Below are 55,247 nucleotides of genomic sequence, written 5' to 3' on the forward strand. Positions count from 1 at the left end.
CCGGACTTGCGCTCCCCCCTACTAATTAACGCGAGTAGACGTTCAGTGCCGGGAAGAAGTAGGCGATTTCCACAGCAGCAGTTTCAGCAGCGTCCGAACCGTGGACGGCGTTGGCGTCGATCGAATCGGCGAAGTCGGCGCGGATGGTGCCGGCTTCAGCTTTCTTCGGATCGGTAGCGCCCATCAGGTCGCGGTTCTTCAGGATCGCGCCTTCGCCTTCGAGCACCTGGATCATGACCGGACCCGAGATCATGAAGTTGACCAGATCCTTGAAGAACGGACGTGCAGCGTGCACGGCGTAGAAGCCTTCGGCTTCGGCTTGCGACAGCTGGGTCATGCGGGCAGCGACGACCTTCAGGCCTGCACCTTCGAAGCGGCTATAGATTTGGCCGATCACGTTTTTTGCAACTGCGTCCGGTTTGATGATCGACAGGGTGCGTTCGATTGCCATGTAAAACTCCAATAAAAAGAAAGGTTTAATTCAAGAACTTCGTGAGCTTCTTGCAACTGATTTTTGAACTCAATCAACCTTTAATTTTACCATACATCCCTCATATAACCGATATTGCGGCACTGGCAAGCAAAGTGGTAGAGTTGCAGAGCAAAATCGTCCCGATTTCAGCTTTGCTTAAGGCACCAATAAGTCTGTCATCGTAAGTTGTCAGTGACGCTCATCCACCAACCGGAGGCACCATGTTCCCTAATTCGCAACCCCGCAGCACCATTGACCTGACCAAGGCCGGACGGGGCCAGGTCGCACGCAACAACGTCCTGCGCAACACCTACTGGCTGCTGGCGCTGTCGATGATCCCGACCGTGCTGGGCGCATTCATCGGCGTCAGCCTGCAGCTGCCGATGCTCAGCGGCTTCATGGGCTTCATCATCTTCATGGCCATCGCGTTCGGCTTCATGTACGCGATCGAGAAGACCAAGCACTCGGCACTGGGCATTGCCTTCCTGCTCGGCTTCACCTTCTTCATGGGCCTGATGCTGACCCCGCTGCTGCGCCACACCCTCGGCTACAGCAACGGCGGCACCCTGATCATGACCGCCTTCGGCGGCACCGCCTGCGTGTTCGCCGTGATGGCCAGCATCGCCACCACGACCAAGCGCGATTTCTCGGGCATGGGCAGCTGGCTGTTCGCCGGCGTCATCGTGCTCCTGCTGGCAGTCGTGGCCAACATCTTCCTGCAGATGTCCGCACTGACCATCGTGATCTCGATGCTGGCAATCGGCATCTTCTCGGCCTTCATCCTGTACGACGTGCAGCGCATCGTCAACGGCGGCGAGACCAACTACATCAGCGCCACCCTGGCGATCTACCTGGACGTGTACAACGTCTTCACCAGCCTGCTGCGCCTGCTGGGCATCGTGGGCGGCGACGACTAAATCGTCCTTGCTTCAATGACAAAGCCGACCTGCGGGTCGGCTTTTTTATTTGCTGCGGTCGGTCGCTCCGGGCTGTAGGGTGGGCGGGTTCCCCGCCCACGCGGACAAATCACGGCAATTCAGCCAATACAATCATTCACCCGGCAACTATCACCGCGTGGGCGGGAGACCCGCCCACCCTACGGTTACTTGTAAATTACGCCTCGGCCGGCACTTCGTATGCAGCAGCCGAAGCAGGCTTCTCGCCCAGCTCGAACACCGCAATCGACTCCACATGCGAGGTATGCGGGAACATATTGCACACCCCCGCCTTCTTCAGCACATAGCCGGCCTTGTGCACCAGGATGCCGGCGTCGCGCGCCAGGGTCGACGGGCTGCAGGACACGTACACGATCCGCTGCGGCATCAGTTCCTCGTGCGTCTCGCGCAGGTCGGCCAGCGCCAGCGACAGGGCCATGGCGCCGTCGCGCGGCGGGTCGACCAGCATGCGGTCGAATTTGCCCAGCGCGACCAGGTCTTCCTTCGTCACTTCGAACAGGTTGCGGGTCGAGAACGAGGTCTTGCTTGCCAGGCCATTGGCCTGGGCATTTTCCAGCGCACGGGTGGTCAGCGCGGTGCTGCCTTCGATACCCACCACTTCGCGCGCCTGGGTCGCCAGCGGCAGCGTGAAGTTGCCCAGGCCGCAGAACAGGTCGGCCACGCGCTCGCCCGGCTGCACCTCGAGCAGGCGCAGCGCCTTCGAGACCAGCACGCGGTTGATCTGGTGGTTCACCTGGGTGAAGTCGGTCGGCTTGAAGGGCATCTTGATGCCGAATTCAGGCAACGTGTAGTACAGCTCCTTGCCCAGCGGGTAGTACGGGTAGGCGGTGTCCGGGCCCTTCGGTTGCAGCCACCACTGGATGTCCCATTTGTCGGCAAAGGCTTTCGCCAGGGTTTCGTCAGCCGGGGTCAAGGGAGCCATGATGCGCAGCACCAGCACCGTGACTTCTTCGCCGATGGCGACTTCGATCTGCGGCATCTGGTTGTAGATCGACAGCTGGCCGACGAATTCGCGCAGCGGCACGATCAGGCGGGCGACGTGGTCCGGCAGGATCTCGCAGTAGGTGATGTCCGCCACATACGAGGACGCGCGCTCGTGGAAGCCCACCAGTACCCCGCCCTTCTTGGCCACGTGGCGCACCGACAGGCGCGCGCGGTAGCGGTAGTCCCAGGTCGGGCCGTACAGCGGGCGCATGATGTTCTCGGACTTCACTTTACCGAGGTGCCACAGGTCGTCTTCCAACACGCGCTGCTTCATCGCGACCTGGGCCGAAGGCTCCAGGTGCTGCATCGAGCAGCCGCCGCAGTAGCCGAAGTGCTGGCACTTCGGCTCCACGCGCATCGACGAGGCGCGCTGCAGCGTGACCATGCGGCCCGACTCCCAGTTCTTCTTCTTGCGCAGGGTTTCAAAGCTGACGCGCTCGCCCGGCAGCGCGCCTTCGACGAAGATCACCTTGCCCGGGCTGCCGTCTTCGTTCTCGAGATGGCCGACGCCGCGCGCATCTTTATCCAGGGATTTGATGTCGATGAAAGTTTCTTGCATGGTGGTAGACAAAAGGGAGTGGGCACAGGATCGACTGTGCGAGGAGTTCGCAAATAAAAAATGGGCGCATGCGGCCCGGCGCGCATGATAGCAAGGAAATGGGGTGGGCGCCACAAGGGGGGGGTTACCGTAGGGTGGGCGGATTTCCGCCCACGCGGTCGAATCACGGTGAAGCGCCCGCTCGGCTATTTCGATTTCAACTATCACTGCGTGGGCGGACAAGCCGCCCACCCTACAACAGCGAGTCGCGAACCACCCCGCGCGCCGCCATCGCCCTCTTGAGCTTCACCAGCGCCTCCTGCTGGATCTGCCGCACCCGCTCCCGCGTCACGCCCATCTCTTCGGCGAGCGTCTCCAGCGTGGCCGGATCGTCGTTGTCCAGCCCGAAGCGCCGCGTCACCACCTGGCGCTGCTTGTCGGGCAGGCGCGCCAGCCAGTCGCGCACCAGGGCGGTCATTTCGTGCTGCTCGGCGCGCAGGTCGGGGCTGGCTTCGCCGTCGTCGGGCAGCATGTCCATCAGGCTGGAGGCGGGGTCGTTGTCGAGGGGTGCGTCGAGCGAGGCGGCGTGTTCGGACAGCGCCAGGATGTCCTGCACCTCTTCCACCGGCCGGCCGACCAGGCTGGCGATGTCTTCGCAGGACGCTTCCTTGCCGTCGTGCTTCTGGGCTTCGAGGTGGTACTTGGCGCGCAGGACGCCGTTCAGCTCGCGCACCATGTGCACCGGCAGGCGCACGGTGCGCGCCTGGTTCATGATGGCGCGCTCGATACTCTGGCGGATCCACCAGGTGGCATAGGTGGAAAAGCGGAATCCCCGCTCGGGCTCGAACTTGTCGATCGCCCGCATTAGGCCGATGTTGCCCTCTTCGATCAGGTCGAGCAGCACGACGCCGCGGTTGATGTAGTGCTTGGCGATCGAGACGACCAGGCGCAGGTTATGCTCGATCATCTTCTGGCGCGCCGCGAAGTCGCCCGCCTTGGCGAGCGTCGCGACCTGGACTTCCTCGGCCGCGCTGAGCAGCGGCCGGGTGCCGATCTGGTTCAGGTAGTGCTGGGTGGTGTCGGTGGCGAGCTCGGCCTGCAAGACCTTGCGCAGCTCGTCCACCGAATCGACCTCCGGGGCACGGAGGACGTCCTCGCCGTCGGCCGCAGCCGCGCCGCCGTTTTCCGGTTCGTCCGGAAACTCGTCTGTATCCTGCGGGTCCAGCGAGTGCGGCGGCTGCGTCATACGTCCTTATCGACCGGGCAGGAACCTCGACGGATCGACGGGTTTACCCTGTTGGCGGATCTCGAAATGTAGTTTCACCGAATCGGCATCCGAATCGCCCATTTCCGCAATCATCTGGCCCTTGGCCACGTTATCGCCTTCCTTGACGACGATCTTGCGGTTGTGCGCGTATGCCGACAGCAAGCTGTTGTTGTGCTTGACGATGACGAGGTTACCATAACCCCGGATACCGCTGCCAGCGTACATTACCTTGCCGGCGCCCGCAGCAACCACCTGCTGGCCCGGACGACCGGCGATGTCGATGCCCTTGTTCCGTTCGTCGAAGGTGGCGACGACGCGGCCATCGGCCGGCCACATCCAGCTCAGCTTGTTGTCCTCGTCGTTGGCGGCAGCGGCGACTGCCGGCGCCGGCGCCGGGGCACTCGGCGCCGGAGCGGCAGCCGGGGCCGGTGCGGCAGGACGTGGAGCATCCGGACGGACGCCCGCTTCCTGCGATGCGACATTCTCGTTGTACGGCTGCTTGTCGGCGCGCGGCGTAGTCTTGCGCGGCGGCGTGGCGGCTGGCGGCGGCATCGGGACCGGCTGGGTCTGCATGTTGGCGGTGCGTTCGCCGCGTTCCGGCGCCGCCACGCGCAGGGTCTGGCCGACCTTGATGTCGTCCGGATCGCGCAGGTTGTTCCAGGCGACCAGGTCGCGGTAGTTCTGGCCATGGTCCAGTGCGATGCGCAGCAGAGTGTCGCCGCGGCGCACGGTGTACATGCCCTTCTCGTCCTTTTTCTCCGGTTCCTCGACGCGCGCAGCCGCGGCCGGGCGTGGACGCTCGACCGTCGGCAGCGTGGTGCGCTCGACGACCGGCGCCTGGCGCGTCAGGGAGTTACAGCCGGCCAGCAGGCCAAGGGCAAGAGTAAGAAGTGCAAGACGGGGCAGATGGGGTGCTTGGTTCATTGTCTTTCTGTTTTCTATTCATGTTCTGTAGCGCACCACCCCGGCGCAGCAGGGGCGGAACACGCCGGACATCCCGGCCGGGGGCCGGCCATGCCAGTCGGACCAGGCTCTTCAACGCTGGTGGAACCTGTAGCGTTGACCCGGCAGGAGTGGTACCAGGCGGCCGCGCTGCGAATTTCGCCGCGAAGCGCTGTGTTAGACGGTACCGGGACGCAACGGCACGAAGTGGCATGCTTCCAGCGTTTCGCTGGCCCACTCGCTCTTGCCGGTGCGGGTAATGCGCTCGAGGCGCTGGACCTGGCCGCCAACCGGTGCGACCAGGTGCGCGCCGATGGCCAGTTGTTCGAGCAGGGCGCGCGGCACTTCGAGCCCCGCAGCTGCCAGGATGATGCCGTCGAAGGGTGCAACCTGCGGCAAGCCTAGCATACCATCGCCGTATTGCAAACGCAGGTTGGAAATCCTCAGCGGCCGCAAGTTGGTCTTGGCCAGCTCATGCAGCGGCTTGATGCGCTCGATCGAGTACACCTCGCGCGCGACAAACGACAGCACCGCGGCCTGGTAGCCGCAGCCGGTGCCGATCTCCAGCACCCGGCCCAGCTGCGCGCCGGGCGCGATCGAGGCGCGCATCGCTTCGATCATGCGCGCCACGATGTAGGGCTGCGAAATCGTCTGGTTGTGCCCGATCGGCAGCGAGGCGTCGATGTACGCCTGGGCCGACAAGGCCGGTTCGATGAACAGGTGGCGCGGCACCGCTTCCATCGCGCCCAGCACCACGCCATCCTTGACGCCCTGCTTCGCCACGCGCGCCACCATGGCGCGCCGCACTGCTTCGGATGCCATCAGCTCGGAGCGCTGGGCCACCGGGCTTGACGGCTGGTGGGCCTGGGCGTAACCGGGCGGGCGCGGCGACGGCGCCGGGGCGGCCGGCGCGAAGCTGGCGCGCGTGCCGGTGCTGGCGGCATTGCTGGCGTTGCGGGTAGCGGTCTGCGGCGTCGCCACCGGCGCCGGCGCACCCGGCTTGCGGTTCGCGCCGCCGGTCACCGAAGACAGCGGCAAGGGGAAGGTGCTGCGCTTGTCGCTCATATGATCCCTCGCAGCAGCTCCAGTTGCGCCTTGTGGGTCAGGTCGATCTGCAGCGGCGTGATCGACACCTTGCCCTGGGCGGTGGTGTGGAAATCGGTGCCCTCGCCCGCGTCGCGGCAGGCGCCCGGCGCGCCGATCCAGTAGATCTCGCGGCCGCGTGGATCTAGCGACCGGATCACCGGCTCGGCCTGGTGACGGCGCCCGAGGCGCGAAGGCGTCAGCGGCCCGATCTGCTCGTACGGCAGGTTCGGGATGTTCACATTCAGCAGGAACGGCAGGTCGAGCTTGTCGAAGCGGCGCTCGACGATGTCGCGCGCCACCTTCGCCGCGGCGTCGACGTGGGCCCAGCCCGCATTCACCTGCGAGAAGGCGATCGCCGGAATGCCGAACAGGTAAGCCTCGGTGGCCGCCGCGACGGTGCCCGAATACAGGGTGTCGTCCCCCATGTTCTGGCCATTATTGATGCCGGATACCACCAGGTCGGGCGGCGCGTCGCCCATCGCGGTCAGCGCGATGTGCACGCAGTCGGTCGGGGTGCCATTGACGAAATGGAAACCATTTGCGGCTTTCTGGACCGTCAGCGGACGGTCGAGCGTCAACGAATTCGACGCGCCCGAGCGGTTGCTGTCGGGAGCGACCACCACGATGTCCGCGATCGCGGACAAGGCGTCGGCCAGCGCACTGATACCAGGCGCCAGGTAGCCATCGTCGTTACTGATAAGAATTCGCATGTCAGCGATTTTACCTGAAGCAACGCCCGGATCGCTCGTCGATGGCGGGATTTTTGTTTCCTGATGGCGATTTTTTTACGCCACAGATGGCCTCGGCTAGGGTCTTTAAATTGCCTCTATCGCAACATTGGCGGCCCGTCATGCCCGCTCTGGAACAGGGCTCCCTCCAGAGACGACACAAGGTTCCGATTGAAGGCCAGCGCCGCGTCCTTGTCCCCTTCCTGCAGGTAGACCTGCTCGATCATCGCGGCGGCGCGCTTGCGTAGCGGATGTGCCACAGTGCGCCACTGCACCGAGTGGTGCAGCTTGTCGGCCAGGGCCCGGGCTTCGTGCCGGCTTTCGCGGTCGATCAGGTCCTGTAGCTGGGCGAACTGGTGCTGCAGGCTGTCGAATGCCGGATGGCCGGCATCGAGCTCCGGTTCGCGCACGCGCGCCGGCGCCGCCTGGATGCTGCGTACGGCGGCCATGTCGCCCTGCGCGGCCAGGATCTCGGCCAGGGCTTCGCGCGCACGCAGGGTCGGCAGGGCAAAGGCGCCGTCGTAGCGCTCGCGGGCGCGCAGCACGCCTTCCAGCAGGCGCCGTGCATTGCCAAGCTCGCCCATCTCGCCGAGCAGCTGGGCCAGCCGCTGGGCGCAGCGCAGCGTGTCCTCGTGCTCGTTGCCCTGCAGCCGGCGGCGGCCGTCGAGCACGCGGTCGAACAGCACCCGCGCCCGCTCGTTCTCGTGCTGTTCGGACAAAGTGGCGGCCAGGGCTTCGACGCTGTCGAGTGTGGCCGGATGGGCGTCGCCCCACAGCCGCTCGCAGGTAGCCACCACCTGCTCGTGCAGCGCCAGCGCGCGTTCGCCCTCGTGCAGCCGTCCGAGCACGCTCGCCAGGCCGGAGCGTGCCGCCAGCGTGTCGGGGTGTTCCGCGCCGGCGCTGCGCGCGCAGGCCTGGGCCAGCTGCTCGTATTCGTGGCGCGCGTCGTCCAGCTGCCCGCCGGCCAGGTGCAGCGCCGCCAGCAGGCGCAGGGCTGCGCGCGTATCGGAATGGTCTTCGCCCAGCGCCAGGCGCCGCAGCGCCAGGCACTCGCCCAGCAGCTCGGACGCCTCGATATCGCGTCCCTCGTTCCGGCACAGTGCGGCGAGGCGCGCCAGGTGGCCCGCCAGCGCCACGGCCGCGCCCCTGCCCTCTTGGATGCGCGCCAGTGCGATCGCCGTGCGCAGGCGGAACTCGGGCGGCGAGTGCCACGGGAAGTGGCCCCGCGCGAACCAGGACAGCAGGCACGTTGCCGGCCGCGCCAGCGCGCCGGGTCCGGCGATGGCGGCGGCGTCGCACAGCGGCAGCTGGACTTCGTCGAACCAGCTGTCCAGGTGCAGCAGCCTGACCCCATAGGTGTCGCGCAGCAGGGCTTCAATGCGTCCCTGGTAGCCGTCCATGCCCTGGGCCGCGTCGCCGCGGCGCCAGCGCTGGCCCGGATCGCTGCGCGCGCCATCGGCGGCGCAGGCAACCGGATACACGAGCAAGGGCCGCTGTTCGTCTTCGTGGGTGCAGCGGTATTCGGTGGCGCGCCTGACCACGCCCTCGAAGCCTTCGAGGCTGCCGGGGGCCGGCGTGAACAGGCCGACCAGGCGGTCGGGAACCAGCGTGGTGCAGGCGCTCACCGCCGCCGAACGCCCGGCGCGGCTGGCCACCAGCACGTGGAGGAAGTGGCGCCCCATGCGGGCAGCGAAGCGGCGCAGCAGCGCCGGGCAGGCATCGAACAGCGCGACCCAGTCGATGCCCGCGGCGCGTTCGGCGTAGCCCTCGTCGAAGCGGCCGGCGCGCATCAGGTACAGCGGGCGGCGGCCGTCGACACGCCGCAGGTGGGCGCGCCAGTCGACCGCGTCGAGCACCATGTCGGCAAGCAGGTCGGCAGCAGGCAGGTCGGAAGCAGCGGCGCGCATGCCGCCGCGGCAGCGCCGCAGCTCCTCGCGCAGCGCCGCAACATACTCGGCCAGGCCGGGCGGATCGGCCGCCGCGTCGTCGGGGCCAGGCGGCTGTTCCAGGTAATGGTGCAGCGCAGGCGATTCGAGGTCCCAGTCGATCACCAGTACCGGCGCCCCGGCCGGGTCGGCGGCCAGCTGCAGCGCCAGCGCGGCCAGCAGGGCGTTGCGGGCGGGGCCGCCTTCGTACGCATAGAAGGTCGTCACCTTGCCGGGGCTGTCCAGCGCCGGAAGCATCGTGAGGTTCTCGTCCATGTGACTCCTCATTTTTTTGGAAACGTCAGGCTTGGCACTGCACGCCATTCGGGTGGGACATCGGGAAGCATGAATTGGTTGCAGTCATGGCCAGGCGGCGTATGCTTTTTTTGATGCTGGTAATGGGTGGCGATGCGCTTGACCATCTTGTCGATGTCGGGCAGGAACTCGGGGTTGGATTTGAGGTCGGCCGTCGCCATCGTGAAGTGGGAAAAGTCGACGTAAAAACTGTTCTCGGTAATTTCGGGAGGCAGGGATTCCGGATGCCGCGTCATGATGACGGGAATGATCAGGTGGCTCGGCAGCGGGTACCAGGCCGCGCGCTCGTGTTCGAGCTGGCGCATGGCCGCGTATTCGCGCCGTGTGTTGGCGTGGGCTTCGTACTTGGGCGTGTAGATCAGGATCATGCAGACGCTCTCGCACATCGCGCGTGCGATCTTGCGGTCGAGGTCATCGCCTCCGCCCAGCTGCTCGGTATCGATAAACAGTTCGTCTTCGTTGTCGAAGTAAGGTTCGAGGTAGCAGCGCAAGGCGTCGGCAAGGGCGGTCTTGAACCGTCGCATCAGGTCGTGCCTGCCATGTGCGTAGCTAAAGAAACACCCGTAACGGATCGCCATTGCCTGTCCCCTATTCCAATGTGCTAAGGCGGATTCCTTTGACTCTAGCTTCACCGACCTCGGCCACTTTGCGGATGCACAAGCGTGCTGGCGGACTCGGCAGCATGCCTGAAAGGTAGCGTGGAATGCACCTTCAGGCATAATGCCGCCGGTTATTCATGGACGTATTCGACGCAAAGGAGAGCAAATGAAGGCCGTACGCTGCAAGGATTGGGGTCCGATCGACAGCCTCGTGATCGAGGACCTGCCCGACCTGGTGCCCGGCAAGGGCGAAGTTGTCGTCGACGTGAAAGCGGCCGGGGTGAACTTCCCGGACGTGCTGACGGTACAGGGCAAATACCAGGTGCGGCCGGAGCTGCCCTTCACGCCCGGTAACGAATTCGCCGGCACCGTGCGCGCCGTCGGCGAGGGCGTGAGCGGCTTCGCACCGGGCCAGTCGGTGATCGGCTTCACGCGCACCGGGGCCTTTGCCGAGCAGGCGATTGCGCCGGCCGACGCGTTGATGCCGATGCCTCCTGGTATGGACTTCGACACGGCGGCCGCCATCACCCTCACCTACGGCACCTCCCACCACGCAGTGGTCGACCGCGCCGCCCTGCAGCCGGGCGAAACCATGCTGGTGCTGGGCGCGGCCGGCGGCGTCGGCCTGGCCGCGATCGAGATCGGCAAGGCCATCGGCGCGCGCGTGATCGCAGCCGCGTCCACCGACGAGAAACTGGCGATCTGCCAGGCGCACGGGGCCGATGTCGTGATCAACTACGAAAAGGAAGACCTGCGCGAAGCACTCAAGGCGGCGACCGGCGGGCGCGGCCCGGACGTCATCTACGACCCGGTCGGCGGCCCGTACAGCGAACCGGCGCTGCGCTCGATCGCCTGGCGCGGCCGGCACCTGGTGGTGGGTTTCGCCGCCGGCGAGATTCCGAAACTGCCCTGGAACCTGATGCTGCTGAAGGGCGCATCGGTGGTCGGCGTGTTCTGGGGCGACTTCGTGCGCCGCGAGCCAAAGGCCAACCTGGCGGCGATGCGGCAGATGCTGGGGTGGATGGCGGAGGGCAAGCTCAAGCCGCTGGTGTCGGGGCGCTATCCGCTGGAGGAGACGGCGCGGGCGCTGAATGACATGGCGGCGCGTAAGGTTACCGGTAAGGTGGTGATCTGCCCGTAGGGTGGGCGGGTCTCCCGCCCACGCGGTGATCGTTATCGGCTTCGATATCGCGCCGGATGATCTCGCCGCTAGCTACCGCGTGGGCGGCACAGCCGCCCACCCTACGAAATCCTTAGGCGTTCAAATCCGCCGCGTCCGCCATCGTCCCCGGCTGGAAGAACTCGATCACCTCCGACTGCACGCGGGTACGCTTGAACGGCGGCAGGCTCTGCCAGATGCGGCGCCCGTAAGGCTTGGTGATGATGCGCGGGTCGCAGATCATCAGCACGCCACGGTCCTCCACGTCGCGGATCAGGCGTCCTGCCCCCTGCTTGAGCGTGATGATCGCTTCCGGCAGCTGGTGGTGCATGAAGCCGTTCAGGCCCTGCTTTTCCATCACTTCGATGCGCGCCGCCAGCACCGGGTCGTCCGGCGGGGCGAAGGGCAGCTTGTCGATGATGACGAGCGACAGCGCGTCGCCGCGCACGTCCACGCCTTCCCAGAAGCTCTGGCTGCCCACCAGCACCGCATTGCCGGCGTTGCGGAAGGAATCGAGCAGTTCGGTACGGCCGCGCTCGCCCTGCACGAACAGCGGGAAGTCCAGCCCGCGCGCCGAGAACTCTTCGCGCAGGCGCTCGGCCACCTTGTTTACGGCGCGGATGGTCGTGCACAGGAAGAAGGTGCGACCGCCGGCCGCCTCAATCACCGGCAGGGCCATATCGACGCAGGCGTCGGTGTACTGGAAGGAATTCGGTTCCGGCAAGCCGGTCGGCACGTACAGGATGCCCTGCTCGCCGTAGTTGAACGGGCTCGGCCAGGTCATGGCGGGCTCGCCGGTCAGGCCCATCTGGTCGGAGAAATGCTTGAAGTCGTTCTTCACCGCCAGCGTCGCCGAGGTGAAGATCCAGCTGCGCGGCGTGCCTTCGCGCTGGCCCGAGAAGATCGGCGCGATCGACAGCGGTGTCTTGTGCAGCTGCAGCGAGGAATTGAAGGCCTCGACCCACAGCACGGCGGCATCGTCACCCGCGACAACCTTGCCTTTCTTGGCATCCGGCTTCCAGGCGTCGAAGGAGGCACTCAGCTCGTGCGCGCGCAGGCGGCAGGCCTCGATCGTCTCCGCGCGCGCAGAATGTTCTTCCAGCACGGTGATCATGCCGGACAGCTCTTCCTTCAGCTTCTCGAGCGCCGGGAAAAACGCCGAGGTTGGCAGGATCTGCGGCAGCGACAGCCGGGTGCCGCCTTCCGGGAAGGTCAGGCGCAGGTCGCGCGCCGCCTTTTCGACCACGGTCACGACCTTGGCCCAGTCCGGGCCGCGCGCATGCGCCAGGCCTTCGGCCAGCACGTCGCGGCACAGTTCCAGCACCTGCGAGGTCGAGACCGACTGGCCGAAGAACAGCGTCGCGGTGTCGGGCAGCTGGTGCGCTTCGTCGAAGATGATGGTGTTGGCCGAGGGCAGCAGTTCGGCCACGCCGGTATCCTTCAGCGCCACGTCGGCGAAGAACAGGTGGTGGTTGACCACCACCACATCCGCCTGCTGCGCCTCGCGGCGCGCCTTCATCACGAAACAGTCCTGGTAGTACTGGCACTCGGCGCCCATGCAGCTGTCGCGTGTGGAGGTGACGAGGTTCCAGACCGTGGCGTTTTCCGGCACCTTGGCCAGCTCGGCCTTGTCGCCCGAATTGGTCATCTTGATGAAGCGCGAGATCTCGCGCAGGTGGCCGACGTCGTCGCGCGAAGTCAGGCGGCCGTTGTTCAGGGTGCGTTCGAGGTGGAAGTGGCAGACGTAGTTCGAGCGGCCCTTGAGCAGCGCCACCGAGACCGGCGCGCGCAGGGCGGCGCGGATGGTCGGGATGTCGCGCAGGAACAATTGATCCTGCAGGTTCTTGGTACCGGTCGAGATGATGGTCTTGCCGCCCCACAGCAGCGCGGGGACCAGGTAGGCGAAGGTCTTGCCCGTGCCGGTGCCGGCCTCGGCCATGAGGACCTTCTGCTCGGCGATCGCGCCGGCGATGGCCTTGGCCATTTCGGTCTGCGACTGGCGCGGCTTGTAGGTACCCACATTGGGCGCAAGCGGGCCTCCCGCCCCGAACAGGCGGTCGAGCTCTTCGTCGTATTTACCGGCGGGACGGACGCTGGCCGGGAGGACGTCGCCCTGTGGCGGCGACCCCGCCGGCTCGGCGGCGCTGACGCCGGGAACAGGGAGATGGTCGGTCAATTGCTTGTTTCTTTAAAGCCCGGTTCAGGCCGGGATATCGGGCACCAGCTGCATCTTCAGCAGCGTAATATGATCCTTGAGCTGCAGCTTACGCTTTTTCAAACGGCGCAGCTGTAGCTGGTCGGCATGGCCATCGGCGGCCAGCATCGAAATGACGGCATCGAGGTCGCGGTGTTCCACGTCGAGTTCAATGATACGGCGCTGGATGTCCTGGACGTCGGTCATGATTGCTGTTCCAAACAGTTCTGTACAAAGCGTTTGCGGGAGCTCGGGCGATGGCGCCGGCGGCAGACGGTGCGCCGCGGGTTTACCTGGGGCGGCCGGTGTGTTCGGCTTGCAACACAACGGCTTCTCGGTGCATAGTTTAATCTACGCCGAGGTTGCCGCCAACAAAGATTGGCGCAGGCGCTACCGAAATAAAGGTTTATGACAACATACAAGATCGAAGCCGGCACCGCGCAGCACATCGGGAACCGTCCCCAGCAGAACGACCGCGTCGCCCTCCTGACCGGCGCGCGTGCGCCCGGCTACGTGCTGGCCGTGCTGTCGGACGGCATTGCCGGCGCTAGCGGCGCGGACCAGGTGCTGCACACGGCGCGCCAGGTCTTCGACGAATTCAAGCCCGGCGACCATCCCAGCCTGGAACGGATCGGCGAGCTCCTGCGCGAGATCGTCAACGAGACCCACCTGATCATCAAGATGAACGCCGTCGCCACCCAGGTCGAGGCGCACGCCAGCTTCGTCGGGCTGGTCCTGACGCCGCACGGCGAGGCGGTGTGGGCGCACGTGGGCGATTCCAGGCTGTACCGCTTCCAGGACGGCAAGTGCCTCAGCCGCAGCAATGATGCCGCCTATGTGGAGCATCTCGTATCGACCGACAAATTGCCGGAAGAAGCGGCCAAAAACCACCGCAAGTCGAAACTCCTGCTCAACGTGCTGGGCAACAGCCGCAAGGAACCCTTCGTGACCATCGGCAGCCATGTGGGGCTGGCGCCTGGGGACGGCTTCCTGCTGGCCTCGGATGGCTTGTGGCACTTCTTTACGGACGCGGAACTGGCGGCGGTCACGAGCAAGACAACGCCGCGACAGGCGTCGGAGATGCTGATCAACAAGGCGGGCGAGCGCTCCCAGGGCAAGGGTGGGAATTGCTCGATGGCGATCGTGAAGCTGGTGAAGGCGGCGCAGGAGGGAATGGCGGGCAAAGTGGGACGAGTGGTCTGAGGACCTGCGACGTCGGCTTTCACCATTAGCAGATGAGCCGTCATGCGCGCCACTGGCGCCCATGACTTCCGGCGTAGGCGGAATCCAATTTTGCGTGCGTACCACTTACCTGAAGCGTAGGCAGCACTCGACGAACTTGGATCCCGGCCTTCGCCGGGATGACGACTCATCGTGCGGTGGCCGAAATGAAGTTACTTCCCTGCCGCCGCCTTCGCCCTCTTCTCTTCGTCCGCCTTGCGCGCCGCGGCCTTCGCCTCGCGCTCGGCCACGCGCTCCGCGACTTCCTTCTGCTTCTGTTCCGAGCGGCGCTTGCGCTCCTCGAATTCGCGGGCGTTCGCAGCCGCCTTGGCTGCCTCTTCCGGCGCGCGGGCCGCTTCTTCCTTGGCCTTGGCGTTGCGGCGCGCCATGCGCGAGGCGGCCGGCGAGGGCTTGGCCGGCGGCAGCGGCGTTACCTCACGCGGTGCGGGCTGCGGCTCGGTGGCCAGGCGGGCTTCCTCGGCCCGGTACTCGGCTTCGGCAGCGGCGATCTCGCGGTCGCGCTCTTCGACCTTGGTGCGGCGCTTGAAGCGCTCGGCTTCGATCTCGATGTTGCGCTGGGCGACCAGTGCCACGCGGCGGCGCTCCCTCGCTTCGTCCAGGCAGTTATTCACGAAGAATTTTTTGTAGCAGACCGCTTCACGTTCGGCATAGCGCGCCTCGATGGCGGCGCGTTCGGCCGCGACCGCGGCCAGGCGCTGGTCGGCCTGGGCGACGGAGGTGGTCGGGTCGACCGCTTCCACCGACGGGCCCGGCTCTACGCTGGCGCAGGCCGACAGGGCTGCGGCGATCACGGCTGCCGCGAAGGCGCTGCCAGCTGCGCGGAATACTGGGTGACTGCTCATGGTTTCCTTTCGGTTCAAGCGATGGCGTCGGCCGCACCGCGGCGCTCGGCGAGCATGTACTCGCGCGACTGCATTTCAATGATACGCGAGACAGTGCGGTGGAATTCGTTCGCGAGCATACCCTTGGTGTACAGCTCCTCGGGCTCCACTGCCGCCGACATGATCAGCTTGACCTTGTGGTCGTAGAACACGTCGACCAGCCAGGTGAAGCGGCGCGCTTCCGAGGACTGCCCCGCCGACATGGCCGGAATGCCGGACAGGATCACGGTGTGGAAGCGCGAAGCCAGCTCCAGGTAGTCGTTCTGGGAGCGCGGGCCGCCGCACAGGGTCGCGAAGTCGAACCAGATCACGCCGCCGGCGCGGCGCAGCGCGCGGATCTCGCGGTTCTCGATGTGGACGATCGGGCTCTCGTCGGCCGTATCGGCCACCTTGGCGTAGGTATCGCGCAGCTTCTGGTCGGAAGCGGCGTTCAGCGGCATGTAGTAGGCCTGCACCTGCTCGAGCGCGCGCTTGCGGTAGTCGTTGCCGGCATCGACGTTGAGGATGTCGAGCTTTTCCTGCAGCAGCGCGATGGTCGGCAGCATGCGGTCGCGGTGCAGCCCGTCCGGGTACAGCGTGGACGGCTCGTAGTTCGAGGTCATCACGAAGGAGACGCCGTTGTCGAACAGGGCCTTGAGCAGGTTATACAGGATCATCGCGTCGGCGATGTCCGAGACGTGGAATTCGTCGAAGCAGATCAGGCGGTATTTCTTGGCGATGCGCTTGGCCACTTCGTCGAGCGGATCGGCCACGCCTTTCAGTTCGTCCAGCTGGCCGTGCACGGCGCGCATGAACTCGTGGAAGTGCAGGCGCGTCTTGCGCACCACCGGCACCACCGAATAGAAGGAGTCCATCAGGAAGGACTTGCCGCGCCCCACCCCGCCCCACATGTACACGCCCTTCGGCACGTCCGGACGGTTGATGAGGCGCTTGAAAGCGGACGACCGCTGGGCCTTGTAATGGACCCAGTCGTCGTACGCCTGCTGGAGACGGTCCACCGCGGCTTGCTGGGCCGGGTCGGACTGGAAGCCGCGCTCGGTGAGGGCGTGTTGATAGTACTCTTGAACGTTCATGATGTGGCAGTGTTAACGTAGGGTGGGCGGGTCTCCCGCCCACGCGTTCAACGTACGCTTGCACGCCACGGAGCGGGCCGGGATACGTGGTTTGAACGCGTGGGCGGGGAACCCGCCCACCCTACCAAGGCGCGGTAGCGCCTCTGTTGCTTTAGAAGTTCAGCGAACGCTTGTCCACCGCCAGCGCCGCTTCCTTCACGGCTTCCGACAGCGACGGGTGCGCGTGGCAGATGCGGGCGATGTCTTCCGACGAGGCCTTGAACTCCATCGCGACGACGGCTTCCGAGATCAGCTCGGAGGCCACCGGGCCGACGATGTGCACGCCCAGGATTTCATCGGTGGTCGCATCGGCCAGGAATTTCACCATGCCCGAGGTATCGCCCAGCGCGCGCGCACGGCCGTTGGCCATGAACGGGAAGGTGCCGGCCTTGTACGACACGCCGTCGGCCTTCAGCTGCTGCTCGGTCTTGCCGACCCAGGCGATTTCCGGCGAGGTGTAGATCACCCACGGGATAGTGTTGAAGTTGACGTGGCCGTGCTGGCCGGCGATGCGCTCGGCAACCGCGACGCCCTCTTCTTCCGCCTTGTGCGCCAGCATCGGGCCGCGCACGACGTCGCCCACCGCCCACACACCCGGCAGGCTGGTGCGGCACTCGTCGTCCACGACCACGAAGCCGCGCTCGTCCAGCTGCACGCCGACGGTCTCGATACCGAGGCCGGTGGTGTTCGGCACGCGGCCGATCGAGATGATCAGGCGGTCAAACGTGGCCTTCTGCTCGGCGCCGGTGCTGTCCGCGTATTCCACGGTGACGTCGTTCGCGCCCTTGGTGATCTTGCCGATCTTGCAGCCCAGGTTGATCTTCAGGCCCTGCTTGGTGAACAGCTTGTGCGCTTCCTTGGCGATCTGCTCGTCGACCGCGCCCAGGAAGGTCGGCAGGCCTTCCAGCACGGTGACGTCCGCGCCCACGCGGCGCCACACCGAGCCCATTTCCAGGCCGATGACGCCGGCGCCGATCACGCCCAGCTTGCCCGGGACCGCGTCGATCGCCAGTGCGCCTTCGTTCGACAGGATCAGCTTCTCGTCGAATTCCGCGCCCGGCAGCTGGCGTGCGTTCGAACCGGTCGCGATGACCACGTTCTTGGCGCTCAGGGTGTCGGTGGTCTGGCCGCTCACGTTGACGGTGTAGCCGCCATCGGTTTTGCCGGCGAAGGAACCGTGGCCGTGGAAGAAGGTGACCTTGTTCTTCTTGAACAGGAACAGGATGCCGTCGTTGTTCTGCTTGACGATGGTGTCCTTGCGCTTGAGCATGGTCGGCAGGTCGAGTTCCAGGCCGCCGACCTTGATGCCGTGGTCGGCAAAGGCGTGGCCGGCGTGCTCGAAGTGTTCCGACGACTGCAGCAGCGCTTTCGACGGGATGCAGCCGACGTTGGTGCAGGTGCCGCCCGGAGCCGGCTTGCCGGCTGCGTTGCTCCATGCGTCGATGCAGGCGGTCTTGAAGCCCAGCTGCGCTGCGCGGATGGCGGCGATGTAGCCGCCGGGGCCGCCGCCGATCACGACGACGTCAAATTGTTTCTCGTTACTCATGAGTAGCTTCCTTATTTATTCTTCTGGGACAAAGATCCACAGGGCCAGATAGGCCAGGGCTCCGATACCGGTCGTCACCAGGGTAAGCAGGACGAACACGAGGCGCCAGGCATAGATGTCCATGCCGAAGGCCGAACTCAGGGCGCCGCAGACACCGGCCAGCCAGCGATCGCGGCGCGGGCGGCGCATGGTGCGGAACTTGGCCTCGATGCTGCCCGGCGGCGGGCCGAAACCGCTGCTCGCGCCGCCATCCTTGTCCAGGTTGATCCGTTCGCTGGCCAGGACCTTCGCCTTGGCCTGTTCGAATTCGGCGTCCGTCAGGGCGCCGGCCTGGTGCAGTTCATGCAAACGCCGGATTTCATCGGAGATCATGGCGGTCCTCACTGGTGGTCTGCTGTGTCAGCGGACATGCCCCGCAAGGCATGTCCGCACTGCACCGCGGTGCTCTCGATTACAGGTCGAGCAGCAGGCGGGCCGGATCTTCCAGCGCGTCCTTCATGGCCACCAGGCCCAGCACGGCTTCGCGGCCGTCGATGATGCGGTGGTCGTAAGACATTGCCAGGTAGTTCATCGGACGGATCACGATCTGGCCGTTTTCCACCACGGCGCGGTCCTTGGTCGCGTGCACGCCCAGGATAGCCGACTGCGGCGGGTTGATGATCGGGGTCGACAGCATCGAACCGAACACACCACCGTTCGAGATCGAGAAGGTACCGCCCGACAGGTCGTCCAGGGTCAGCTTGCCGTCTTTTGCCTTCTGGCCGAATTCACCGATCTTCTTCTCGATCTCGGCGATCGACAGCTGGTCGGCGTTGCGCAGGATCGGCACCACCAGGCCGCGCGGCGAACCGACGGCGATACCGATGTCGAAGTAACCGTGGTAGACGATGTCGTTACCGTCGACCGAGGCGTTCAGGATCGGGTACTTCTTCAGAGCGGCAACGGCAGCCTTGACGAAGAAGGACATGAAGCCCAGCTTGACGCCGTGCTCTTTCTCGAACTTGTCCTTGTACTTGTTGCGCAGTTCCATGACCGGCGCCATGTTCACCTCGTTGAAGGTGGTCAGGATGGCGTTGGTCTGTTGCGACTGCAGCAGGCGCTCGGCGATACGGGCGCGCAGGCGGCTCATCGGCACGCGCTCTTCCGGACGGTCGCCCAGGCTGGCGATCGGTGCGGCGACCGGCTGCAGGGCTGGCTTGGCGGCAGGAGCCGGAGCGGCAGCTTGTGCCGGCTTGTTGGCGACTGCGGCCAGGGCGTCGCCCTTGGTCACGCGGCCGTCGCGGCCGGTGCCGGTGGCATCCGACGCGCTCATGTTGTTGTCGGCCAGGATCTTGGCGGCGGCCGGCATGGCGACATCGCCTTTCGAGCCGGTTGCGGCAGCAGCCGGGGCGGCTTCGATCGGCGCGTTCGGGGCAGCCGACGGGATCGGCTTCACTGCCACCGGGCTGGTCTGTGCCGAAGCTTCGGTATCGACGATGGCGATGACTTCGCCGGACACGACGGTCGCGCCGTCGGCCTTCAGCAGCTGGACGATCACGCCTTCGCTCGGGGCCGGCAGTTCCAGGACCACCTTGTCGGTCTCGATGTCGATCATGTTCTCGTCGCGCGAGACTTTCTCGCCGACTTTCTTGTGCCAGGACAGCAGGGTTGCTTCAGCAACCGATTCCGACAGTTGGGGGACCTTGACTTCGATTTGTGCCATTTGATGTAGCTCCGTTTTATATATTCTGTATGCAAAGGCCCCCGGGCTTGCTGGCGCCGGGGGCAGCGGTGATTACTTGGTCAGGATGAAGCCCTTCAGCTTCGAGAACGCGGTTTCCAGCAGTTCCTTCTGCTGCGCCACGTGCTTGTCGGCGTAGCCGACCGCAGGCGACGAAGAAGCCGGGCGGCCTGCGTAAGACAGGCGCTGGCCGTCTTCCATGCTTTCGAAGACGTTGTGCTGGATCTGGAACCACGGACCCTGGTTCTGCGGCTCGTCCTGCACCCACACCACTTCCGTCGCGTTCGGATACTTCTTCAGTTCGGCGGCAAAGGACTTGTGCGGGAACGGGTACATCTGTTCGATACGGACGATGGCGACATCGCTCACGCCGCGGGTCTTGCGGGCGGCGACCAGGTCGTAGTAGACCTTGCCCGAGCAGACCTGCACGCGCTTGACCTTCGACGCTTCGATCTTCTCGTCCACTTCGCCGATGACGGTCTGGAAACCGCCCTTGGCCAGGTCGGTCAGCGGCGAGCCGGCGTCCTTGTTACGCAGCAGCGACTTCGGCGTGAAGATCACCAGCGGCTTGCGGAACTGGCGCACCATCTGGCGGCGCAGCAGGTGGAAGATCTGGGCGGCCGTGGTCGGCTGCACCACTTGCATGTTGTTGTCGGCGCACAGCTGCAGGAAGCGCTCGATACGGGCCGACGAGTGCTCCGGACCCTGGCCTTCATAGCCGTGCGGCAGCATCATGGTCAGGCCCGAAGCGCGGCCCCACTTCACTTCGCCCGAGGCGATGAACTGGTCGATGACGACCTGGGCGCCGTTGACGAAGTCGCCGAACTGGGCTTCCCAGATGGTGAGCGTATTCGGTTCGGCGGTCGAGTAGCCGTACTCGAAACCGAGCACCGCTTCTTCCGACAGCACCGAGTCGATCACGGTGAAGTTGGCCTGGTTGTCCGATACATTGGCCAGCGGCAGGTAGATGCCCTGGTCCCAGCGCTCGCGGTTCTGGTCGTGCAGCACGGCGTGGCGGTGGACAAAAGTACCGCGCCCAGCGTCCTGGCCCGACAGGCGAACAGCGTAGCCCGAGGACAGCAGCGACGCGAAGGCCAGGTGCTCGCCCATGCCCCAGTCGAGGTTCATCTCGCCCTTGCCCATGGTGGCGCGGTCGTTCAGGACCTTCTCGACCAGCGAGTGCGGCTTGAAGCCTTCCGGCACCTTGGTGATGCGTTCGGCCAGGCGCTTCAGTTCGGTCATCGGCACGGCGGTGTCGGCGGCGTCGGTCCACTTCTTGTTCAGGAACGGCGCCCAGTCGACGGCGTACTTGTTCTTGAAGTTGGTCAGCACCGGGTCCACGGTGTGCTTGCCGGCGTCCATCGCGTTGCGGAATTCGGCGACCAGCTGGTCACCGGTTTCCGGCGGCACGGTGCCCTGCGCAGCCAGCTTCTCCGCGTACAGCTTGCGGGTGCCCGGGTGCTTGGCGATCTTCTTGTACATCAGCGGCTGGGTCAGCGCCGGGGTGTCCTGCTCGTTGTGGCCGAGTTTGCGGTAGCAGACGATGTCCACGACCACGTCCTTGCCGAACTCGGTGCGGTAGTCCATCGCGATCTGCGAGGCCAGCACGACCGCTTCCGGATCGTCGGCGTTCACGTGCAGCACCGGTGCTTCGATCATCTTGACGACGTCCGAGCAGTAGATGGTCGAACGGGCGTCGCGCGGGTCCGAGGTGGTGAAGCCGATCTGGTTGTTGATGACGATGTGGACGGTACCGCCGGTGCCGTAGCCGCGGGTCTGGGCCAGGTTCAGGGTTTCCATGACCACGCCCTGGCCGGCGAATGCGGCGTCGCCGTGCACCAGGATCGGCAGCACTTCCTTGCCCTTGCGGTCGCCGCGGCGTTCCATGCGCGCCTTGACCGAACCTTCGACCACCGGGTTCACGATTTCCAGGTGCGAAGGGTTGAAGGCCAGCGACAGGTGGACCGGGCCGCCCGGGGTCGAGATGTCGCTCGAGAAGCCCTGGTGGTATTTCACGTCGCCTGCCGGCAGGTCGTCGGCGTGCTTGCCTTCGAATTCCTCGAACAGGTCGGCCGGGCTCTTGCCCAGGGTGTTGACCAGCACGTTGAGGCGGCCGCGGTGGGCCATGCCGATGACAATTTCCTGCACGCCCTTTTCACCGGCACGCTGGATGACTTCGTCGATCGAGGCGATGAAGGATTCGCCGCCTTCCAGCGAGAAGCGCTTGGCGCCGACGTACTTGGTGTGGAGGTAGCGCTCCAGGCCTTCGGCCGCGGTCAGGCGCTCGAGGATGTGCTTTTTCTTTTCGCCCGAGAAGGTCGGGGTCGAGCGGATCGACTCCAGGCGTTCCTGCAGCCAGCGCTTTTCGGTCGGATCGCTGATGTACATGAACTCGGCGCCGATCGAACGGCAGTAAGTGTCACGCAGCCAGTTCAGGATGTCGCGCAGCGGCGCGGTTTCCTTGCCGAAGTAGGTATTGCTGATGTTGAAGACGGTGTCCAGGTCCGCTTCGGTGAAGCCGTAGAAGCTCGGATCGAGTTCCGGCAGGGGCGGACGTTCCTGGCGCTGCAGCGGGTCCAGGTTGGCCCAGCGCGAACCGAGGTAGCGGTAGGCGGCGATCAGCTGGGTGACGGCGACGCGCTTACGGCCCAGTTCCGGGTCCTGGTTGGCGGTGACGGTGCGGATCGGACCCTGCTTGGCGCGTTCCGCGAACGAGGCGACCACCGAGGAGTGCACCACGTCGGGGCGGCTGGAGCCGTCCACCGCTGGCACGTGCTGCATCTGGTCGAAGTAAGCGCGCCAGTTCTCCGGGACCGAGCCCGGATTGTTCAGGTAGGCTTCATACAACTCTTCCACGTACGGCGCATTACCACCGAACAGGTACGAGTTCGCTGTTTGTTGCTGCATCATTCTTGCTCACCTTTCTTCGCGCTTCGCGAGTTTGGGGCGGGTTCAGGTAACCTTCCGCGACACGGCCTGACCGGTTAGCGGATCGCACTTACTACTCAAGTTGTGGGGGAAGGACGAATTCTGTTACTACAAAGGCATGCCTTCAGGCAACTAATCTGCCTTTTAGCGCACAATATTGTAACGCAAGCGACTACGTCAAGCAGAGCTTGGGCCGACAAATTATTTATTTCTATTTGTAAATCCACCTTGTATGGTTGACCACGTAAATGATAATCGTTATCATTTGAGGATGAGCTCAACCGGACCGACCACTTCTGCCCCAGCGAAACTGCCTGCCGCCCCGGCTATGCCAGGGCCCCGCCGCGCCGTCTACCTGAAGCAACTGCACCAGTGGCACTGGATCAGCTCCGCGATCTGCCTGATGGCCATGCTGCTGTTCAGCTTTACCGGATTCACGCTCAACCACGCGGCCGAGATCGAAGCCAAGCCGGAAGTCACGCGCCTGAAAGCCACGCTGCCGGCGCCACTGCGCGCCCAGCTGGAAAAATACGCGGCGGAGCACGCGGACGCCGAAGTGCCGCTGCCGAGCGAGGTCGCGGACTGGGCCAACGCCTCCTTCCCGGTCGACGTGCGCGGGAAACGCGCCGAGTTTTCCGAAGAAGACGCCTACATCGCCCTGCCCCGCCCGGGCGGCGACGCCTGGCTGCGCATCGCGGTCGACGGCGGCGCCGAATACGAAGCCACTTCGCGCGGCTGGATCTCCTGGCTCAACGACATGCACAAGGGCCGCAACACGGGCGCCGTGTGGAGCTGGTTCATCGACATCTTCGCGATCGCCTGTGTTGTTTTTTGCGTCACCGGCTTCCTGATCCTGAAATACCACGCGGCCAACCGGCCCTCAACCTGGCCGGTGATCGGCTTCGGCATCGTGCTGCCGGCCGTGATCGCCCTGCTGTTCGTTCATTGACGATTTATTAGATTAGCAAATAATTTCACTCTATATATAAGGCAATCCGATGAAACTGTCTCACTCGCTCGCCCTGACGCTGCCGCTCGCGTCCAGCTGGGCCACGGCCGCCGACCTGTCGGTCAAGTTCGAGCTTCCGCGCCTGAACGTGGCGGAATACCACAAGCCCTATGTGGCGATGTGGGTGGAGAAGGCCGACCAGGCCGTGGCTGCCAACCTGGCCGTGCTGTACGACGTGAAAATGAAGAACCGCGAAGGCGAGAAGTGGCTGAAGGACCTGCGCTCCTGGTGGCGCAAGGCCGGGCGCGACGCCGCCATGCCGATCGACGGCGTCAGCGGCGCAACCCGTGCGCCGGGCGTGCACACCATGAAGTTCGACGGTGCGCGCTTCGGCCTGGACAAGCTGCCGGCAGGCGACTACACGCTGGTGGTCGAGGCCGCGCGCGAATCGGGTGGCCGCGAAGTGGTCAAGGTCCCGTTCAACTGGACCGGCAAGGGCAAGGTCGACGCCAATGCGGCAGGCAAGGACGAACTGGGCGCCGTGGCGCTCCAGATCCAGTAAGCGACAGACAGACAAACGACAACAGGAGAATTCCATGCAACTCAAGCGCCTCAGCAAGACCCTCGCCCTCGGCCTGATCGCCGCCACCCTGTCGATGACGGCCCAGGCCCACAACGCCTGGCTGCTTCCGAACAGCACCATGATCGACGCGAAGGAAGCCTGGGTCTCGCTCGACGCCGGCATCTCGAACCAGCTGTTCGAATTCAACCACGCGCCGCTGCGCCTGGACAGCCTGATGATCACGGATCCGGACGGCGTCACGACCAAGGCCGAAGGCGCGGTGCTGGGCAAGTTCCGCAGCACGCTCGACCTGCGCCTGCCGAAGGACGGCACCTATCGCCTGGCGATCGTCAACAATAACGTCATGGGCAGCTACAAGCTGAACGGCGAAACCAAGCGTTTCCGCGGCGCCCAGGGCAGCCCGCAAGTGCAGGTCCCGGCCGGCGCCACCGAAGTCCAGACCACGCAAGTGCAGACCCGCCTGGAGACCTTCGTCTCGGCCAACAAGATGAACGAGACCGCCCTGAAGCCGAGCGGCAGCGGCCTGGAGATGATCCCGGTCACCCACCCGACCGACCTGCGCGTCGGCGAGCCGATCAAGGTGCGCTTCCAGCTTGACGGCAAGCCGGCGGCCAACCTGGCGTTCAGCGTGACGCCGGGCACCGCCAAGTACCGCGGCGCCTCGGGCGAACAGCGCCTGACCACCGACGCCAAGGGTGAGGCGAGCTTCACCGTGCCGGCAGCAAACATGTACTGGCTGAACGCTTCCTTCCCGGGCGGCGAACGCGGCGCCCAGCAGGCACCCGCCGCCAAGCGCTACACCTACGCGGCGACCTTCGAAGTCCTGCCGCAATAAGGAGCGGCAAGCGGCATGCGCGACGTCCTGGTACCCCACGCGATCGAGCTCGCGCTGCCGCCCGCCGGCAGCCGCCTGTGCAAGGCGGAAGGCCGTTCGATGGGCACGACCTGGTCGGCCCGGATGCTGGTCCCGCCCGGCCTTGACGCCGACCTGGAAGCCCAGCTCCAGCGCAAGCTGAACGAGATCGTGGCGCAGATGAGCCACTGGGAAGAAGCGTCCCTGCTGTCGCGCTACAACCGCGCGCCGGGCGGCAGCTGGCATGCGCTGCCGCCGCAGTTCTTCGAGGTGCTCGACTTCGCGCTCCAGGTCCATGAGGACACGGCCGGCGCCTACGATCCGGTTGCCGGCGCCCTGGTCAACCTGTGGGGCTTCGGCCCGCGGGCGCGCCACGACCACAGCGGCTTCGCAGCGCCCGGCGCCGCGGCCCTCGCGGCTGCGCTGGCGCGCCGCGCGCAGGCCGTGCCCCAGCTCGACCGCGCCGGCCGCCGCCTGCTGCAGCCGGGCGGCGCCATCCTCGATTTCTCGTCGGTCGCCAAGGGCTACGGCGTCGACCGCCTCGCCCTGTGCCTGGAAGGCCTGGGCGTGCGCCACTTCCTGGTGGAGGTCGGTGGGGAACTGCGCGGCGCCGGCGTCAAGCCGGACGGCGAACCCTGGTGGGTCGAGATCGAAGGGGTGCCCGACGCCAGCGCTACGCCGCAGCCCGTGGTGGCCCTGCACGGCCTGGCGATCGCCACCTCGGGCGACTACCGGAGCTACTTCGAGCAGGGACAGCAGCGCCTTTCCCATACCCTCGACCCGCGCACCGGCCACCCGATCGCCAACGGCGTCGCGTCCTGCACCGTGGTGGCCGGCGCCTGCATGACGGCCGATGCCCTGTCCACCGCGCTGACCGTGATGGGCCCCGATGCCGGCATCGCCTTCGCCGACGCGCGCGGAGTCGCGGCGCGCTTCCTGGTGCGCATCGACGGCGGCCTGCGCGAACACGTGTCCGCCGCCTGGCGCGAACTGCTGCAATGATGTTCCCCACCGATCCCGTACGCTGGGGCAGCGCCCTCGCCCTCTCCGGCGCCTACCTGGCGATGTGCCTGGCGATCTGGCGCGCCCGCGCCGCGCGCGGCCAGGTCGCCACGGGAGAAGCCGACTGGCTGGTGGTGTATGCGAGCCAGACCGGCAGCGCCGAATACCTGGCCGCGCGCACGGCCGACACCCTGAATACGGGCGGCGTGTCGGCGCGCGCCGTCTGCATGTCCGACCTGCCGCCCGGCGCGCTGGCCGGGAGCGGCCGCGTCCTGTTCATCGCCAGCACCTACGGTGAAGGCGATGCCCCCGACACGGCCGCGCGCTTCGCCGGCGAAACCATGGGCACGGCGCCGGACCTCTCGCAGCTGCACTACGCCGTGCTGGCGCTGGGTGACAGCAGCTATGCCAACTACTGCGGCTTCGGCCGCGCGCTCGACGCCTGGCTGGCGGCGCACGGCGCCACGCCCCTGTTCGAGCGCATCGACGTCGACCGCGGCAATGCAGACGCGCTGGCCGCATGGCAGCACCATATCGGGCGCCTGGCCGGCACCGCCGACGCGCCCGACTGGGAAGCGCCCGCCTACGGCGAGTGGCGCATCCTGGAACGCGAGCTGCTCAACCCGGGCAGCGCCGGCGCCCCGCTGTACCGCATCGCGCTGGCGCCTGTGGAAGGCGCACTGCCGGCCTGGGAAGCGGGCGACCTGGCCCAGCTCAGCGCACCGCTCGACCCGGAGCACCCGCGCGAATACTCGATCGCCTCGCTGCCTTCCGAAGGCCGGCTGGAACTGATGGTGCGCCTGCAGCGGCGCGAGGACGGCAGCCTGGGGGCAGGCTCGGGTTGGCTGTGCGAAGGCGCGACGCTGGAGGATGCGATCCGGCTGCGCGTGCGTGCGCACCAGCGCTTCCGCCTGAATGGCAACGCCGCCCGTCCGTTCATCGCGATCGGCAACGGCAGCGGCCTGGCCGGCCTGCGCGCGCTGCTCAAGTCGCGCATCGACGCCGGCAAGGGCGACAACTGGCTGCTGTTCGGCGAGCGCAATGCCGCCCACGACTCCCTGCTCCGCGACGAATTGCAGGGATGGCTGGACGACGGCTGCCTGGCCCGGCTCGACCTCGCCTTTTCGCGCGACGGATCGGCGCAGCGCTACGTGCAGCACCTGGTGCACGAACACGCGAATGCACTGCGCAGCTGGGTGGAAGAAGGGGCCGCGATCTATGTCTGCGGCAGCCTGCAGGGGATGGCCGGCGGCGTGCACGACGCCCTGGGCGACGTGCTGGGCGCCGAGCAGCTCGACGCCCTCGCGGCCGAGGGCTGCTACCGCCGGGATGTCTATTAGGTAAGGTGCTTGTCGGCTCCGATCTCGGACTCGATGATGATGCCGTCAACTATCACCGCGTGGGCGGAATATCCGCCCACCCTACGGTTCAGCGCTTGTCGTTCTTGTGGCTCTGCGAGCCGGCCTTGGCGTGCTGCTCAGGCGAACCGCCGCGGGTATTGCCGCCGCTGCTTGCCTGATTACCGCCACCACCCTGGCCTCCGCCCTGGCCACCGCTCTGCTGGTTGCCGCCGCCACCGCCGCCATGGCTCAGCGAGCCGGCGCGGCGTGCTTCATCCGAAGTGAACTCATGCGCATTGCCCGATGCGTGTGCGGCACGGCCACCTTCGGATGCGATTTCGCGCTGCCTCTGCGGATCCATCGATGCGAAACCGCGGTTGCTGGTGTCGCCGCTCTGCTGGTTGCCGCCCTGCTTGCCGCCTTTGTTGCCGCCTTGGTTATTCGATGCCATAGTTGCCTCCGTTCATGTTGAAAGACCAGCCGGAAGTGGCTGAGACGGGTTCATCCTAGCCAAGGCGAACCCATCCGACCACGGAGTTTCGGCACACGTTTTGTAGGACCAGGCCTTGCCAGACCTTGCGTCTGCTCCGTCAAACTTGGAGAAATTGACTGTTCAATATTTTCTATTTTGACCATGTTTAGAATAGGATGATCGTGCTATAGCGATTCACGAAACAAGCCTTCCCCTTCCACGTAGTCTTACGCTGACCCGACATTGTGAAATTTTCCATCGGCCACCGCCTGTTTTTCTCGGTCCTCCTCGCCATCCTGGCGGTGGCGGCCAGCGCCGTCTACCTGCTGCGCCAGAACGTGCTGGCGAGCTTCGGCGACTACGCTGTCGGCATCGAGCTCGACCGCCTGGACGAATTATCGGGGGCGCTGGCGGCGCGCTACCAGGCCGGAGGCGGTTGGCAATTCCTGCCGGAGGGCGAGGCGCGGCGCGGCTGGGTCGCCGGCGAACTGCGGCGCCTGCAGGACGAACGCCGGCGCCGCCCGGTCGCCGTGCCGGTGGCGCCTGCAGCGCCGATGGCGCCGCCATTCCCGGCGTCCCCGGCTTCACTGGCTTCACCGGCTTCACCGGCTTCTCCGCCCTCTCCACCCGCGCCTCCCGCCCCTCCGGCGCCACCGCTGCCGCCACCGCGCCTCGACGCCCCGCGCGCCGATGGCATCACCTACGACCTGCCCATGCGCATCACCCTGCTCGACGCCGACGGCGCCTACCTTGCGGGCCGCCTGCCCGCTGCGCTGCCCTTGGCCAGGCGCGCCATCGAGGTCGGCGGGCGCACGGTGGGCTACCTCGGCGTGACGCCCGGCCAGCGGCCGAGCGACGCCATGGCCCTCGCCTTCCTCGAGCAGCTGCGCAGCAGCCTGTGGCTGATCGTGCTGGTGGCGGTGGCCCTGAGCGCGCTTGCCGCGGTGCTGCTGGCGCGGCACTTCCGCCTGCCGATCCGGCAGCTCGCCGGCGGCGCCGCGGCTCTGGCCGGCGGCCGCTACGATGTGCGCCTGCCAGGCACGCGCAGCGACGAACTGGGCGAGCTCGCGCGCCACTTCAATGCGCTCGCCGGGCAGCTGCAAAGCGCGGAAAGCGCACGCCGCCAGTGGGTGGCCGACACCTCGCACGAATTGCGTACGCCCCTGGCCGTGCTGCGCGCCCAGCTCGAGGCGCTGCAGGACGGCGTGCGCAGCGCCACGCCCGAGACCCTGGACGCCATGCTGCGCCAGGTGCTGGCCCTGAACAAGCTGATCGACGAGCTGTATGCGCTGGCGCGCGCCGACGTCGGGGCGCTCGACTGCAAACCGGTGCCGCTCGACCTGTGGGCGTACGCCGGCAGCCAGGCCCAGGGTTTCGCCGGGCGCCTGGAGGCGGCCGGGCTGGCGCTGGAGCTGGGCGCGCCGCCACCGGCGCCGATCGTGCTGGCCGACCCCGACCGCCTGCGCCAGGTGCTCGACAACCTGTTCGAGAACAGCCTGCGCTACACCATGCCGGGCGGGCGCATCCAGCTCCATGCACGCGCCGACGGCAAGCGGCTGCAACTGATCATCGACGACAGCGCGCCCGGCGTGCCGGACGATGCCCTGGCGCGCCTGGCCGAACGCTTCTACCGCGTCGACGCCTCGCGCAGCCGCGCCCATGGTGGGGCCGGCCTCGGTCTCGCGCTGTGCCGCCGCATCCTCGAAGCGCAGGGCGGCAGCCTCGACTTCGCCCATTCGCCGCTGGGCGGACTGCGCGTGATCGTGTCCCTGCCGTGTCCGGGAGACGCCGCATGAGCCAGGCCATCATGATCGTCGAGGACGAACCGGAGCTGGCCGCCCTGGTCGCCGACTACGCGCGCGCGGCCGGCTATGTGCCCGAGGTCTTCGGCGACGGCGCCGTCGCGCTGGAGGCAATCCGCGCCAGGACGCCGGCCCTGGTCGTGCTCGACCTGATGCTCCCTGGCCTGGACGGGCTGTCGCTGTGCCGCGCCCTGCGCGAGGGCGGCAAACCGGGCAGCGAACTGCCGGTGATCATGGTGACGGCCCGGGTCGAGGAAATCGACCGCCTGCTGGGCCTCGAGGCCGGGGCCGACGACTACCTGTGCAAGCCCTTCAGCCCGCGCGAGCTGATGGCGCGCATCAAGGCCATCCTGCGCCGCGCCGGGGGCACGCCGCCCGCGCGCGTGCTGGCGGTCGACGACGCGGCCCGGCGCGTGCTGGTGCACGGCCAGCCGCTCGACCTGACCCCGAGCGAGTTCGCGATCCTGGCCACCCTGGCGCGCCGTCCGGGCCAGGTGTTCTCGCGCGCCCAGCTGCTGGACGCCGCGCGCGCCGACAGCCTGGAGGCCACCGACCGCGCCATCGACAGCCACATCAAGAACCTGCGGCGCAAGATCGACGCCGCCGCGCCCGGGCTGGAGGCCATCCGCTCCATTTATGGGCTCGGCTACCGCTGCGACCTGTAGCCGGGCGGCTCCATCTTTTCTCCACATTCGGCGTGCAGGATGTTGTTCATGGCCCGCCGCACCGGTGCGGGCCGCAGCCAGGGAGACCACCATGAAGAACAAGACCATTGCCATCATCGCCCTGCTGGGCTGCGTTGCCGCCTCGAGCGCCGTGCAGGCCGGCGTGCACGTCCACTACAAGTGCGAATCGACCGTGAAGGGCAAATGCCCGCCGCCCCCCGCTCCGCCTGCACCGCCGGCCCCACCCGCGCCTCCGGTACCACATGCGCTGCCAGACGGCTCGCTGGCACCGCCAGCCCCTCCAGTCCCGCCGGTGCCGCCGGAGCCACCAGCGGTCGAGCTTCCGGAAGTGCCCGCCGCCGCCCACGCGGCCTGCGCCGGCAAGGCCGAAGGCGCCCGCGTCACCCACGTGCTGCGCAAGGGAGAGACCATGAGCGGGGTATGCGAACGCGAAGGCGGCAAGAACGTGTTCCAGCTGCGCGAATACCGCGTCCACGACTGACAACACGCAGGACGGCTCGACTTGGCGGTCTAGGTCATTTATTCTAGATCCATGACGACTCCCGACGTTCCCGCCAAGCCGACCCCGTCCGAACTGGAAATGCTGCGCCTGCTGTGGCAGCTCGGCCCCGCCACCGCGCGCCAGGTGCACGAGGCGGCGGTCGACACGCGGCCCGACATGGCCTATGCCAACGTGCTGCGTCTGCTGCAGGTGATGCATGCCAAAGGCCTGCTCACCCGCGACGAAAGCACCCGCGCCCACGTGTATGCGCCAGCCCAGCCGCAGGACAGCCACCAGTCCAGCCTGATCAAGGACCTCATCCACAAGGCCTTTTCCGGTTCCGGCAAGGAGCTGGTGCTGGCCGCCCTGCGCGGCCATGTCAGCAGGAAGGATCGCGAGGAAATCCAGCGGATCCTGAATGGCGACGGCGAGCGCGGCGACTAGGATGGCCCGCCCACGCCCCGTCCCGCCCGTGCAGCCCGAACTCGAGGACTGCTGCCGCAGCGGTTGTGTGCCCTGCGTGTTCGACCTCTACGAGGAAGCGCTGGCGCGCTACGAACAGGCGCTGGCCGCCTGGGAAGCCGAGCAGGCTGCCCAGGCCGGACCGCATACGCTAGATCCGCACTAGAGCGGCCCGAAGCCTTCGGCAATCGCCTTGAAGGTAATCCCCTCGTTCGCCTGGTAGTTGCCTGTCTCGGGGTGGAAACAGGGCATCACATCCGAGCCGCCATGGTGCAGCGCGATCACCCGCCAGTTCTCATTGAACACCGGACTGCCCGAGCTGCCCGGCTCGGTCGGCGTGCGGTAATGCAGCAGCCGACGCACCTCGTCGTAGGCCAGCAAGGTGCTGTCGTGTAGCGCGATCTGCAGGGCGGCGCCGCTGGGATGGCCGACCACGTAGGCCTTCGAGCGGCCGTTGATCAAGGGCAGTGCGGTGGCGACGCCCAGCCCCTTGGCCTCGGCAGGCAGCCCTTCCAGCTCGGCGATCGTGACATCCAGGTTCTCGCTGAGCGGCCCCGGCATCCCGAGCTCCCCCGGCGGGGAGGTGTAGATTACCCGCTTGATGGGGTAATACACCAGTTTTCCGTCTCCATCTCGCGGCCCGAGTTCAAACGACACCAGCGCGTCATCGCGGGGTAGCGCGCCACTCACCTCTTCGCTCAGCACGTGGGCGTTGGTAACGAACAGCACCGAGGGCTCGCCGGGAGGCGGCGCTGAACGTTGCACCAGGAAACCCGTGCCCATGCGCGCGCCGGTCGTCCTGGACGAAATGCAACCGACCGACTTGCAGGCCTTCAGCAGGGTATGGATGGTGTCGATCGAGAATGCGCCTTGCTGCGAAAACACCCTTTCCAGCTGCTGCGACTTGCGGATATCCTCGGCATCAAGCGCGGTGACCGACAGCGTCGAGAATTTCTGCACGAGCTGGCGCGCCAGGATACGCGCCAGGCGGTCCTGGCATCGCTCGGCATCGTCGAATGGCCGCGCACCCCAGATCTCGCGCAACTGGCGCTCGTAGCTTTCGAGCGCGAAGGGCGTGCACCCGGGCGCATGCATGAATCGGTACAGCCAGAACTCGGCTTCGTCGCAACGGTTCGCCGCCAGGGACAGCTCAGACATGATCGCCAGGTTCCAGAAGCACTGCGATGCGACCGGCCGTACCTGCGATTCCAGCTCCTCCACCAGCTCCTTCAGGTCGACGGTGCGGAATGCCAGGCGTTCGGCCTCGGCCCGCGCCAGCAGGGCCACAGCATTCACGCCGAGCCAGGCACGCCTTCCTTTGTCCTCGCAATAGCCGTTGTAGTAGGACCAGAATGCGGTCTCGAGGGCCTTGTGCTGGCGGGACGCGACGAAGCGCTGCTTGGCGACCCGTCCCTGCAGGCCCCTGGCTTCGCTTAATTCCAGGCCTTCGACCGGCGCCTGCTCGCTGGGCGTGAGCTCGTCAACCAGCTCACGCAGCAAGGAGTCCGCTGCGTCGAGCATGCCCAGGTTGATCTGGGCTTGCGCCAGGTGGCGCCGCACGGTCGGGTCGGTGTTGCCGAGCGCGGTCCAGCCGCTGGCCAGGTTCCGGCACGCTTCGTAGTTGCGGTACTTGTTCAGGGTGCCGCAGGCAGTAGCGACCTGTTCCGCAGTCAGGCCTGGCGCGGTCCTGGCGCGTTCCACCAGGACGGACACGGCTTCGGCGACTTTCCAGGGCTCGGCACAGATGGACTCGCCCCGCAGGATGGCATCCGCGAGCGTGGACATCATTGCACACCCGGTGCGCGATCGAGGGCGGTGGTCAGCTCGGCGCGGAATTTCACACCGGCCAGGTAATGGGTGATCGTATGCCGCCAGCTGCCCCAGTTCGATTCACGGATGTCTTTCACCGACCTGTCCTTGAAGGGCCGGTAATCGTTGGCGAAACGCGGATCGGGACCGCAGATGGGATCGAGGGGATCATAGATATTCACCCAATGGTCCACACGCTCGGGAAAATCGGGGCCGCCGCGTTCCGGCGCCAGTTCCGCCTGGACTTCCCTCACGCCGAGCGGCGAACCGAGCGTGATCAGGGTACTGACCCGTGGACAGGCCTTGACGTTGCGCAGCAGGTCATAGGCCACCATCGTGCCCATGCTGTGCGAGACGATCACGACTTTATCCGCGATGGCCAGGGCGTGATTGACGTCATCGAGCAGGCGCTGGCGCAATGCTTCCCGCACCATGAAGCGTGCGCCATCCGGGCGGACGTATTCTTTATTGAACAGGAAATAGTAGGCCTCCATCGCCGCCTTCTTGATGATCGCCTCACGGATGCGGCGAGGAACGAAGCCGGCCACCTCGTAACCGGTCGGAAGCGCCGCCTCGTCGGGCACCTTATCGTCTTCCAATGCAAGATTGGCCGCCAGCTTGGATTCCAGCATCTCCAGGAAATAGGCCTCGCGCGGGGTAACGGGAATCGGCGGCTCGCGGCCGGACTCGACCTCGGTCAAGCCCTGCGAATTCAATTCCAGGCCAGCCTGCTTCACCGGATTCTGCTCGAAGTAGGACTGGAGATCTCTCTCGTAGTCTTTGCCATAGAAGACGTCCGCGTAGTAGGACATGATCGTGGGGGCGTCTTCCGTATCCAGGTTCATGCCCTTGTTCGATTCGCCGAAGACGTTGGGCATGGGGTTGTCCCGGAGCAGGGCCCAGTGCCAGATCTTGAGAAGTTCATCCTTCTCCGGCTTCTTGGCCAAACCATGGATGAACACGACTGCAGCGCGACTCTTGGCCATCACATCCCCCTGTTGGCATATGAATATTTACACGCTTTCGATAGCATTATTGCAGCAACGCAGTCCGACAAAAAGTTATTCTTTCTACCACTTCGGAGAGAGCCGGAGGCGCGACGGGGCGGGCATCCTGGCGCAAGGAATGGCAGAGATACGCCCGGTTTGACACCGGTGTTGTTGGTAGAGTTCGAATCCGATGTGGTGTCTGAACCGCCTCCCACCACCCTACCGCACGCTTGAGTCCAGAACATTAGCATTTTGATTACAATGGGACTCATCGGTATCAGTACGGAGGGGATATGTTTGACATGGATCTTCCCTGGTGGGAATTCATCGTACGCGGGCTAGCCGTGTACCTGCTCCTGCTGGTCATGGTGCGCCTGTCCGGGCGCCGCACCGTGGGCCAGTTCACGCCTTTCGACCTGCTGGTCGTCATGCTGCTGTCGGAAGCGGTATCCAACTCGCTCAACGGCGGCGACGATTCGCTGGTCGGCGGCCTGATCGCCGCGGCAACGCTGGTGGCCATCAATTCCCTCGTCGCCCTGCTCACCTCGCGCAACGCCAGCATCGAAAAACTGGTCGACGGCAGCGCCGTGCTGATCGGCCGCGACGGCGTCTTCTTCGACAAGGTGGTCCGCAACTGCCGTCTGTCGGAATCGGACATCGAGGAAGCCCTGCGCGAGCACGACTGCCCGCGCCCGGAAATGAAATGCGCCTTCCTGGAAGCGGACGGCGAGATCACCATCCTGCGCAATCCCCACTAGGCGCGCCTCAAGCCAGCAGCGCCGCCGATTTCACCTGCACCCAGGCCGGGCTGCCCGCCGCCAGGCCGAGCTCGAACAGCGCCCGGCGCGTGACGCGGGCCAGCAGCGCGGTCTGCCCGCAGCGCACCCGCACCAGGACCTGCGATGGATGGCTGTCCGGCGCGATCGATTCGACGACACAGGGGAAGTGGTTCTGGATGCTGGTGTCCCGCGGCTCGCGCGTGGCCAGGCTGACGTCGCGCGCCATGATCCTCAGGCGCACCTGCTGCCCGAGCGGGATGCCGCCGTCGCGCAGCCAGAACGATCCACGCTCGACATCGATGCGCGCCAGCTGCCACTGCGCACTGCGTTCGGCGACCACGCCGTGCACCAGCGCGCCCGCCTCCTCTCCCACGAGCGCGGGGACATCGATGGCAGACAGCACGTCTTCCACCGGACCGTCGGCCTTGACCCGGCCACCTTCCAGCACCACCACGTAATCGGCCAGGCGCGCCAGCTCGTCGACCGAATGGGTCACGTACAGCATCGGGATCTTCAGTTCCGCATGCATCTTCTCGAGCCAGGGCAGGATCTCGTGGCGGCGCGCGGCGTCCAGGGAGGCCAGCGGTTCGTCCAGCAGCAGCAGGCGTGGCGTGGCGGCCAGGGCGCGCGCGATCGCCACCCGCTGGCGCTCGCCGCCGGAGAGCTGGCCCACGCGGCGCCGTAGCAGGTGCCCGATCCCGAGCAGCTCGACGGCCTCCCCGAGTGCCGCAGCGGCGCCCGGCGCGCGGCTGCGCTTGCGGCCGTAGTCGAGGTTGCCCTGCACGTCAAGGTGGTCGAACAGGCTCGCTTCCTGGAACACGTAGCCGAGCGCACGCCGGTGGGTCGGCAGGAACACGCCGGTATCGTCGTCCTGCCAGGTCTCTCCACCCACGACGATGCGCGCGCGCCCACCTGCCTCCAGGCCGGCAACGCCGCGCAGCACGCTGGTCTTGCCGGAACCGGAGCGGCCGAACAGCACGGTGATACCGCTGCCAGGCAGGCGCAGGTCGACGTCGAGCCTGAAGTCGGCGCGCGGCAGCGCCAGCCGGACCTGGAAATCCCGGGTCATGGCAGCACCCGCGCGGGGCTGCGGCGCAGCGTCCCCAGGACCAGCAGCACCACGAAGCTGAACAGCAGCATGCCGCCCGCCAGCCAATGGGCCGACGCGTATTCCATCGCCTCGACGTAGCCATAGATCTGGGTCGACACGACGCGGGTGCTGCCGGGGATGTTCCCGCCGATCATGAGCACCACGCCGAACTCGCCGACCGTGTGGGCGAAGCTCAGGACCGCGGCAGTCAGGATACCGCTGCGGGCCTGCGGCAGCGCGACGCTAAAAAAGGCGTCAAGCGGCGAGGCGCCAAGCGTGGCCGCCACTTCCATCGGGCGCCTGCCCATCGCCTCGAAGGCGTGCTGCATGGGCTGCACGGCAAAGGGCAGCGAGTACACGATCGATCCGACCAGCAGGCCGGTGAAGGTGAAGGACAGCACGCCCAGGCCGAGGGCCTGGGTCAGGCGGCCGAGCGGCCCGTCGGGACCGAGGGCGAGCAGCAGGTAGAAGCCGAGCACGGAGGGCGGCAGCACCAGCGGCATCGTCACCAGGGCCGACACCGGCGCCCGCCAGCGCGAGCGCGTGCGCGCCAGCCACCAGGCCAGGGGGGTGGCGACCAGGAGCAGCAGCACGGTGGTCGCGCTGGCCAGCTCGAAGGTGAGCCGGATGGCCTGCCAGGCTTCCTTCTCGATCGGCATCGTTCAGCGCACCGGCGGGAGATCGTAAGCATAGGACCGGATCAGCGCCCTCGCCTTGTCGCCCTTCAGGTACTGCACCAGGGCGCTCGCCGCCGCGCTGTTCCTGCCCTTGTCCAGCAGGATGGCATCCTGGCGGATCGGCGCGTGCATTGCGGCCGGCACGACCCAGGCCGAGCCTTCCTTCAGCTTGCCGTCGGCGTAGACCTGGGACATGGCGACAAAGCCCAGCTGGGCATTGCCGGTAGCGGCGAACTGGTAGGCCTGGGCGATGTTCTCGCCCTGCACCAGCCTTGGGCGCAGGGCGTCGAGCAGGCCAAGCCGGCCAAGCAGCTCGTAGGCCGCGGCGCCATAAGGAGCCAGCTTCGGATCGGCGACCGCCAGACGTTCGAACCTGCCGGTCCTGAGCACCGCGCCCTGGGCATCGACGACACCCGCCTGGCGGCTCCACAGCACCAGCCTGCCGATGGCATAGGTGAAGCGTCCCGTGCCCCGGCCTTCGCGCTCCAGCCGCGCCGGGGTTTCGTCATCGGCGGCCAGCAGCACGTCGAACGGCGCGCCATGTTTCACCTGAGCGTAGAACTTGCCGGTCGAGCCGGCCGACACCACCGCCTTGTGTCCGGTCTCGGCTTCGAACATGGAGGCGAGCTTCTGCATCGGCGCCGCAAAGTTGGCGGCCACCGCCACCTGGACTTCGCCGGCCTGCGCGCCCAGGGGCAGCGCAATGGCTGCCAGCAGCAGGCCGATGCATCGTTTCATGTTCATTCGCTATTCCTTGTTTGAATAGCGAAACTGTAGCACAAACCGCCCTCCGCTATTCATCCGGAGAATAGCGCCGGGATCGGCGTCCTGCTACCATAGGAGGCATGAACAAGCGAACCCTCCCCCTGGACGAGGTCCTGGGCTTCCAGGCCGGCGACAAGCGCATCGATATCCTGCGCCGGGTCGGCCAGGCCGGTTCCATCTCCGAAGCCGCGCGCGCTGCCGGCGTGAGCTACAAGGCGGCCTGGCAGGCACTGGAAACCCTGGCCAACCTGGCCGGCACGGCGCTGGTGGAAAAGGCGGTCGGCGGCAGCGGCGGCGGCGGCGCCACCCTCACGCCGGCAGGCGAGCGCGTGCTGGAAGCGGCCGACGAGATGGCGCGCGCACGCCAGCACATCCTCGCGCGCTTCGCGCTGGGCGACGCCAGCGGCCGCGCCGCGTTTGCGCTGCGCACCAGCATGCGCAACCAGTTTCCGTGCACGGTGGGATCGATCGCGTCGCGCGCGGGACAGGTACGGGTGCAGCTGTTGCTGGCGGGCGGCAGCGTCCTGCATTCCCGCATCACCCGCGAAAGCGCTCAGCTGCTGGACCTGCAGCGCGGCATGGAGGTGCTGGCCTTGTGCAAGGCGACGGCGGTCCAGGTGGCCGGCCACATCGATGCATCGACGCAGGAGAATGTCCTGGCAGGCGAGATCGTCCGTGCCAGCCGCGCCGCCAGTGGCGGAGAAGCGACACTGCGCCTGCCTGGCGGGGTGCAACTGGTCGGGTTCAGCGGCCCGCACGCAGCCTTGCGGGCCGGTTCGCCGGCGATGGCAGCCATCGACGAAGCCAGTATAGTCATCGGCATGCCGCACTGATCTTTTTCTTACGCACTTATTCCTGAGGCACTTTTATTACCCGTACGGTGTGGACCGTGCGGAATCTGTTGCGCTACTTTTTTCTGCAGCACACCCGCCGGGTGTGTCCCGGGATCTTTCCTGATCAGGAGGACTGCCATGAAAAAAGTACTGACGGCGCTTGCGCTGGCCGCTTCCACGGCGGCGCTCGCACCTGCGGCCCAGGGCGCCGACATCTACCGTGCCGTGTCAAGCGGCCCGGCCGAGTCGCCGCCCAACGGCTCGCCAGGCTCGAGCGTCGCGACCTTCGAGATCGACGGTTCGCTGCTGCGGGCCGAGGTTCCCTTCCGCGACCTGCTTGCCGGAACCACCGTGGCCCACATCCACTGCTGCACGCTCGAGGCCTTCACCGGCGTCGCGCCACCAGCCGTCACGCTGCTGGACTTCCCGATGATGGTCACCGCCGGCGACTATTCGCACACCTTCGAGCTCGGCGATCCCGCGGTCTACGAACCGGCCTTCCTGGCGTCGTTCGGCGGCACCCCGACAGCGGCCAGCGCGGCGCTGCTCGATGCCATGAACGGGAACCAGGCTTACCTCAACATCCACACGACCCAGTACCCGAACGGCGAAATCCGCGGCTTCGTCGTGGCTGCGCCGATTCCGGAACCGGCCACGTGGGGGATGCTCGGGGCCGGCCTGCTGGGACTGGCGGTGATGTCGCGCCGCCGGCCCAGCGAGGTCAGGTGAGCGCCGCGCCTTCGCGCCCGGCCAGCAGCTGGCTCCAGGCCGGTATCGCCGTACGCCAGAAGGCGTCCAGCGATGCCGGCTTTTCCAATGGCAGGCCGAGGAAGCGTGCGGCCTGCAGCAAGGCGTCCAGCGCCGCCGCTTCGTCCCCCGGCGCCACGGCCAGCGCGCCGGTCTGCTTCGACAGCTTTTCGCCGTTCTCGTTGCGCACCACCGGCACGTGCAGGTAGCGCGGCGTCGGCACTCCGAGCACGCGCTGCAGGAAGATCTGGCGCGGCGTGGAGTCGAGCAGGTCGGCCCCGCGCACGACGTCGGTGACGCCCTGCTCGGCGTCGTCCACTACCACCGCCAGCTGGTAGGCCCAGAAACCGTCGGCGCGCTTCAGGACGAAGTCGCCCGACTCGCCGTGCAGGCGCTGCGTGATCTCGCCGGCGAATCGGTCGGTAAAGCCAATCACGTCGTAGCCTGGCTCGGGCACGCGCAGGCGCAGGCTGCGCATGCTGCGGCCCTCCTGCAGGCCGAAACGGCAGGTGCCGGGGTAGATCGCGGCGCCGTCCGGCGCGACACCCAGGCGCGAATCGGCGATCTCGCGCCGGTTGCAGCCACAGGGATAGGTATGGGCCGCGATGGTGTCGGCGGCGGCCTGGTACAGGTGCTTGCGCCGGCTCTGCCAGACGATCTCGCCATCGGCATGCATGCCGAGCTGGGCCAGCAGCGCCAGGATGCCTTCGGCCGCACCTAGCACGCTGCGGCCCTCGTCGATGTCTTCGATGCGCACCAGCCAGGTCCCGTGGTGGGCGCGCGCGTCGAGGTAGCTGGCCAGGGCGGCCACCAGCGAGCCAGCGTGCAGCGGGCCGGTGGGCGACGGGGCGAAGCGGCCGATGTAGGGGGAATCTAGGAGCGACATCTGACAATGATAACCGTAGGGTGGGCGGGTTTCCCGCCCACGCGGTGATAGTTAAAGGCAAGATCATCCGGCACGATAGCGGAGCCGCTGGTTATCACCGCGTGGGCGGTGAATCCGCCCACCCTACTTCCCTTCGGCAATCAGCTTGGTGACCTTGCCCGCCACCTCGTTCGGCACCGCCATCGACAGCTGGTAGTGCACGATCTCGAGGCCCTTCGCGGTCTTGCGGATCACCCCGCTCGCCATGCACGGCCCCATGTTCGGGGTGTCGAGCAGTTCGTCGAACCAGATCACCGACTTGTCGGGCGAGGCGTACACGTTGCGGCGCGTGGCCTTGAAGCTCCAGGCCGACTTGCGTTCGAAAAACTTCCTGGCCCAGGCCTTGAACTCGTCGCGCCGCCACAGCTCGGTACGGTCGGTGCCAATGTAGACGCCGTCCTCGGCCATCTTGTCGAAATAGGCCATGCGCGCGTGCGCCGCGTCGTCGTGCCATTCGTCGACAAAGGCATTGACCTGTTTCGTCAGAACAGCATCGGTGGCGGCATGGGCAGTGGCGGACAGGCTCAGGGCCAGGCAGGCGGCGGCAAGGATTCGTTTCATGGTCTCTTTCGGTAACGTTGTCATCAAACCGTCAAACGTCCCCACGATAATGCAAAGCAGACACTTTGCCAACGCTGCCACCCCTGTTCCGTTAGATCGTCCTTAACGCGTTCTTAACAGCCGCCGCTCTACCCTTCCTCTGGAAGACATGTGGTTCGTTCAACAACTTTTGCGAGGCGCCGAGCAGTGAACCAGCCCCTGCACGTCCATTCCGATGCCCTGTCGCTCCAGCAGCTGATGGTGCTGGAAGGCATCGCGTGCCGGCTCGCGCGCAAATACCCGCCCGATTGGCTCGAGCGCCAGGGACGCCCGCTCTACCTCGCTACCGTGGCGACCTCTTTCCTGACAGCGGTTGTGCTGGGCCTGGCCTGGGGGCCATGGTGGGGCTTCCTCGTTCCGCTGTGCATGCCCACCTGCGTGCTGGTGCTGCTGCCGCGGCTGCTGTTCGGCCGCGTCACGGGCCGGCCGCGCTGGGCCCATCCGTTTGCGCGACTCGACTGGCAGGATGCCGAACTGCTGCGGCGGGTGCTTGCATCCAGTGAATACCGGCCGACGGTGAGCGGCGAAGAGTTTTTCGCCATCTGGTGCCGCGCCTACCGTGGCCTCAGCTATCGCCATGGCTGAAGCCGGCGTGCAAGTGCACTAGAATAGGCGGATGCGCATCCTCATCGTCGAAGACCACCCGGACATCCTCGCCAACCTCTACGGTTTCCTGGAACCGAAGGGCCACCAGCTCGATTCCGCCCGCAACGGCTATGGCGGGCTGGCGCTGGCCTCGGAAAACGATTACGACGTGATCGTCCTCGACGTCATGCTGCCCGGCCTGAACGGACTCGAACTGTGCCAGAAGCTGCGCACCGAGCTCGGCAAATCGACCCCGGTGCTGATGCTCACCGCCCGCGACAGCCTGCCCGACAAGGTGGCCGGCTTCGACAGCGGCGCCGACGACTACCTGGTCAAGCCCTTCTCGCTGGTGGAGCTGGAAGTGCGCCTGAAGGCGCTGGTGCGGCGCGCTGCGTCTACCCATGCCGTCCACAGCACCCTGCGCTTCGGCGAGCTCTGCTACGACCCCGACATGCAGGAAGCCTCGCGCGCCGGCGTGCCGGTGCAGCTCACCAAGACCGGCTATGTGCTGCTGCGCTGCCTGCTGGCGGCAGCGCCGCGCATCGTCACGCGCGAAACCCTCGAGCAGGCCGTCTGGGGCGAGGATCGCCCCGACAGCGACGCCCTGCGCACCCACATCCACGCGCTGCGCCAGGCCATCGACAAGCCTTTCGCCGTGCCGATGCTGCAGACCGTGGCCGGCGTCGGCTACAAGCTGGTCCAGCCGGATGCCAAGCCTCACGCACAGCGCGATGCGGCCGGCTGACTCCCTGAAACGGCGCATCGTCGTCGCCTTTGTCCTGTTCGGCCTCGGCGCCTCCGGCTTCTTCGCCCTCATCGCGGCGCTGGCGGTGGAAGGCATCGAAGTGCAGCTGGTCGACAAGCGCCTCGAGGCCGCCGTGGCCTGGGCCGCGCCGCGCCAGGCGGCGGGACTCGACGTCGACATGCCCGCCGGCCTGCGCTTCCAGCGCAACGAAGCGATCCCGGCCACGCTGCGCGGCCTGGCCGATGGCGTGCACAAGGTCGACGTCGGCACCACGCGCCTGCATGTGCTGGCCGGCCACGACGCGGGCGGCAACTGGGTACTGGTCGACCACGAGAGCGACTACGACAAGATCGAGCTGGTGGTGTATTCGATGTTCGCCACCGTATTTGCCGGCTTCGTGCTGCTGGCGCTGCTGCTGGGCGGTTTCCTGGGCACGCGCGTGGTCACGCCGATCAGCGAACTGGCGCAGGCGGTCGGCAACGACGCGGTGCCCGCCGCTCTCACCGGCCGCAAGGACGAACTGGGCGTGCTGGCGCGCGCGCTGGAAGCCCATACCAGCGAGCTGCGCGCCTTCCTCGACCGCGAGCGTTACTTCACGGGCGACGTCAGCCACGAGCTGCGCAGCCCGCTCACCGTGATCATGGGCGCCGCCGAGATCCTGATGCAGGAATCCTCGCCCGCCGTGCGTGCGCCCGCCGAGCGCATCTACCGCGCAGCGCGCGAAGCGGCCGAATGCGTCACCGTGCTCCTGCTGCTGGCGCGCGCGCCGCAGCTCGGCACGCTGGCGCCGGTGGCGCTCGAGCAGATCGCCGAAGACGAAGTCGACAAGTACCGCGCCCTGGTGGCCGGCAAGCCGCTTAGCCTGCGCTTCGTCGACGGTCCGGCGCTGGCGGTGCGCGCCCCGCGCGAACTGTGCGCGGCCGCCATCGGCAACCTGGTGCGCAATGCCTGCCAGTACACCGACCGCGGCGAAGTGGTGGTGCGCCTGCTGCCGGGCCAGGTGGTGGTGGAGGACACCGGGCCGGGCCTGCCGCCGGCTGTCGTCGCCACGCTCGGCAGCGGCGCCGGCGTGCCGTCCAGCGGCTCGGGCGGCACCGGGCTTGGTCTCGCGCTGGCGCGCCGCATCTGCGATTTCCTGGGCGCCGGCTTTGCCTACCAGGCGCGCCCGGAAGGCGGCAGCCGCTTCACGATCACGTTCACACCGGCTTAACGGCCTGCTGACGAGCTGCTGACGCGCTGCTGCGTATCCTGCACGGGTATCGCAGCCAGTCCGGCTGCGCGCTCCAGAAGTGATACCTGTGCAAAACATCCTGTCCCGGCGCATCAGCGCCAACCTGCTCGTCTTTTCCGTCGCCCTGCTGCTTGCCACCATCGGCAACTTCAATTTCTGGTCCGATTTCGTCCACGCGGTCGGCGGCTTTTCGCTCGCCCGGCTGCCGCTGCTCGCGGGCAGCTTCGCCATTGTCGTGCTGTTGTTCTACGCACTCTTAATGCCCTTCAGCTTCCGCTTCGTCGTCAAGCCGGCCCTGATCGTTTTCCTGCTGACTGCGTCGGCCTCGGCCTGGTTCATCAACGAATACGGCGTCGTGATCGACAAGGCGATCATCCAGAGCATGTTTGAAACCGACACGCGTGAGGCCGCGGAGCTGCTGAACTGGCGCATGCTGCTGTTCGTCGCCCTGACCGGGGGCCTGCCCTCGCTGCTGGTGGCGCGTGCGCAGCTGCGCTTCCCGCAAGGCGCGCGCGGCCTGGCCCAGCGCGCCGGCACCGTCGCCGCTGCGTTGGCGCTGGCCACCGTGCTGCTGGTATTACTGTTCAAGACCCTGGCGCCCACGGTGCGCGAGCACCGCGAGCTGCGCTACCTGCTCACGCCGACCAATGCGGTGCAGGCGCTCAACGGCTACCTGCACAACCGCTGGAGTACGCCGGTACCACTGCAGAGCATCGGCCGCGACGCCGTCAAGGGCAGCCGCTGGGCCGGACAGACAAAGCGCACCGTCACCGTGATCGTGGTCGGCGAGACGGCGCGCGCCGCCAACTTCTCGCTCAACGGCTATGCGCGCGACACCAATCCGCGCCTGGCGCGCGAACAAGGCCTGATCAACTTTGCACGGGTCCAGTCCTGCGGCACAGCCACCGCGGTCTCGGTACCCTGCGTGTTCTCGGGGATGACGCGCGAGCGCTACGACGACACCCGGGCCAAGCACCAGGAGGGCCTGCTCGACGTGCTGAAGCACGCAGGCCTGCGCGTCCTCTGGCGCGACAACAACTCCGGCTGCAAGGGTGTGTGCGACCGCGTCGAATTCGTCGATGTATCCAGCCCGGGCGCCGGCAGCCGCCACTGCAGCGGCGACGAGTGCTACGACGAAGACCTGCTCGAGGGCCTGCCCGAGCTGATCCGGCAATCGAAGCAGGACATGGTCATTGTGCTGCACCAGAAAGGCAGCCATGGTCCGGCCTACGCGCACCGCTACCCGGCCGGCTTCGGCCGCTTCGGGCCGGTGTGCAACAGCAGCGAATTCGAAACCTGCACCCGCGAGTCGATCGTCGCCGCCTACGACAACACCATCCTGTACACCGACACCTTCCTGGCCGAGACCATAGACCTGCTGCGCAAGGCCGCCGGTGATTCCGACGTCGACACCTCGATGCTGTACTTCTCGGACCACGGCGAGTCCCTGGGCGAAAACAATATGTACCTGCACGGCGCACCGTACCTGTTTGCTCCCAGCGAGCAGACCCACGTGCCGATGATGCTGTGGATGTCGGATGGCTTCAGCCAGCGCTTCCGCATCGACCGCGCCTGCCTGCAGGCGCGCCGCGACCAGCCGCTCTCGCACGACAACGTGTTTCACTCCGTGCTCGGCATGCTGAATGTCGAAACCGCCGTCCTGAATCCGAAACTCGACCTGTTCCATGCCTGTGTCCGCAACTGAGGCACAGGACAGGCTGCTGGGTAGGACGACGGCGATCCGGCTCGGCGCCCTGCTGGCGCTGGCCGCGCTGCTGATTCTTGCGCTGGGCGCCTGGACCGACGCCGACCTGTGGCTGGCCGACGCGCAGTACGACCGGGTGACGGCAGGCTTTCCATGGCGCGAAGCCTGGCTGACGGCGACCTTCAGTCACCGCATCGCCAAGACTGCGCTGAGCGTGTGCGCCGGCGTGATCATCGCGCTCGCCATCGGCGACACGATCTGGCCGCAGCGGGCCTTCGACCGGCCGCTGGCGCGCCTGCGGCTGCGCGTGGTCGCCTGGTCCGCCGTCCTGGTGCCGCTGGTCGTCAGCCTGCTCAAGCAGTCGAGCAATGCGCACTGCCCCTGGGACCTGGCGCGCTACGGCGGCGCGCAGCCGTATGTGCGCCTGTTCGAGGCGCTGCCCGCCGGCGTGCTGCCGGGCCACTGCCTTCCCGCGGGCCATGCGTCGAGCGCCCTGTGGCTGGTGTCGCTGGTGGTCTTCTGGCTGCCGGGCCCCGCGCGCCGGGCGTGGCGGGGCCTGGCCCTGTGCCTGGCGCCCGGGCTGGCGCTGGGATGGATGCAGCAGATGCGCGGCGCGCACTTCCTGACCCATACCCTGTGGTCGGCCTGGATCGCCTGCGCCATCGTGCTGGCGCTGGTGGTGATGCTCAGCGGTGATACTGGCCGTCGCGTTCCGGCTGGTATTCGATACCGCGGACGCTGACGTCGAACATGGCTCCGTCCGGACGCTGCCAGCGGATGCTGTCGCCCACCTTCAGGCCCAGCAGCGCGGTGCCGACCGGCGTCAGGATCGAGAGCTGCTCGGGGTTGCCGTTCATGTCCTTGGGGTAGGTCAGCGTCATCGTCACTTCGTCGTCGGCGCCGTCGAAGGCAAAGCGCACGCGCGAATTCATGGTGACGACGTCGGCCGGCATTTCCCAGGGTTCAGCCAGGCCGGCGCGGCCCAGTTCATCGAGCAGCGCGTCGCGCGCGCCGGCCTGGGCGGCCGGCAAGGCGTCGAGCATGCGGTCGAGGCGGTCCATGTCCAGCCATGAGACGAGGATGGAAGGTTTCATTGTTCACTCCTGATGGTGCCCCTGATGAAGGGCGATTGAATCGTCGCGGCCACGGGGCGGCCGCAGGTATCGGGAAGGGTCAGGCTCGGGAGGACGGAAAAACGCTGGCAGTGGTCCTCACCGAGCCTGGACGAGCCAGGCGAGGTTACGGGACGACTGTTGCACCGCTCGCGCAACGGCGGCGCAGTCACGCTCGACGGACGCGGCAAAGCCCCTGCCCTGCTGGCAAGGGGCCTTACGCGGCGACATGAAGCGTGGTGGGTTCATGGGGCCAGTATAGCCCCTGTGACGAATCCGTCAACGGGATAGTCGCCAGGCCAGCGGCGCGCAGGCGGCGAAGGGCACCAGGAAGGGATACATTCCCCACACCGCACGCCCGTCGACGCGCACGCACAGCGCCGCGTACAGCGGCGGCAGCGCCATCAGCGCGAGCAGGCCGGCGATCGGCCGCAGCACGGGCGGCGCCACGCGCCAGCCGCGCAGCGCCAGCGGCACCACGACGATGGCGCTGCCGACGATGGTGGCCAGCGAACGCCAGTCGCCCAGCGCGTGCGCTACCTGTTCCCAGCGCGGCGTCCAGGTGTAGGACGGCAGGCCGGTGACGAGCCACCAGCGCACCGCCACGATCCAGGCGCCCGCCGCGGCGAGCACCGCCAGGCCGGGGAGGAAGGCGATGCGGCGCATCGCGACCAGCCACACCAGCAGCGGGATGTTCTCTTCGCGCACGGCGGTGCCCAGCAGGCCCGCGCCGGCGGCCAGCCAGGGCTGGCCAGAGACCACCGCCAGCACGAAGGCGGCGCGCGCACAGACCGAGCCCGGATCCACCACCAGGTAGGGCGCGAACCAGAAGGTCGGCGCCGAGACGATCATCATGAGCCCGGCGGCGACCGCGCGGCCCTGGCCGAGGCCCGCACGCAGCACGCAGGCGGACATCAGGCAGGCCCCGAGCGTCACCAGCACCCAGTTCAGCATCGCGAAGCCGTTGCGCAGGTCGCCGGGAATAACGGAGGCCACTGCCGGCACCAGGATGCGGTAAGGGAAAGGCGCGACCAGGCTACTGGCCGGAATCTCGCCGCGCAGCCAGCGCGCGGTGTCGTAATAGGCCTGGGAATCGGCGACGGTGCCGCCCCAGCGCCAGACCATCACCAGGCAGGCCAGCAGCGCAAAGCCGGCGGCAAGCTGGAACCAGTCGAGGCGGCGAACGGAATCGGGAGTGGCGGCAGTGAGGGCTTGCTTCATGCATGGAGCGCGTGACATCGAAGCGCGAGAGGATAGCAGAAGCACAAGCGGAGAATGTCGCGCATTGTCACCGGGGTGACAATGCGCGCAGCATCACACGGACAGGGGCATCTTCGTGATCAGCTTGTCGAGCGTGATCGGATACTCGCGCACCCGCACGGCGGTCGCGTTGTACACCGCGTTGGCGATCGCTGCCGCCACGCCGCAGATGCCCAGCTCCGCGATGCCCTTGGCCTTCATCGGCGAAGACATCGGGTCGGTCTCGTCGAGGAAGATGACTTCCTGGTGCGGAATGTCGGCATGCACCGGCACCTCATAGGTCGCGAGGTCGTGGTTGACGAAGTAGCCGAGCCGCTTGTCGACGGCCAGCTCTTCCATCAGCGCCGCGCCCGCCCCCATCGTCATCGCGCCGATCACCTGGCTGCGCGCCGTCTTCGGGTTCAGGATGCGCCCTGCCGCGCACACCGCCAGCATGCGGCGGATGCGCACTTCGCAGGTCACCGCGTCCACGCCGACTTCCACGAAGTGGGCGCCGAAGGTCGACTGCTGGAAGCGCGTGTTGATGTCGCCGTATTCGATCATGTCCTCGGCCACAAGCTCGCGCTCGCCGACCGCCTGCGCCAGCGGCAGGCTGCGCTCGCCCGCGCGGATCAGGCCATCGGCGAAGATGGCGCGCTCCGGCTCGAAGCCGGCCTGGCGCGCCACCATCTCGCGCAGCTTGACGCAGGCGGCGTACACGCCCGCGCACGAGTTGTTGCCGCCCCACTGGCCACCCGAGCCGCAGGATGCCGGGAAGCTCGAGTCGCCCAGGCGCACCCGCACCCGCTCCAGCGGTACGCCCATCATCTCGCTCGCGGTCTGGGCGATGATGGTGTAGCTGCCGGTGCCGATGTCGGTCATGTCGGTTTCCACCGTCAGGATGCCGCGCCGGTCGAGGCGCACGCGCGCCGCCGACTTGGTGAGCAGGTTGTCGCGGAAGGCCGAGGCCATACCCATGCCGACCAGCCACCGGCCGTCCCGGACCGAACCCGGCTTTGCCTGCCGACGATCCCAGCCGAAGCGTTGGGCCCCGGTCTGCAGGCACTGGATGAACTGGCGCTTGGAGAACGGCGGATGCGGATTGTGCTTTTCCTTCTCCGGCTTCTTCGACTGCGGGTCGTTGGACGTGGGCTTCTCGGGATTGTCCGGCACCACCTGGGTGTCGTTCACGATGCGGAACTGTACCGGGTCCATGCCGAGTTTTTCCGCCATCTCGTCCATCGCGATTTCCAGCGCCGCCAGGCCTGGCGCCTCGCCCGGCGCACGCATCGCGTTCGACTCGGGCAGGTCCATGAAGGCCACGCGGTTGGCGGTCATGCGGTTTTCGCCCGCATACAGGGAGCGGGTCTGGGTTGCGGCATTTTCCGGCGAGCCGTCCTTCAGGTTGCCGGACCAGCTTTCGTGGGCGATCGCCGTGATCTTGCCCTCGCGGGTGGCGCCGATGCGAATGCGCTGCAAGGTCGCCGAGCGGTGCGTGGTGTTGTTCGGGATCAGCGCGCGCTGCAGGGGCACCCGCACCGGCCGCCGCGCCGCTTTCGCGCCCAGCGCCGCCAGCACCACGTCGGCGCGCAGGAACAGCTTGGAGCCGAAGCCGCCGCCGATGTAGGGCGACAGCACGCGCACCTTGTCCTTCGGCAGCCCCAGGGTCTTGGCCAGGTCGCCCTTGGCCCAGGCGATCATCTGGTTCGAGGTCCACACGGTGAGCTGGTCGCCGTCCCAGGCCGCCACGCTCGCATGCGGCTCCATCATCATGTGCGATTCGTGCGCCGTGTGGTATTCGGCATCCAGCTTGACGGGGCTGGAGGCGAAGGCACCGGTGAAGTTGCCGACCTTGGTCTCGGCCGCTTCCTTCTTCGGGGCGATGGCCTTGTTCTGCACCGCCTTCAGGTCAAAGTCGCCCTTGTCGCGTTCGTACTTGATGCGCACCAGCGAGGCGGCGTCGCGCGCCTGCTCGAAGGTCTCGGCGACCACCAGCGCCACCGCCTGGTGGTAGTGCTCGACGCGCGGCCCGCCCAGCAGCATGGCGGTGTTGAAGTTGCCCTTGGTGAGCTTGCCCGCGTTCTGCGCGGTGACGATCGCGATCACGCCCGGCGCGGCCTTGGCCGCCGCCAGGTCCATCGACACGATGCGGCCGGTCGGGATGGCCGAGCCGATCACATAGCCATGCGCCTGGTTCGGCATCACGTCGTGGCGGTCCATCGCATAGGGCGCAGTGCCGGTGGTCTTGAGGGGACCGTCGACGCGGTCGATCGGCTGGCCCACGACCTTGAGCTGGTCGATCGGGTTGGTAGTGGCTGGTTCGTTGAATTTCATGGCTGTCCCTTCCCTCAAGCTTTAGCGTCGGCGATGGCTGCGGCCAGGGTGCGCTCGACCAGCGGCACCTTGAACGCGTTGTCCTCGGTCGTGCGGGCGCCGGCAAGCAGCCCACTGGCGACCGCCTGGGCACCGCGCGCGAAGGCGCCTTCCGCCGCTTCGACGCGCCACGGCTTGTGGGCCACGCCGCCCAGCGCCACGCGGCCGCTGCCGTCGCGCTGGACGATGGACGCCACCGACACGATTGCGAAGGCATACGAAGCGCGGTCGCGCACCTTGCGGTAGCTCTGCGCACCACCCACCGGCGGCGGCAACGTCACCGCGGTGATCAGCTCACCGGGTTTCAGGTTGTGGTCGATGTGCGGCGTATTGCCCGGGAGGCGGTGGAAATCCGCGATCGGGATCACGCGCGTCGCGCCGCCCGGCGCTACCGTCTCCACCTGGGCGTCGAGCACGCGCATGGCCACCGCCATGTCGCTCGGATGGGTCGCAATGCAGGCGTCGCTCTGGCCGACGATCGCGTGCAGGCGCGTGAAGCCGCCGATGGCGCTGCAGCCGCTGCCTGGTTTGCGCTTGTTGCAGGGGACGTTGGTGTCGTAGAAATACGGGCAGCGGGTACGCTGCAGCAGGTTGCCGGCGGTGGTGGCCTGGTTGCGCAGTTGGCCCGAGGCGCCGGCCACCAGGGCGCGCGTGAGCACGCCGTAGTCGCGCCGCACGCGCTGGTCGGCGGCCAGATCCGAGTTGCGCACCAGAGCGCCGATGCGCAGGCCGCCATTTTGCGTCGGCTCGATGCGGTCGAGCGCCAGGTCATTGACGTCGATGAGGTGGGCCGGCGTTTCGATCTGGAGCTTCATCAGGTCCAGCAGGTTGGTGCCGCCGGCAACGAAGCGCGCGTTCGGGTGGCGCGCCGCGGCGTCGGCCGCTTCCTGCGGGGTCCTGGCCCGTTCGTAGGTAAAGGCTTTCATCGCTTGCCTCCCGGGGTCAGGCCCGCGACTTCGGCAATCGCTTCCTGGATGTTCGAGTAGGCGCCGCAGCGGCAGAGGTTGCCGCTCATGCGCTCGCGGAATTCCATGTCGCTGGCCTGCGGGCTGGCGTTCAGGTCGGCCGTAACGTGGCTCGGCGCCCCCGAACGGATCTCTTCCAGCATGCCCACGGCCGAACAGATCTGCCCCGGCGTACAGAAGCCGCACTGGTAGCCGTCGTGCTTGATGAAGGCGCGCTGCAGCGGGTGCAGGTTGGTCGGGGTACCAAGGCCCTCGATGGTGGTGATCTCGTGGCCTTCCTGCATCACGGCCAGGGTCAGGCAGGAGGTGCTGCGGCGGCCGTCGATCAGGACGGTGCAGGCGCCGCACTGGCCCTGGTCGCAGCCCTTCTTGCTGCCGGTAAGGTGCAGGCGGTCGCGCAGCGCATCGAGCAGCGTGGTGCGCGGATCGACCTGCAGCTGGTGCTCGATGCCGTTCACTTTCAGCCGAACGTTCATGGTGGTCGCCTGGGTGGAGTTGGACGGCTGGGCGGCGGGTGCAGCTTCGGCGGGCGCCGCGAACTGGGAGCTTACTGCGACGCCGCCGACGGCGACGGTCGAGGCCTTCAGCAGCTGCCGCCTGTTTGGATCGAACTCGGGCATCGTTCTTCCTTTCTTGGACATGGGCAATATGAGCGGTGACGCAGCGACGCCGTATTCCGATTTGACGAAAACGCGCGCGCGGCCGAAGCCAAGAACATAACGCTTTTCTAATTTTCGGGGCGTGCAGTTCGCTTGCGCGGCCGACTCTCGATTGTAGGGGGTGGAAATGCCCGTTTTTGGTGCGAAAATTGCAAGGGCTTATGAATGTGGCTCATGAATACGAGCCACTTGTCAGTACAGGGTGTATTGAATCGACTGGCGGGAGAGCCGGTCAGGCCTTGGGCTTCTTTGGCTTCGGCAGCGGCATCAGCGCCGCGGTGTCTTCGATCAGGCGGCGCAGCGCCTCCGGATCGTCGAGCAGCTCGTCGGCGATGGGATAATCCTTGGCGCCCGGGTAGGGCGGGCCTTGCGGCAGGTCGTGGGCGAGCGCCACGACGGCCTTCGACGGCTTGATGTACAGGCTGTTATCGCAGGCGAAGGCGACCACCTTGCCGTCCAGGTACAGCGCGTACTCGCCGAACATCTTCTTGTGCGTCAGGCGGCTGCCCAGCCCGACGACCTCGGCGACGTAGTCCACGAAGCTCTGTTCCGTTGCCATCCGTTCCCCTCCTTATTCACTGCTCATAATCTATCTAGCCTTCATGCACCCATAAGTATTCTGCCAAACCTTTTGGATACAGTCAGCAGCTCATCCACTTCACGACACCTAGATGAAAGCCTGGCTCCCGACGCTCTTCCTACCCCTCGCATTTACCGCCCATGCGGACGCGCCGCCGGTGGCCAGGGACCCGCTGCAGAATCCCTTCGCCCTGCCCGCCCCTCAGCCGGCGGCGCCAATGAGCGCACGGCCGAGCGACGAGGCGATCCGCGCCGCGGTCCGCGCCACCCTCGAAGAGATGCCGGACAGCTCGACGCCCATGAGCGGACAAGCGCTGAGCGGCGGCCCCTATCGCGAGTTTGCGCGCAAGTTCGCGCTGGCCGCCAAGCCGCACTGCCTGGGTCCGGACCCGCTCAGGCACCAGCCGCACAGCACCGTCGTCAAGACCATCTTCGGCGACTTCGCAGTAGGCGTGGGCGGCATCTACGCCTTGCCCTTTTGGGGCGCCGCTGTCTTGCGCGGCAAGTGCAACTGGACCCGTTGAGCGGTCCGTCAGAACAGCACGTCCGGGATCAGAACGCCGCGCGCACGCCGACCGTGATGTTCCGTCCCGGCAGCGGCGCGATATCCTTCAGGACCGAGGTCGAGATGCGGATGTCCCGGTCGAGCAGGTTCTTGCCGATGATGAACCAGGTCAGGTCGGTGTTGCGCAGGCGCTGGGTGTAGGACAGGTTGGCGTCCAGCTGGGTGTAGCCCGGCGTCGGCGTGGTCTCGAAGGAGGCCAGGCGCTCCTGTTCGAACGCGCGCAGCACCGACACGCCGCCGCGCAGCGCGCCTTTCCGGTAGCCGGTCTCGAAGCCGACGCGCTTGGCCGGCTGCAGCGGCAGGCTGCCCGCATCGTCGAGCGAGCCGCGCGACAGGTCGCCGAAGGCGCGCAGCGACAGGCCCTGGCTGCCCGGATGCTGGTTGTAGCTGATCTCGGCCTCGGCGCCGCGGATGGTCGCATCCGCCTGGCGGAAGATGCGCTCGCGCAGTTCGTCGCCCGGATTGCCCTCGTCGTCCAGCAGGGTGTCGCTCACCTCGCCGTAGATGAAGTCGCGCACGCGGTTCTCGAACAGGTTCGCCTGCCAGCGCACCAGGCCCGTCACCTTGCGGAACGAGAGCTCCAGGTTGCGCGAGGTCTCCTTTTTAAAATTCGGGTTGCCGATGTCGTAGGTCAGGGTCGATTCGTGCGGACCGCCCGAGTACAGCTCGTCGGTGCCCGGCGCGCGCTGGGCCACCGAGGCGGTGACGCCGACGGTGTAGTCCTTCGCCACGGGCCAGACGGCGCCCGCCGAGTAGGACAGCAGGTCGAAGCTGCGGCGCGGCGCCCCGCCTTCCGGCTCGCGCTTCACCGATTCCACCCGCACGCCGGCATTCACGCGCAGCTTGCCGAATTCGCGCTGCTCGACCAGGAAGGCGGCGTGGGTGTCCGAGACCGTCACCGGCACGGTGGCCGACTCGCCGCTGTCCGCGCTCAGGCCGGAAAAGCGGGTGTGCTCGGTCTGGACGCCAAAGCTGCCTTCCCAGCCGCGGACAGGCTTGTGGGTCAGCTCCAGGCGCGTTTCCAGCGAGCGGTTCGAGAAGATGGTTTCCGGTCCGCCCTCGGCGTTGAGCTCGACGTGGCCGTAGTCGGAATAGCCGGCCTTGAAGCGCAGCTTCTCGAAACCTGCCATCGGCGCATCGAGCTGGCCGTCGATGTCGTAGCGGGTCTGGTCGAGGTCGATCTTGGCGCCCTCGCCGCCCGGGATGCCGTAGTTCTTCTTCAGCGAGCTGACCGAAGCCCCGAGGTAGCCGCGTTCGCCGATATACGAAGCGCCCGCGCCCAGGGTGTGCTGACGCAGCTCGGAATTCTGTAGGGTGTCGCCGTCGGGATGTCCCGGCACGTGGTAGGCGCCCGCGTCGCGGCCGCTGCCGTCGACGTGCAGCGAGATCTTGCCGGCGGCGCCGTCACCCGAGAACGATGCAGCGCGGCCATGGTCGACATTGCTGTAGCGGGTTTCGACCACGCCATGCGGCTTGTCGTGGAGCTCGACGGGAATGCGCTCGTTGACGACGTTGACCAGGCCGCCGATGGCGCCGGAGCCGTACAGCAGCGCCGCCGGGCCGCGCAGGATTTCGATCTGGCGCGCGGTGGCCGCTTCGCCGGTGACGGCGTGGTCGTTCGACAGGCCGGACAGGTCGGACACCGACATGCCGTTTTCCAGCACCTTCACGCGGTTGCCTTCCAGGCCGCGGATGATGGGACGCGAAGCGCCGGCGCCGAAGGCAGAGGCCGAGACGCCGAGCTCATTCGACAGGGTGTCGCCCAGCGAGCTGCCCAGCTTGCTGCGCAGTTCGTCGCCGGAGAGCACCTTGGCCGGGGTGAGGATCTGGTCGCCCTCGCCCGCCCCGAATGGGGTGGCGGTGACGACGACGGTGGAGACCGGCTGGCTTGCGCCCTGGGTCTGGGCAAACGAGAACGGTGCGAGTGCGGCCAGAACCGCGCTCGCCAGGATGGTACGCTGGACGTGCATGATGAATTCCTTGAAACGAATACGGGACGGACGCGCGTGCGCGGCTCAGCCGGCGCAAGCGGATCGGGTTTTCAGGGTGCAGTCAGGCGAGGGGTGGTGCGCGGGACGAGAACCAGGGCGTGGAGGGCGCGGTCCAGGAGTCGAAGGCGACCCACTGGGCCAGGATGCGGTCGGCCGGAATGGCGGCCGTATTGCACCCAGGCGTGTGCAGCGCGGGCGAGACCGTGGCGGCGTCGTAGGCGAGGCAGGAGTGCTGGGCCGCCTTGACATCCGATCCCAGCGAACCATCCTTTCCCGCATCCGCCGTCGAGGAGATGTGCTGTGACGCGTGCGCGATCCGGTGCGCCAGGCCTTGCCAGTGCGCGAACACCATCGCCAACGTCAGCATCAGGACGATGACGAAGCGGGCGGAACGGATGCGTGGAAAGCTGGCGAACATCTCTGTCTATACAGGTACCGGTGCTCGGCATGGCGCCGAAGGCGGACATTATAACGCTATGGCAACGGAGCTGGAAACATGGTCCCTGCCCTGCTGCGGCGGCGCCTCAGGCCTTGGCGCGGTCGGCCGGATGATGGACGCCGTCGTTGGTCGGGACCTCGCCCAGGTCGAAGGGATTCACGCCCTCGAGGCAGCCGACGTTGTAGCCGTACTGCTCCGGGTTGGAGCGCCGCTGGTGGTGGGTGTAGATGCCGCAGACCGAGCAGAAGTAGTGCTTGGCGGTCATGGTGTTGAACTGGTAGAGCTTGAGGACGTCCTCGCCCTTGACGATGCGGATGCCGGATAGCGGCACCGAAGCGACGATGGCGCCCTTGCGGCGGCAGATCGAGCAGTCACAGCGTCGCGGGTTCTCAATGCCCTTGGGCAAGCTTAGCTCGAGTTCGACGGCGCCGCAGTGGCAGCTGGCCTTGTGCTTCGGCCGAATGATGGTGGGTCCGACCTGCTTGATCATCCTCTTTCTCCCTGACGGTATCTAGGTCATCCACGCAAGGATGGCGGAGCCGACGCCACTGACAGCCAGCACGATGGCGGTGAAGATGAGTGTGAAGGCCATCCACAGCAGGCCGAACACGAAGGTGCCGA

56 protein-coding genes (1 of these 56 cut by a window edge) are annotated in these 55,247 nt (G+C 66.8%); 22 read left to right on the plus strand and 34 right to left on the minus strand.

Features of this window, described 5'->3' with window-relative positions:
- Window positions 1–25 precede the first annotated feature (25 nt).
- The gene (gene ndk / locus LK539_RS00800; protein WP_027867147.1) at window positions 26–451 is read right to left on the minus strand and encodes a nucleoside-diphosphate kinase; all 426 of its coding nucleotides are present in this window, start codon (window positions 449–451) and stop codon (window positions 26–28) included.
- Between the two features lie 242 nt (window positions 452–693).
- Here ndk and LK539_RS00805 point away from each other — a divergent pair, with 242 nt between their 5' ends.
- Complete coding sequence (locus tag LK539_RS00805; RefSeq protein WP_227799008.1) at window positions 694–1,389, plus strand: Bax inhibitor-1/YccA family protein; 696 nt, start codon at window positions 694–696, stop codon at window positions 1,387–1,389.
- 196 nt (window positions 1,390–1,585) lie between these two features.
- Here LK539_RS00805 and rlmD read toward each other — a convergent pair whose 3' ends face one another.
- From rlmD to LK539_RS00840, 7 genes are all read right to left on the minus strand, one after another.
- Window positions 1,586–2,971 carry a 23S rRNA (uracil(1939)-C(5))-methyltransferase RlmD gene (gene rlmD / locus LK539_RS00810; protein ID WP_227799009.1) on the minus strand — a complete coding sequence of 462 codons (1,386 nt, stop codon included), beginning with the start codon at window positions 2,969–2,971 and terminating at the stop codon, window positions 1,586–1,588.
- Between the two features lie 232 nt (window positions 2,972–3,203).
- Entirely contained in the window at window positions 3,204–4,196 is a 993-nt protein-coding gene (gene rpoS, locus LK539_RS00815; protein ID WP_227799010.1) for an RNA polymerase sigma factor RpoS, read from the minus strand.
- Window positions 4,197–4,202: 6 nt separating this feature from the next.
- A complete protein-coding gene (locus tag LK539_RS00820) occupies window positions 4,203–5,141 on the minus strand; it encodes a peptidoglycan DD-metalloendopeptidase family protein (RefSeq protein ID WP_227799011.1) in 939 nt (312 codons plus the stop codon).
- A gap of 195 nt (window positions 5,142–5,336) precedes the next feature.
- Entirely contained in the window at window positions 5,337–6,224 is an 888-nt protein-coding gene (locus LK539_RS00825; protein WP_227799012.1) for a protein-L-isoaspartate(D-aspartate) O-methyltransferase, read from the minus strand.
- A complete protein-coding gene (gene surE, locus LK539_RS00830) occupies window positions 6,221–6,955 on the minus strand; it encodes a 5'/3'-nucleotidase SurE (protein WP_227799013.1) in 735 nt (244 codons plus the stop codon). The genes LK539_RS00825 and surE overlap by 4 nt, the downstream gene beginning before the upstream one ends.
- Before the next feature lie 116 nt (window positions 6,956–7,071).
- On the minus strand, window positions 7,072–9,174 hold the full coding sequence (locus tag LK539_RS00835; RefSeq protein WP_227799014.1) for a tetratricopeptide repeat-containing protein: 2,103 nt from the start codon (window positions 9,172–9,174) through the stop codon (window positions 7,072–7,074).
- Between the two features lie 8 nt (window positions 9,175–9,182).
- Window positions 9,183–9,791 (minus strand): toll/interleukin-1 receptor domain-containing protein, encoded by a 609-nt coding sequence (locus LK539_RS00840; protein WP_227799015.1) that lies wholly within the window; start codon window positions 9,789–9,791, stop codon window positions 9,183–9,185.
- Window positions 9,792–9,978: 187 nt separating this feature from the next.
- Between LK539_RS00840 and LK539_RS00845 the strand changes: the two genes are divergently transcribed.
- Window positions 9,979–10,953: an NADPH:quinone oxidoreductase family protein gene (locus LK539_RS00845; protein ID WP_227799016.1), complete on the plus strand. Its 975-nt coding sequence runs from the start codon at window positions 9,979–9,981 to the stop codon at window positions 10,951–10,953.
- A gap of 112 nt (window positions 10,954–11,065) precedes the next feature.
- On the opposite strand, the gene LK539_RS00850 is transcribed toward LK539_RS00845, so the two are convergent.
- Together LK539_RS00850 and LK539_RS00855 are read right to left on the minus strand one after the other, a co-directional pair.
- Window positions 11,066–13,147 (minus strand): ATP-dependent DNA helicase, encoded by a 2,082-nt coding sequence (locus tag LK539_RS00850; RefSeq protein ID WP_373889503.1) that lies wholly within the window; start codon window positions 13,145–13,147, stop codon window positions 11,066–11,068.
- Window positions 13,148–13,171: 24 nt separating this feature from the next.
- Window positions 13,172–13,372 (minus strand): YdcH family protein, encoded by a 201-nt coding sequence (locus LK539_RS00855; RefSeq protein ID WP_027867157.1) that lies wholly within the window; start codon window positions 13,370–13,372, stop codon window positions 13,172–13,174.
- Window positions 13,373–13,573: 201 nt separating this feature from the next.
- On the opposite strand from LK539_RS00855, the gene LK539_RS00860 reads away from it, so the two are divergent.
- Window positions 13,574–14,368: a PP2C family serine/threonine-protein phosphatase gene (locus LK539_RS00860; protein WP_227799017.1), complete on the plus strand. Its 795-nt coding sequence runs from the start codon at window positions 13,574–13,576 to the stop codon at window positions 14,366–14,368.
- Window positions 14,369–14,559: 191 nt separating this feature from the next.
- On the opposite strand, the gene LK539_RS00865 is transcribed toward LK539_RS00860, so the two are convergent.
- The 6 genes from LK539_RS00865 to LK539_RS00890 form a co-directional block, all read right to left on the minus strand.
- Window positions 14,560–15,249 (minus strand): hypothetical protein, encoded by a 690-nt coding sequence (locus tag LK539_RS00865; protein WP_227799018.1) that lies wholly within the window; start codon window positions 15,247–15,249, stop codon window positions 14,560–14,562.
- 14 nt (window positions 15,250–15,263) lie between these two features.
- Entirely contained in the window at window positions 15,264–16,361 is a 1,098-nt protein-coding gene (gene zapE / locus LK539_RS00870; RefSeq protein ID WP_227799019.1) for a cell division protein ZapE, read from the minus strand.
- Window positions 16,362–16,512: 151 nt separating this feature from the next.
- On the minus strand, window positions 16,513–17,946 hold the full coding sequence (gene lpdA, locus LK539_RS00875) for a dihydrolipoyl dehydrogenase (RefSeq protein WP_227799020.1): 1,434 nt from the start codon (window positions 17,944–17,946) through the stop codon (window positions 16,513–16,515).
- 15 nt (window positions 17,947–17,961) lie between these two features.
- Window positions 17,962–18,318, minus strand: coding sequence for a PspC domain-containing protein (locus LK539_RS00880; protein WP_227799021.1), 357 nt, complete (start codon window positions 18,316–18,318; stop codon window positions 17,962–17,964).
- Window positions 18,319–18,397: 79 nt separating this feature from the next.
- Window positions 18,398–19,648 carry a 2-oxoglutarate dehydrogenase complex dihydrolipoyllysine-residue succinyltransferase gene (odhB, locus tag LK539_RS00885; RefSeq protein WP_227799022.1) on the minus strand — a complete coding sequence of 417 codons (1,251 nt, stop codon included), beginning with the start codon at window positions 19,646–19,648 and terminating at the stop codon, window positions 18,398–18,400.
- Window positions 19,649–19,720: 72 nt separating this feature from the next.
- Window positions 19,721–22,576 (minus strand): 2-oxoglutarate dehydrogenase E1 component, encoded by a 2,856-nt coding sequence (locus LK539_RS00890; protein ID WP_227799023.1) that lies wholly within the window; start codon window positions 22,574–22,576, stop codon window positions 19,721–19,723.
- A gap of 346 nt (window positions 22,577–22,922) precedes the next feature.
- Between LK539_RS00890 and LK539_RS00895 the strand changes: the two genes are divergently transcribed.
- From LK539_RS00895 to LK539_RS00915, 5 genes are read left to right on the plus strand one after another with little or no spacing between them, the layout of a single operon-like run.
- The gene (locus LK539_RS00895) at window positions 22,923–23,543 is read left to right on the plus strand and encodes a PepSY-associated TM helix domain-containing protein (protein ID WP_227799024.1); all 621 of its coding nucleotides are present in this window, start codon (window positions 22,923–22,925) and stop codon (window positions 23,541–23,543) included.
- A gap of 49 nt (window positions 23,544–23,592) precedes the next feature.
- Window positions 23,593–24,105 carry a DUF2271 domain-containing protein gene (locus LK539_RS00900; protein WP_227799025.1) on the plus strand — a complete coding sequence of 171 codons (513 nt, stop codon included), beginning with the start codon at window positions 23,593–23,595 and terminating at the stop codon, window positions 24,103–24,105.
- Between the two features lie 34 nt (window positions 24,106–24,139).
- Window positions 24,140–24,961 carry a DUF4198 domain-containing protein gene (locus LK539_RS00905; RefSeq protein ID WP_227799026.1) on the plus strand — a complete coding sequence of 274 codons (822 nt, stop codon included), beginning with the start codon at window positions 24,140–24,142 and terminating at the stop codon, window positions 24,959–24,961.
- 15 nt (window positions 24,962–24,976) lie between these two features.
- A complete protein-coding gene (locus LK539_RS00910) occupies window positions 24,977–25,981 on the plus strand; it encodes an FAD:protein FMN transferase (RefSeq protein WP_227799027.1) in 1,005 nt (334 codons plus the stop codon).
- Entirely contained in the window at window positions 25,978–27,321 is a 1,344-nt protein-coding gene (locus LK539_RS00915) for a sulfite reductase subunit alpha (RefSeq protein ID WP_227799028.1), read from the plus strand. Before LK539_RS00910 ends, LK539_RS00915 begins: the two co-directional genes overlap by 4 nt.
- Window positions 27,322–27,409: 88 nt before the next feature.
- On the opposite strand, the gene LK539_RS00920 is transcribed toward LK539_RS00915, so the two are convergent.
- Entirely contained in the window at window positions 27,410–27,772 is a 363-nt protein-coding gene (locus LK539_RS00920; protein WP_227799029.1) for a KGG domain-containing protein, read from the minus strand.
- 266 nt (window positions 27,773–28,038) lie between these two features.
- On the opposite strand from LK539_RS00920, the gene LK539_RS24520 reads away from it, so the two are divergent.
- From LK539_RS24520 to LK539_RS00945, 5 genes are all read left to right on the plus strand, one after another.
- The gene (locus tag LK539_RS24520) at window positions 28,039–29,589 is read left to right on the plus strand and encodes an ATP-binding protein (RefSeq protein ID WP_227799030.1); all 1,551 of its coding nucleotides are present in this window, start codon (window positions 28,039–28,041) and stop codon (window positions 29,587–29,589) included.
- Window positions 29,586–30,260 carry a response regulator gene (locus tag LK539_RS00930; RefSeq protein ID WP_227799031.1) on the plus strand — a complete coding sequence of 225 codons (675 nt, stop codon included), beginning with the start codon at window positions 29,586–29,588 and terminating at the stop codon, window positions 30,258–30,260. Before LK539_RS24520 ends, LK539_RS00930 begins: the two co-directional genes overlap by 4 nt.
- A gap of 91 nt (window positions 30,261–30,351) precedes the next feature.
- The gene (locus LK539_RS00935) at window positions 30,352–30,762 is read left to right on the plus strand and encodes a hypothetical protein (RefSeq protein WP_227799032.1); all 411 of its coding nucleotides are present in this window, start codon (window positions 30,352–30,354) and stop codon (window positions 30,760–30,762) included.
- 51 nt (window positions 30,763–30,813) lie between these two features.
- Window positions 30,814–31,206 (plus strand): BlaI/MecI/CopY family transcriptional regulator, encoded by a 393-nt coding sequence (locus LK539_RS00940; RefSeq protein WP_227799033.1) that lies wholly within the window; start codon window positions 30,814–30,816, stop codon window positions 31,204–31,206.
- 1 nt (window position 31,207) lies between these two features.
- Window positions 31,208–31,390, plus strand: coding sequence for an oxidoreductase-like domain-containing protein (locus LK539_RS00945; protein WP_307728959.1), 183 nt, complete (start codon window positions 31,208–31,210; stop codon window positions 31,388–31,390).
- Here the strand turns inward: LK539_RS00945 and LK539_RS00950 are convergent.
- Complete coding sequence (locus LK539_RS00950; protein ID WP_227799035.1) at window positions 31,387–33,012, minus strand: serine protease; 1,626 nt, start codon at window positions 33,010–33,012, stop codon at window positions 31,387–31,389. The two genes, LK539_RS00945 and LK539_RS00950, sit on opposite strands and share 4 nt — an antisense overlap.
- On the minus strand, window positions 33,009–34,019 hold the full coding sequence (locus LK539_RS00955; protein ID WP_227799036.1) for a triacylglycerol lipase: 1,011 nt from the start codon (window positions 34,017–34,019) through the stop codon (window positions 33,009–33,011). Before LK539_RS00955 ends, LK539_RS00950 begins: the two co-directional genes overlap by 4 nt.
- Window positions 34,020–34,315: 296 nt before the next feature.
- On the opposite strand from LK539_RS00955, the gene LK539_RS00960 reads away from it, so the two are divergent.
- Complete coding sequence (locus LK539_RS00960; RefSeq protein ID WP_227799037.1) at window positions 34,316–34,780, plus strand: DUF421 domain-containing protein; 465 nt, start codon at window positions 34,316–34,318, stop codon at window positions 34,778–34,780.
- A gap of 7 nt (window positions 34,781–34,787) precedes the next feature.
- Here the strand turns inward: LK539_RS00960 and modC are convergent, their stop codons facing one another.
- The 3 genes from modC to modA are packed head-to-tail and all read right to left on the minus strand — an operon-like array spanning window position 34,788 to window position 37,306.
- Window positions 34,788–35,870: a molybdenum ABC transporter ATP-binding protein gene (modC, locus tag LK539_RS00965; RefSeq protein ID WP_227799038.1), complete on the minus strand. Its 1,083-nt coding sequence runs from the start codon at window positions 35,868–35,870 to the stop codon at window positions 34,788–34,790.
- Window positions 35,867–36,550 carry a molybdate ABC transporter permease subunit gene (gene modB, locus LK539_RS00970; RefSeq protein WP_227799039.1) on the minus strand — a complete coding sequence of 228 codons (684 nt, stop codon included), beginning with the start codon at window positions 36,548–36,550 and terminating at the stop codon, window positions 35,867–35,869. The genes modC and modB overlap by 4 nt, the downstream gene beginning before the upstream one ends.
- Window positions 36,551–36,553: 3 nt before the next feature.
- Window positions 36,554–37,306 (minus strand): molybdate ABC transporter substrate-binding protein, encoded by a 753-nt coding sequence (gene modA, locus LK539_RS00975; protein WP_227799762.1) that lies wholly within the window; start codon window positions 37,304–37,306, stop codon window positions 36,554–36,556.
- 107 nt (window positions 37,307–37,413) lie between these two features.
- On the opposite strand from modA, the gene LK539_RS00980 reads away from it, so the two are divergent.
- Complete coding sequence (locus LK539_RS00980) at window positions 37,414–38,166, plus strand: TOBE domain-containing protein (RefSeq protein ID WP_227799040.1); 753 nt, start codon at window positions 37,414–37,416, stop codon at window positions 38,164–38,166.
- 138 nt (window positions 38,167–38,304) lie between these two features.
- Entirely contained in the window at window positions 38,305–38,895 is a 591-nt protein-coding gene (locus LK539_RS00985) for a CHRD domain-containing protein (protein WP_227799041.1), read from the plus strand.
- On the opposite strand, the gene gluQRS is transcribed toward LK539_RS00985, so the two are convergent.
- The gene (gluQRS, locus tag LK539_RS00990; protein ID WP_227799042.1) at window positions 38,888–39,799 is read right to left on the minus strand and encodes a tRNA glutamyl-Q(34) synthetase GluQRS; all 912 of its coding nucleotides are present in this window, start codon (window positions 39,797–39,799) and stop codon (window positions 38,888–38,890) included. The two genes, LK539_RS00985 and gluQRS, sit on opposite strands and share 8 nt — an antisense overlap.
- Before the next feature lie 123 nt (window positions 39,800–39,922).
- A complete protein-coding gene (locus LK539_RS00995) occupies window positions 39,923–40,399 on the minus strand; it encodes a nuclear transport factor 2 family protein (protein ID WP_227799043.1) in 477 nt (158 codons plus the stop codon).
- A 186-nt stretch (window positions 40,400–40,585) separates the two neighbouring features.
- Between LK539_RS00995 and LK539_RS01000 the strand changes: the two genes are divergently transcribed.
- The 5 genes from LK539_RS01000 (at window position 40,586) to LK539_RS01020 (ending at window position 45,446) form a co-directional block, all read left to right on the plus strand.
- The gene (locus LK539_RS01000; protein WP_227799044.1) at window positions 40,586–41,023 is read left to right on the plus strand and encodes a hypothetical protein; all 438 of its coding nucleotides are present in this window, start codon (window positions 40,586–40,588) and stop codon (window positions 41,021–41,023) included.
- Window positions 41,024–41,054: 31 nt separating this feature from the next.
- Window positions 41,055–41,768: a response regulator transcription factor gene (locus LK539_RS01005; RefSeq protein ID WP_227799045.1), complete on the plus strand. Its 714-nt coding sequence runs from the start codon at window positions 41,055–41,057 to the stop codon at window positions 41,766–41,768.
- Window positions 41,731–42,978: a HAMP domain-containing sensor histidine kinase gene (locus LK539_RS01010; RefSeq protein ID WP_307729074.1), complete on the plus strand. Its 1,248-nt coding sequence runs from the start codon at window positions 41,731–41,733 to the stop codon at window positions 42,976–42,978. Before LK539_RS01005 ends, LK539_RS01010 begins: the two co-directional genes overlap by 38 nt.
- Window positions 42,979–43,066: 88 nt before the next feature.
- Window positions 43,067–44,704 (plus strand): phosphoethanolamine--lipid A transferase, encoded by a 1,638-nt coding sequence (locus LK539_RS01015; protein ID WP_227799046.1) that lies wholly within the window; start codon window positions 43,067–43,069, stop codon window positions 44,702–44,704.
- Window positions 44,685–45,446 (plus strand): phosphatase PAP2 family protein, encoded by a 762-nt coding sequence (locus LK539_RS01020; RefSeq protein ID WP_227799047.1) that lies wholly within the window; start codon window positions 44,685–44,687, stop codon window positions 45,444–45,446. Before LK539_RS01015 ends, LK539_RS01020 begins: the two co-directional genes overlap by 20 nt.
- Here LK539_RS01020 and rnk read toward each other — a convergent pair.
- The 6 genes from rnk to LK539_RS01050 all read right to left on the minus strand — a co-directional run bounded on the left by rnk (window position 45,391) and on the right by LK539_RS01050 (window position 51,611).
- Window positions 45,391–45,798 carry a nucleoside diphosphate kinase regulator gene (rnk, locus tag LK539_RS01025; RefSeq protein ID WP_227799048.1) on the minus strand — a complete coding sequence of 136 codons (408 nt, stop codon included), beginning with the start codon at window positions 45,796–45,798 and terminating at the stop codon, window positions 45,391–45,393. The genes LK539_RS01020 and rnk overlap by 56 nt on opposite strands.
- A 297-nt stretch (window positions 45,799–46,095) precedes the next feature.
- Window positions 46,096–47,037 (minus strand): hypothetical protein, encoded by a 942-nt coding sequence (locus LK539_RS01030; RefSeq protein ID WP_227799049.1) that lies wholly within the window; start codon window positions 47,035–47,037, stop codon window positions 46,096–46,098.
- 93 nt (window positions 47,038–47,130) lie between these two features.
- Window positions 47,131–49,389 carry a xanthine dehydrogenase family protein molybdopterin-binding subunit gene (locus tag LK539_RS01035; RefSeq protein WP_227799050.1) on the minus strand — a complete coding sequence of 753 codons (2,259 nt, stop codon included), beginning with the start codon at window positions 49,387–49,389 and terminating at the stop codon, window positions 47,131–47,133.
- 14 nt (window positions 49,390–49,403) lie between these two features.
- Complete coding sequence (locus LK539_RS01040) at window positions 49,404–50,354, minus strand: xanthine dehydrogenase family protein subunit M (RefSeq protein WP_227799051.1); 951 nt, start codon at window positions 50,352–50,354, stop codon at window positions 49,404–49,406.
- On the minus strand, window positions 50,351–51,013 hold the full coding sequence (paoA, locus tag LK539_RS01045; RefSeq protein ID WP_227799052.1) for an aldehyde dehydrogenase iron-sulfur subunit PaoA: 663 nt from the start codon (window positions 51,011–51,013) through the stop codon (window positions 50,351–50,353). Before paoA ends, LK539_RS01040 begins: the two co-directional genes overlap by 4 nt.
- Window positions 51,014–51,284: 271 nt before the next feature.
- The gene (locus LK539_RS01050) at window positions 51,285–51,611 is read right to left on the minus strand and encodes a TfoX/Sxy family protein (RefSeq protein ID WP_227799053.1); all 327 of its coding nucleotides are present in this window, start codon (window positions 51,609–51,611) and stop codon (window positions 51,285–51,287) included.
- A gap of 112 nt (window positions 51,612–51,723) precedes the next feature.
- Here LK539_RS01050 and LK539_RS01055 point away from each other — a divergent pair, with 112 nt between their 5' ends.
- Window positions 51,724–52,155, plus strand: coding sequence for a hypothetical protein (locus LK539_RS01055; RefSeq protein WP_227799054.1), 432 nt, complete (start codon window positions 51,724–51,726; stop codon window positions 52,153–52,155).
- 28 nt (window positions 52,156–52,183) lie between these two features.
- On the opposite strand, the gene LK539_RS01060 is transcribed toward LK539_RS01055, so the two are convergent.
- From LK539_RS01060 to LK539_RS01075, 4 genes are all read right to left on the minus strand, one after another.
- Window positions 52,184–54,166, minus strand: a complete 1,983-nt coding sequence (locus LK539_RS01060; RefSeq protein ID WP_227799055.1) for a TonB-dependent receptor — start codon at window positions 54,164–54,166, stop codon at window positions 52,184–52,186.
- A gap of 82 nt (window positions 54,167–54,248) precedes the next feature.
- On the minus strand, window positions 54,249–54,605 hold the full coding sequence (locus LK539_RS01065; protein WP_227799056.1) for a hypothetical protein: 357 nt from the start codon (window positions 54,603–54,605) through the stop codon (window positions 54,249–54,251).
- A 106-nt stretch (window positions 54,606–54,711) separates the two neighbouring features.
- Window positions 54,712–55,116: a GFA family protein gene (locus tag LK539_RS01070; protein WP_227799057.1), complete on the minus strand. Its 405-nt coding sequence runs from the start codon at window positions 55,114–55,116 to the stop codon at window positions 54,712–54,714.
- 21 nt (window positions 55,117–55,137) lie between these two features.
- Window positions 55,138–55,247, minus strand: the final stretch of a protein-coding gene (locus LK539_RS01075; RefSeq protein WP_227799058.1) for a DUF3592 domain-containing protein. The gene runs 391 nt beyond the window's last position; the window shows 110 of its 501 coding nt (coding positions 392–501); the start codon falls outside the window, past its right edge; the stop codon is at window positions 55,138–55,140.

This window comes from Massilia sp. IC2-476, assembly GCF_020707295.1.
Lineage (GTDB): Bacteria > Pseudomonadota > Gammaproteobacteria > Burkholderiales > Burkholderiaceae_D > Telluria.

Coding starts and splice junctions, on each gene's coding strand:
- ndk (WP_027867147.1), bottom strand. CDS start 451: ATGGCAATCGAACGCACCCTGTCGATCATCAAACCGGACGCAGTTGCA.
- LK539_RS00805 (WP_227799008.1), top strand. CDS start 694: ATGTTCCCTAATTCGCAACCCCGCAGCACCATTGACCTGACCAAGGCC.
- rlmD (WP_227799009.1), bottom strand. CDS start 2,971: ATGCAAGAAACTTTCATCGACATCAAATCCCTGGATAAAGATGCGCGC.
- rpoS (WP_227799010.1), bottom strand. CDS start 4,196: ATGACGCAGCCGCCGCACTCGCTGGACCCGCAGGATACAGACGAGTTT.
- LK539_RS00820 (WP_227799011.1), bottom strand. CDS start 5,141: ATGAACCAAGCACCCCATCTGCCCCGTCTTGCACTTCTTACTCTTGCC.
- LK539_RS00825 (WP_227799012.1), bottom strand. CDS start 6,224: ATGAGCGACAAGCGCAGCACCTTCCCCTTGCCGCTGTCTTCGGTGACC.
- surE (WP_227799013.1), bottom strand. CDS start 6,955: ATGCGAATTCTTATCAGTAACGACGATGGCTACCTGGCGCCTGGTATC.
- LK539_RS00835 (WP_227799014.1), bottom strand. CDS start 9,174: ATGGACGAGAACCTCACGATGCTTCCGGCGCTGGACAGCCCCGGCAAG.
- LK539_RS00840 (WP_227799015.1), bottom strand. CDS start 9,791: ATGGCGATCCGTTACGGGTGTTTCTTTAGCTACGCACATGGCAGGCAC.
- LK539_RS00845 (WP_227799016.1), top strand. CDS start 9,979: ATGAAGGCCGTACGCTGCAAGGATTGGGGTCCGATCGACAGCCTCGTG.
- LK539_RS00855 (WP_027867157.1), bottom strand. CDS start 13,372: ATGACCGACGTCCAGGACATCCAGCGCCGTATCATTGAACTCGACGTG.
- LK539_RS00860 (WP_227799017.1), top strand. CDS start 13,574: ATGACAACATACAAGATCGAAGCCGGCACCGCGCAGCACATCGGGAAC.
- LK539_RS00865 (WP_227799018.1), bottom strand. CDS start 15,249: ATGAGCAGTCACCCAGTATTCCGCGCAGCTGGCAGCGCCTTCGCGGCA.
- zapE (WP_227799019.1), bottom strand. CDS start 16,361: ATGAACGTTCAAGAGTACTATCAACACGCCCTCACCGAGCGCGGCTTC.
- lpdA (WP_227799020.1), bottom strand. CDS start 17,946: ATGAGTAACGAGAAACAATTTGACGTCGTCGTGATCGGCGGCGGCCCC.
- LK539_RS00880 (WP_227799021.1), bottom strand. CDS start 18,318: ATGATCTCCGATGAAATCCGGCGTTTGCATGAACTGCACCAGGCCGGC.
- odhB (WP_227799022.1), bottom strand. CDS start 19,648: ATGGCACAAATCGAAGTCAAGGTCCCCCAACTGTCGGAATCGGTTGCT.
- LK539_RS00890 (WP_227799023.1), bottom strand. CDS start 22,576: ATGATGCAGCAACAAACAGCGAACTCGTACCTGTTCGGTGGTAATGCG.
- LK539_RS00895 (WP_227799024.1), top strand. CDS start 22,923: ATGCCAGGGCCCCGCCGCGCCGTCTACCTGAAGCAACTGCACCAGTGG.
- LK539_RS00900 (WP_227799025.1), top strand. CDS start 23,593: ATGAAACTGTCTCACTCGCTCGCCCTGACGCTGCCGCTCGCGTCCAGC.
- LK539_RS00905 (WP_227799026.1), top strand. CDS start 24,140: ATGCAACTCAAGCGCCTCAGCAAGACCCTCGCCCTCGGCCTGATCGCC.
- LK539_RS00910 (WP_227799027.1), top strand. CDS start 24,977: ATGCGCGACGTCCTGGTACCCCACGCGATCGAGCTCGCGCTGCCGCCC.
- LK539_RS00915 (WP_227799028.1), top strand. CDS start 25,978: ATGATGTTCCCCACCGATCCCGTACGCTGGGGCAGCGCCCTCGCCCTC.
- LK539_RS00920 (WP_227799029.1), bottom strand. CDS start 27,772: ATGGCATCGAATAACCAAGGCGGCAACAAAGGCGGCAAGCAGGGCGGC.
- LK539_RS00930 (WP_227799031.1), top strand. CDS start 29,586: ATGAGCCAGGCCATCATGATCGTCGAGGACGAACCGGAGCTGGCCGCC.
- LK539_RS00935 (WP_227799032.1), top strand. CDS start 30,352: ATGAAGAACAAGACCATTGCCATCATCGCCCTGCTGGGCTGCGTTGCC.
- LK539_RS00940 (WP_227799033.1), top strand. CDS start 30,814: ATGACGACTCCCGACGTTCCCGCCAAGCCGACCCCGTCCGAACTGGAA.
- LK539_RS00945 (WP_307728959.1), top strand. CDS start 31,208: ATGGCCCGCCCACGCCCCGTCCCGCCCGTGCAGCCCGAACTCGAGGAC.
- LK539_RS00950 (WP_227799035.1), bottom strand. CDS start 33,012: ATGATGTCCACGCTCGCGGATGCCATCCTGCGGGGCGAGTCCATCTGT.
- LK539_RS00955 (WP_227799036.1), bottom strand. CDS start 34,019: ATGGCCAAGAGTCGCGCTGCAGTCGTGTTCATCCATGGTTTGGCCAAG.
- LK539_RS00960 (WP_227799037.1), top strand. CDS start 34,316: ATGTTTGACATGGATCTTCCCTGGTGGGAATTCATCGTACGCGGGCTA.
- modC (WP_227799038.1), bottom strand. CDS start 35,870: ATGACCCGGGATTTCCAGGTCCGGCTGGCGCTGCCGCGCGCCGACTTC.
- modB (WP_227799039.1), bottom strand. CDS start 36,550: ATGCCGATCGAGAAGGAAGCCTGGCAGGCCATCCGGCTCACCTTCGAG.
- modA (WP_227799762.1), bottom strand. CDS start 37,306: ATGAAACGATGCATCGGCCTGCTGCTGGCAGCCATTGCGCTGCCCCTG.
- LK539_RS00980 (WP_227799040.1), top strand. CDS start 37,414: ATGAACAAGCGAACCCTCCCCCTGGACGAGGTCCTGGGCTTCCAGGCC.
- LK539_RS00985 (WP_227799041.1), top strand. CDS start 38,305: ATGAAAAAAGTACTGACGGCGCTTGCGCTGGCCGCTTCCACGGCGGCG.
- gluQRS (WP_227799042.1), bottom strand. CDS start 39,799: ATGTCGCTCCTAGATTCCCCCTACATCGGCCGCTTCGCCCCGTCGCCC.
- LK539_RS00995 (WP_227799043.1), bottom strand. CDS start 40,399: ATGAAACGAATCCTTGCCGCCGCCTGCCTGGCCCTGAGCCTGTCCGCC.
- LK539_RS01005 (WP_227799045.1), top strand. CDS start 41,055: ATGCGCATCCTCATCGTCGAAGACCACCCGGACATCCTCGCCAACCTC.
- LK539_RS01010 (WP_307729074.1), top strand. CDS start 41,731: ATGCCAAGCCTCACGCACAGCGCGATGCGGCCGGCTGACTCCCTGAAA.
- LK539_RS01020 (WP_227799047.1), top strand. CDS start 44,685: ATGCCTGTGTCCGCAACTGAGGCACAGGACAGGCTGCTGGGTAGGACG.
- rnk (WP_227799048.1), bottom strand. CDS start 45,798: ATGAAACCTTCCATCCTCGTCTCATGGCTGGACATGGACCGCCTCGAC.
- LK539_RS01030 (WP_227799049.1), bottom strand. CDS start 47,037: ATGAAGCAAGCCCTCACTGCCGCCACTCCCGATTCCGTTCGCCGCCTC.
- LK539_RS01035 (WP_227799050.1), bottom strand. CDS start 49,389: ATGAAATTCAACGAACCAGCCACTACCAACCCGATCGACCAGCTCAAG.
- LK539_RS01040 (WP_227799051.1), bottom strand. CDS start 50,354: ATGAAAGCCTTTACCTACGAACGGGCCAGGACCCCGCAGGAAGCGGCC.
- paoA (WP_227799052.1), bottom strand. CDS start 51,013: ATGCCCGAGTTCGATCCAAACAGGCGGCAGCTGCTGAAGGCCTCGACC.
- LK539_RS01050 (WP_227799053.1), bottom strand. CDS start 51,611: ATGGCAACGGAACAGAGCTTCGTGGACTACGTCGCCGAGGTCGTCGGG.
- LK539_RS01055 (WP_227799054.1), top strand. CDS start 51,724: ATGAAAGCCTGGCTCCCGACGCTCTTCCTACCCCTCGCATTTACCGCC.
- LK539_RS01060 (WP_227799055.1), bottom strand. CDS start 54,166: ATGCACGTCCAGCGTACCATCCTGGCGAGCGCGGTTCTGGCCGCACTC.
- LK539_RS01065 (WP_227799056.1), bottom strand. CDS start 54,605: ATGTTCGCCAGCTTTCCACGCATCCGTTCCGCCCGCTTCGTCATCGTC.
- LK539_RS01070 (WP_227799057.1), bottom strand. CDS start 55,116: ATGATCAAGCAGGTCGGACCCACCATCATTCGGCCGAAGCACAAGGCC.